Genomic DNA, 57671 nt, shown 5'->3' with positions numbered 1-57671 from the left:
GAATCGGGCACCTTCGACCGCGTCCATCTCCGGAGTCCCGCCGCCGACGTGGAATCCGAGATGGACACGGTCCTTCAGGCCAGCCTGAACGATCCGGAGAAGCTGAGCCACCTCGGCTGCTACTACGCCATCCAGTACCTTCTCATGAACATCCGGTCGGTGGACCATCTGAGCCGCACCGCCGCCGCCACCGAGGACCGGATCATCGCCTACCGCGACTTCCTTCATCGCGCCCGGGACGATTTCAACACCCTGATCCGCGCCTACATGAATCGCCTCCTCGGCATCTTCCTCGCCGACACGCCCTGCCCGGAGTACGTGGTCTGCACCGTGGGGACGCGCTTCCACCAGGACGACGTGGACCTGGGGATCATCGACGACGGCTCCGCATCCCGGGTCAATCTGAACAAGGCGATCGCGAAGATGGCTCGGGAAATGATGCGCTGGGCGAGCGTGCCCGACTTCTACCTCTCCGAGCACGTCGGCGGCGAGGGATACATCGTCTCCATCGACGAGTACCGAAAGCGCCTGGACAAGAGGATCCTCGACTTCGTCAGCGTCACCGAGATCCTCTCCGCCGAGCGGCTGGTGGGAAGCGAGGCGCTCCTCAATCGCTTCAAGCGCGAAGTGCACAACCGCTACTACTACCGCAAACGCAAGGTGATCCGCGAACACGAGGGCTACGTGCGCGGGCTTCTCGGCGAGATCGAATCGCTCCTTCTCTGGCCCCACGCCCCGCAGCACATCAACCCGAAGGAAGACCTCCTCCGGCTGATGAGCGGCACCCTCTTCAGTTTCCGGACCATGCATCGCATCAAGGACTCCGACACCTGGAGCGTGCTGCAGGCGATGGAGAAGATCCTCAAGGGGCGCGGCGGTCCGGTGCAGGCGCTCGAGAGAAACTACGTGTTCGTCGAGACCTTCCGGCATCTCTACCAACAGTTCTCCGCCCAGGAAGAGGAGATCGATCTCGCCGATCCGAACGAGCAGGAGTGCCTGCAGAAGGTGGCCCACGCCATGGGCTACGAGGACGCCGGCGTGATCCCCGCCTGGCAGCAGCTGCTGGTCCACTACGGCGAGCACGTCGCCAACGGCCGCAAACGGATCCGTGCGCTGGTGCCGGAGATCCGGGAACACATCAAAAAGATCACCGTCTTCGCCGAGTGGGTTCGTTCGGCGGACGAGCCCGTGGACTCTCCCGATCGGCCGAACCTGGCGGTGGATTTCCTGAAACGGGTCCGCTACTTCCACGGGATCAAATACTGGGACGACCTCTTGGAGGCGCTCGAAGACGAAGAGACGGGGCTTCTCAAGGCGTTCATCCGCGATCTCTACCTCCTCGACGAGATGCGGCGACAGCAGATCGTCAACTACTACGCCTACTGGGGCCACGAAACCTTCTACACGCTTCTCCGCCTCCTGTCGATCCTCGGCGGCCCGGGAAGCCGGCACGAGGGGCAGGAAATTTTCGACCGGCTGAACCGCGCTTTTCTCGATTCGATCCAGGGGACGCCGGACGAGATCCGCCGTTTCTCCACCGTGTTCATTCACTTCCCGGAGTTGGTCCACGGCTACCTGTCGCTCGTGGACGAAGAATCGCAGCGCGTCTTTCATGAAAAGGTTTCCGGCGACGTGTGGGACTCGGAGGTGAAGGCTTGGCAGGCCCGCCTGCTTCGTTTCTGCGAAATCCTCCTGAACTCCAGCCGCTTCTTCAAGCGCGCCATCACCCGCGTCGGCGAGCAAAATCCCGAGTACCTCCTCTATTTCGGCGAGCCGGAAAAACTGAAGCGGATCACCCAGGGGATTTTGGCGGACCTGATGCGACTCGACTCACCGGAGAAACAGAAGGAGGAGCTGGGCGCCTATTACGACGTGCAGTACCTGCGGATCGGTCTCGCCACGCTGCAGGGGCGTCCGCTGGAACAGCTCGACCGGGAGTTCACCGAATTCGCCGATCACTGGCTGCAGCTTCTCTTCGACGTCTGCAAGGCCGAGGTGGACGCGCGGCTGGGGACCCGCATCCTCACCCACGACCTCCTCGCCCTCTTCGTCGCCGGCGGCCACGGCCGGGAGCGCGCGCATCAGGACGACTACGATCTCGTCGTGCTGCTGAACTCCGACGACGCCGAGATCTACCACTACTCGAACCAGATCCTGACCCGCCTCAACCGCGAGATCAGCCGCCGGGGGATCATGCCTCAGCACCGCTTCGCCGACCGGTTCGGCGGCTACGTCTGCCGCTTCTCCCAGCTCGAGGAGTTCCTCCGGGAAGCGCCCGACGAGGACCTCTACGTGGAGATGTCCCAGCTCGTCGGCGCGCGGCTCATCGTGGGGAGCGGCCGCCTGGAAAAGGAATTCCAGGACCGGATCATCCACGGCTGCATCCATTCGCAAAAGGACACCTACACCCGGATGGTGATCCGCGAAATCTACTCCCGCCATCTCTACGTCAAGGGGAAAGGGGATTATCTCAGCTTCAACATCAAGGAAGGTCGCGGCGGTCTCCGGGATCTGGAAGTGGGGATGCTCCTCTGGAAGGTGATCTTCGAAATCCCCGAGCCGCTGGGCGGCCGCTTCTGGGACGTGCTGGCGGAGCACAACGCCTCGCGACACCAGGAATTTTTGGAACTCAAAGAATCCTACAATTTCCTGAACCGCCTCCGGGACGTCTACCGCCTCACGATCGCCCCCATGAACCGCCTCGATCCGATGCAGTTCGATCTTCCCGCCCGGATCCTCGGCTATCGCGATTCGAAGGGAGTGACGGCCCGGCAAAAGCTGGTCGACGACTTCCACCGCCATCAGGAGCGGGTCGCCGTCCGCCTCGACGCGCTGGTCGAGGAGTTCATGCCCGATCCGGAGTAAAAGGGGCGGAGCCGCGCGCCCCTCAGCGAAGCGCCGCGAGCGCCGCGAAGCAGAGAAGGGCGGCCAAAAGCGGCGTCACCGCCCACCCCGCGGCGATCTTCCCCAGCAGCCCGAACCGCACCCCCCTCCTCCCCTTGGCGAGGCCGATTCCGAGCACGGCGCCGATCACCACCTGCGAGCTGGAGATCGGAACCAGCGGGAAGGCGGGGAGACCCGCCCCGATGAGCCGGGCCCGGAGCGCCCCGGACGCGAAGAGGTAGAGCACCACCGATTCGGCGGCGACCGCCACCAGCGCGGCGATCGGCGTGAGCCGGAAAAGATCGTGGCCGACCGTGCGCATCACCCGGCGCGAGTCGGTGAAGATGCCCACGCCGATCGCGGCCGCGCCGACCAGAAAAAGGGGGCGGGCGGCGTCGACGGCGAGGGGGCCGATTTGAAAATCGTGAAAGGGAGAGACGGGGACGAAGACGCCGACGACGTTCGCGATGTTATTTGCTCCTAAACTGTACGCTCCGAAAGCGCCCACCACCAGGAGGGCGATCCGCGTGGCGGCGTCCCATTCCAGGATGTGGATTCTCGATCGCCGCGCCCAGGCGCGCACCGCGAGGAAGAGACCGGCGGCGAGAAGCCCCGCCAGAATCGGGCCGGCCGCCCATCCGGTGACGATGCGGAGGAGCGCGTCTTCGTCGATCGGCGAGCCGTGGTAAAGGTTCCAGCCGAGGATGCCGCCGACGATCGCCTGGGAGGTCGAGACGGGGAGGCCCGCGCGGGTCATCAGCGTCACCGTCACCGCCGCCGCGAGGGCGACCACGAAGGAACCGGAGAGGGACCGCACGGCGCCGAGGCTCTCCAGCGTACGGGTCGCGCCGTCCCCCTCCAGCACCGCGCCCAGCATCACGAACGCCGCCGTCACCGCCGCCGCCGTCCGAAAGCCGATCATCCGGCTCCCGACGGCGGTGCCGAACACGTTCGCGGCGTCGTTGGCGCCGAGGCTCCAGCCGAGAAAGAGGCCGCTGAGTAGAAAGAGAACGATCGTCGGAACGGACATCAAACGTCCCGCTTGATGGCGGCCACGGCGAGCCGGTCGCAGACGTCCTCCGCCGCGTCGGCGATCCGCTCCACGTGATGCACGAAGGCGCGGGCGTGCAGCTTGCGGCAGAGGTCGAGCCCGGTGTCGGCGAAGAGAGAGCGTCGAATCCGTTCGCCGGTCCGGTCCGTCTCCTTCTCGCGAACCGATACGTCGCAGACGGCGCCTCGCATCGCCCCCGGATCCTTCAGGTAGCCGCGAATCGCAAGCGCCATCGACTCGACGGCGCCGACGGCGGAAACGCCGAGATCCACGAAGAGATCCCGCACCGCGGCGGGGATCTCGGGGCGCTCCACGGCGAGGCCGGCCATCGTCTCGGCGAGTTGATTCAGCACGCGGTCGCTGCTCTCGAGCAGGCCGAGCACGTCCCCCCGGTGCTCCGGGATCAACAGCCTCTTGTACAACTGGTCCTCGATGCTCCGGCGGAGCCCGTCGGCTTCGCTCTCGAACCGGTCCAGCTTCTCCCGGAGTTCCTCGAACTCCTCGATCCGCCCGTCCACGTAGAGGCGAATCCCCTCGCGGAACACACCGGCGCCCCGAAGGACCGCGTCGAGATAGCGGTCGATCTCCGCCTCCAGCTCGCGCGCCTTGCGAAAAAGTACGGACATGTTCTTCCTCCTCACGCTTCCGGGACGGACCGCGGCGCCGCGGGCGCTCGTGACGGGGAGCGCGCCGGCCCAGCCGCTTCTTAAAGGATGGAGAGGGTGGTTGTCAACGCGGATCGCGCGCGGACCGCCGCCGGGATCGGGGAACACCAGCGCGCGCGCCCTCCCGCGCCGCTCATCGGAGAAGAAGCATCTTCACCGCGCACGAGGAACCTTCCGTCTCGAGGCGGGCGAAGTAGAATCCGCCGGCCACCGGCCGCCCCGCGTCGTTTCGGCCGTCCCACCGCGCCTCGTGCGATCCGGGTTCGAGAGAGGCGTCCACGAGAGAGCGGACACGCCGCCCGCCGAGGTCGTAGACGCGGATCCGCGCGCGTCCTCTTTTCAAGGTCTCGAAGAGGATGGTCGTCGTCGGGTTGAAGGGATTCGGCCGGTTGGCGGCGATCCGCGCCGCCGCGGGGGGAGCCGCCGCCGCCGATTCGTCCACCCCGACCGGGTCTCCGTTGGGCGCGCCCGGCGTGGGGGATTCCATCACGCTCCAGAAACCGGTTCCATCGGGCCAGCGTCCCACCGACGCGCCGGCGATCTGCGGGCCGTAGTCGTAGTAGTCCACCCCGGTCGCGCCGTCCGGCGCCGTGAGAAGGACCGCCTCGTCGCCGGATGCGGAAAAGGCGAAGCCGAGTTCGCTTTCGGTGAAAACGAGAAAAGCGCCCGCGGGGAGTGAGGTCCCGTCGGCGATGCGGTATCGTTCCGGCTCGTTCGTATCGTCGGAGAGGAACCAACCGCCCAGACCGACCGCGGCGCCTCCGCGGTTCCACAACTCCAACCAGTCCTCGCCGCCCGACGCGGTGGAGGCGGCGAAGAGTTCGTTGACGCAGACTTCGCCGTAGGGGGACGAGGATGCGTTGGACGCGCCCGGCGTGGGAGGATCGAGGTACTCGGGCGCGTTGTCCCCCGGCAGATAACCGAAGGAGATATCCGCGCTCTGCGGGCCGAAGGTGAATCCGTGGATTCGCCCGTTCCCGTGATCGGTCGTCTCGAAAAGCCCCACCTCCTCACCGCCGGCGGAGAGCTTGAAGTCCGCGTGAAGAGGCCCCTCTTCCGGCTCTCCGTCGGCCCAGACGAGCAGATGGTCGCCCGCCGGGATCGTCGTGTCCGGGAGCGCCCATTTCATCGGCGAGTCGAAGTCGTCCGTGAGGAACATTCCGCCGAGCGCGGCCGGCGACGGTCCGCCGTTGCGGATCTCGATCCAGTCCTCGCGCTCGCCCATCTCGTCGGCGGCGCCGGAATCGTTCACGGCGAGCGCCTCGGAAATCGTGAGCATGGGAGGCTCGTATCCCACGGTGTAGGCATGGTAGGCGGCCGGGGCGTCCGGTGGATCGGTCGCGGTTTGGCTGATGCCGTCCTCGGCGAGGACATAGTAGCGGACCAACGCGCCGAAGGGACGCGGGGCGAGACGGACGCCGAAGAGGGAATCGCCCGGGGCGCCGTCGCCGTGCAGGCCGTCGTCGGCCATCGGCGCCGGCGTGAAGCCGCTCCCGTCGTCCATGTAAAGAAGCACGGCCGCGAGGGAGTCGTCATCGAAAGCGCGGGCGGTCACCGTCACCGTGTCGGCGGGTCCGGGGAGAAGGATGTCGCGGGAGAGGGCGCCCACCGCCGGCGGTTGGTCGTTCACGTAAACCGTGTTCGGCGCTCCCGGGCTCCCGCCGGCGGCGATGCTCGCCGCCCAGCTCACGGCGGAGGCGTTGTCGAGGGCGGGGTTCAGCAGCTCCAGCGAGGGACCGTCGCCGTCCGGCGCGGTCGGCCAGGGGGAGGCGTCGTCGAAGTCCACGCGGTCGGCGAGTTCGTCGTCGTCGTCGTAGAGACGGATCGCGTCGCCGCCGTTCCCCAGGTTCCATCCGTCCGGTCCCATGCCGAAGACGTTCGGGTTCACGTTCTCCACGTCCGGGTAGGCGGCGGCGAAGAGGGTGTCGTCGCCGGCGACGACCAGAAAAGCCCCCGGATCGAGAACGCCGGCGAGCGCGCAGGGAACGTGGCCGTCGTCTTCGTCGAGAAGGTACCAGCCATCGAGATCGACGGCGGCGGCGGAGACGTTCACCAGTTCCACCCACTCCACGTCGGGCGAGTCGGGCGTGTTGTACATGATCTCGTTGAGGACGATCTGTGCGCCCGCGCCGGCGGCAAAGAGCGCGAGGAGAGCCGCGGCCGCAAGCGCCGCGCCGAGACGAAAACGCGTGGTCGTGTCCCGGAAACGGACGGCGAAGCTCGAGAAAGAGCGCATTTTCCTTTTCCGTGATTCCGATCGTCCCGAGCCGGTGGGTGCTCTCCCCTTACTTTCCTCCCAAAAGAGCGATGGCGCAAGCCCGGCCCGCGAAATCGCCTCCCGCGCGCGGCCCGTGTCGCCTCTCAATCGCGGAGGAAACGGTCGATCAGAAGGCCGTGGCGGAGGCCCCGATCGCTGACGAGAAGAGAGGGAGCGCCGAAGCGGCGGAGCACGGCCCGGACGAGCGCGGCGCCCGCGAGGATCACATCCGCGCGGTCCGGATGGAGACCGGGGATCTCCCGCCGCCGCTCGCCGGGGAGGGAAGCGTAGAGGGTGATCTGGCGCTCCACCTCGGCGAGGGGGAGCGACGCGCCGCCGACGCGGGCCGGGTCGTACGGCTCCACGCCGAGGAAGACGGCGGCGAGTGTGGTGACGGTGCCGCCCACGCCGATCACCCGAGCCGCCTCTCCCTCCAGCTCATCGAGGGCGAAGGCGAGACGGTGGTCCAGCCGTGTCCGTTCCTCCGGCCCGGGTGGATCCGACCGGAGAAACGCTTCGGCGAGAACGCGCGATCCGAGGGGGAGGCTCGCGCGCGACGCGATCGCGCCCCCTCGGCCGAAAACGAACTCGGTGCTCCCCCCTCCCGTATCGAAGAGAAGGACCGGGCCCTCGATGGGATCGAAGGCGGAGAGTGCGGCGATCCAGGAGAGGCGAGCCTCCTCCTCTCCGGTGAGGATCTCCACGGCGACGCCGCACTCCCGCTCGGCGCGCGCCAAAAAGTCCGGGGCGTTCCGGGCGGCGCGGAGCGCCTCGGTGCCGGCGGCGACGATCCGCCGCGCCCCCGCCTCCCTCGCCTCGTCGGCGAAGAGGCGGAGAGATTCCAGATTCCTCTCCACCGCGCCGTCACGGAGAAGGGGGCGCTCCCCCATCCCCTCGCCGAGCCGGGTGACGCGGAAACGATCGATCACCGTCTCGATCTCCCCGTCGCCGGCGTCGGCGACGAGAAGCTTCATCGAGTTGGTGCCCAGGTCGATCGCCGCGATCCGCCCCATCGTTCCCTCCGCCCGCCGCCCCTCTCAGGGGTTGGCCGCGCCCGGCGTGGGGGTCGCGAAGAAGGTCCAGGCGGAACCGCCGTCGGGCGTTCTCCCGTAGGAGACGTCCAACGTCTGCGGACCGAAGGTGATTCCGTCGGCGCGGTCCCCCGCGTCGTCGAAGAGGAGGATCGACTCGCCGCCGCGGTTCAGCTTGAAATCGGCGTGGAGCGCGATCCCGGCGAAATCCTCGCCGTCCGCCCAGAGAAGGAGCCGGTCCTTGGCGGCGATGGAGGCGCCCGGCGGAAAGGTCCATCGCTCCGCCGGCTCCGCTTCCGGGTCATCCGTGATGGTCCAGCCGGAAAGGTCGATGGGTGAATTTTCCGCGTTGTACAGCTCGATCCAGTCCCCGGTCTCGCCCGAGTCCGGATCGGCGGCGCCCGTCTCGTTCCCGGCGAGGAACTCGTTGATCAGGACCGAAGGCGCCGAGCCGGGGACGGTGTACAGGCGCGGGGCGAGCGGCCCGGCGGGTGGATCGTAGGAAGCGGCGCCGAGCGGGTCGGCGGCGTAGAGATACCAGGCGACGGGCGTCCCTCCCGTTCGTGCCGGAAGCGCGGCGGTGAAGGTGTCGCCGGCGGCGCGTACCAGGGGAATCTCGGTCCACCCCGCTCCGACGTCGACTCGCACCGTGGCGGTGTCCACGCCGTCGGAGTCGACGATCACCGCCGTCACCGTCGGGGCTTCGCCGGCGGCGGGCGGGTCGGGGGCGAGGGAGGCGGAGAGGAACGCGGGGGGCGTGTTCCCGCCGACGCCGGAGTTCGATGCGTCCGGCGTGGGGAGGGTGAAGGTGGTCCACGCGGCGCCGCCGTCCGTGACGCGCCCCGTCGACACATCGACGGTCTGCGGCTCAATCGCCGTCGAATCGATCCGCGCCCCGGACCGGTCGCTGAGGAGGATCACCTCGTCGCCGTCCTTACTGAGCTTGAAATCGGCGTGGACCGCGAGGCCGACGAAGTCGTACCCGTCCGCCCAGAGAAGGAAGAAGCCGCCCGCTTCGACGATCGAGCCCTCCGGGAAGGTCCAGCGGAGCGGCTCGCTCGGGTTGTCGGAGAGGAACCACCCGGCGAGGTCCACGTCGGTCGCGCCGCCGTTATACAACTCGATCCAGTCGCCGTATTCGTTGGAGTCGGGGTCGGCGCCGGTGACGCTGTTGCTCGCCAGGAACTCGTTGATGAAAACGAGGGGGAAGGCGCTCCCGACCGTGTAGGCGTAGGACTCGGAGGGGGCGTTGGCGGGAGAACGGACCTCCACGCCGGCGGTGTCCTCGGCGGACACCCAATAGGTGATGGTGGATCCCTCGGGGAAGGGGGGGATCGACGCGGCGAATGTGTCCGGCGCCTCAGCCTCCATGGCGGCTTCCATCATTCCGCCGCCGGGGGACCAGACGAGCGTCACGGCGGCGGAATCGTCGTCGGTCACCACGGCGACGACGCGCACCGTGTCGTTCGGGCCGGGCGTGGACGGGTCGAGCCGGACCGATACGATCACCGGAGCGGCGTTCCCCGAACCGGTGTTGGACACACCCGGCGTGGGAGAAGCGAAGGCGGCCCAGTCCGCGCCGCCGTCGGCGACCCGCCCCCAGGAGATGTCTTCCTCCTGCTCGCCGAAATCGAGCCGGTCCGCGGTGAGACCGTCCGCGTCGCGGAGAACGACCGACTCGCCGGAGGCGCTCAGCTTGAAGTCGGTGTGATGGGCGGCGGCGGTGGTGTCCCGGTCGTCCGCCCAGACGAGTAGGAAACCGCCGGCGGGGATCGTCGATCCTTCCGGAAATGTCCAGGGCGAAACGCTCGACGGATCGTCGGTGAGGGAGAAACCCTCCAGGTCGAGCGCCGCGGCGCCGGCGTTGTACAGCTCGATCCAGTCGGAGTGCTCGCCGAAGTCGGGATCGACGGCGACGGCGCCGTTGTCCGCGAGGATCTCGTTGATGAAGAGTGGCGCTTCGGAGTCGCGGGGGAGCAGTTCCTCGTCGTCGGTCCCGCAACCGGCGAACAGAACGAGCGCGGCGAACGCCGCGATGAACGCGGCCGCGCGCGTGATTCGTCGATACTCTTTCATGCCCAAACCTCCCTATTCCACCTCGATCTGGACCAGAAAACGGACCTCGTCTTCGTCCCGGCTCCGGTCGTCACCGGCGTCCAGGCGGTGGTGGTTCGCGTATTCGAGCATCATCTTGAAACGGTGGCCGGCGGGAAGAAAGTCGAGACCCGCCGTGACCGTCTTCTCCGTATCGCCCGGCGTTTTGCTGTCCGGGTTGAACTCGTCGTACCGGACGCGCGAGTCGCGCGGGCTCCATGCCGCCGTCGGGTTCTCTCTTCTCCCATGGATGCCCCCTTTTCACCGGTGCGTAACGGGCGAAACGGGTCCGGCCGTGACGGGGGGAACGCAGCGCAACCCTATCCCTTCCGCGTCCGGTGCGCAAGCGCGCGGGTCAATCCCCGCCGGCCGCGGGGAGCGCGGCGAAGAGGAGAAGCCCGATCCAGAGCGCGGCGGCGTCGAGACCGAGGAAGGGAAGAAGCAGAAGGGTCGCCGCGACGGCGCCGGCGCTCCCGCCGATCAAGTCGGCGCCGTAGAGGGACGCGCCCGCGTCCCGATCCCGCTCGGCGGCCCAGCAGTATACGGAACCGGTGCCGAGCCCGGCGAGGGAGAGCAGGAAAACGGCCGCCGGGAGATATCCCGCCGAGCCGCCGCGCAGGAAGAGCGCCGTCGCACCGGCGAAGAGCGCGTAGGCGGCGACGAGCGCCGTCCCCCCGCGCGTCGATCGCGCCGCGCGCCGGCCGACGAGCGGGCTCGCCGCCAGACCGACCATGAACGCGGCGAGAAGCGCACCCACGTCCCGGTAAAGCGCTCCGGCGGCGGTCTGAAAACGGAGGAGGAGGGCGAACTCGAGCGCCGCGCCGGATGCTCCCGCGAACGCCGCCAGGAAAAGCCGTCCCGCCCGCCGCCGGCGACGCAGGCGAAGCGCCGTGAAGAGAAGCGCCGCCACCGCCGGAACCGCCCACACTTGCCTGCCGAGGGTGAAGCGGAAATCGGCGAGGGGCCGATGGAAGCGGGCGAGCCATGCGAGAAGTGTGAAGGGATAGCAGACCGGTCGCCGGTCGGTGTTGGCCGGAACGTCCGCTTCCCGGAGTCTCCTCTCCGTCTCATCGAAACGATCGTTCGTGTAGAGATAACGAATGTGCGGCGCCGAAAGGAGCCTCGTCTCGATTCCGCGTTCCTGAAAGCGGCGGACCAGGGGTTCCGGGTCGCGGGTGAGACTCTCCTCCGACGCGAGGAAAAGGTTGCGCCCGCCGGGGAGGACCACCACGTCGCCGAACACCTCTTTCAGGGCGTGCAGGATCGAGCCGTTCCGCCGCGCCATCGACGCCGTCCAGTACTGCTCCGCGCCGGTAACGGCGAAGGCGAGCACGCCGTCCGGGGAAAGCCTCTCCCGGCAGAGACGGAAAAACTCGGCCGTGTAGAAGCGGTTCGCCGCGCCGGAGTTCGGCTCCCCCATGTCGACCAGGATCGCGTCATACGTCTCTTCGGCCTCGCGCAGAAAACGGCGCCCATCCCCGGCGATCAACCTCACCGCCGGGTCGTCCAGGGCGCGCCCCTCCGTCTCCGGAAGCCGGCCGCGGATCATGTCGATCGCCGCTCCGTCGATCTCCACGTCATCCACGCGCTCGGGGCGGTATCGCAGAATCTCGCGGACCATCCCCGCCGGGCCGCCGCCGATCACCAGCACGCGGCGCGGACTCTCCCGCTGTAAAAGCGCCGGGTGAACCGCCTCCTCCGCGTCCGTGCTTTGTGTTTCAAACACGATCGCGCCGTTCCGGAAGAGGACTGCCTGCCCTCCCCGCTCGGTCAGCGTGATCCGCCCGTAGGGGGTGTCCCGGCTCTCCACGAGGCCGGGCGCGTGCCAGGCGAGGGTCGCCCTCTCCAACGACGCCGCGGCGAAGAACACCAAGCCGATCGAAAGCGCCGCACCGGCGCCGAAAAGGAGGCGCGCCGCGGGCCGGCGGGCGAGCGCCGCCCCCGCGATCCAGGCGATCGCTCCGGCGAGGAGGGACGCGGAGAAGGGGGGCGCGCTGCCGGCGAAGAGGAAGACGGACGCGAGCCCGCCGAGCGCCGCGCCGATCGACTCGATCCCGTAGGCGGATGCGAAGCGGCCGGAGCGGGATCGGCGGCGCGCGGCGAGGACGAAGAGCGCGCCGAGGAGTAGCCCCACAGGGGCCGATGCGAGCGCGGCCGCGGCGACCTGGCGCTCGAAGGGGAGAAATGCGCCGGGCACGCCGTGGAAGAGAATGCGGACCGAGCGAAGAAAGAGCACCGACGCGGGAAAGGCGACGCCGAGACCGGCGAGGGCGGCGGGAATCGCCCGCGCGCCGGGCGCGGCGCCGCGACCGCGCGCGAGAAGCGCGCCCGCGCCGGTCCACACCATCCAAAAAGCGATCGTGAGAAGGAGGATCAGCTCGCTCCCGTAGAAGGCGTCCGCCGCTTCCCGGAGCAGGATCACCTGCCCGAAGAGGGAGAGAAAACCGATCGTCAGAAGGAGAGGGATCATGGGTTTTCCGGTTCCGGGCGCGGGGTCTCCGTCAGCGCGAAGCCTCCGCGTCCCCCTCCTCGGCGAACACCTCCGCCTGGAAGGTGTAGAGCGCGGCGCCCCTCTTCCAGCAACCGCCGGGGAGGCCCGCCTTGGCGCAGAGATGATCGAGCGTCTCCTCCCGATCCCAACCCTGTTCGGGGGCGACCTGGGGGAGGTAGACCGCGGAGCGCCCGTCCTTTTTCAGGAGCACGCCGTCGCGCCCGATCACGATCTTCTCCGGCCCGTCGATCTCGCGAAACGGGGTGAGCACCGAGATCTCTACGGTGATGTCGCGCCACTCCTCCCATTGAACGGGCTGGAAGCGACGATCGTTGAAGGCGGCCTGCAGGGCCATCGCCCCCACGGTTCGGGCGAGGGGGAGATCCTCCTTCATGTGGCCGATGCAGCCGCGCAGCTCGCCGCGCTTCTTCAGCGTGACGAAGGCGCCGCGCCGCGCCAGAAGCGCCGGATCGTCGGGACGGGCGAGGGGCGCCGTGCCGGTGAGCATGTATTGCTCCACGCTCCGCCGAGCCAGGTCGATCAACCAGGCGCGCTGTTCCCCGGTGAGCGGCCCATCGACCTCGCGCGCCGGAGCCGGCGATTCGAGCGCCGCAAGGTCCGTCCCTCCGCCTCCGGAGGAGAAGGCGACCGCTCCGTAACCGACTACCCGGTCGGGGTTTCCGATGGCGGCCATCCCCGAGTTGGCGTAGCTCACCACCGTGGCGTGATCGGCGCCCATCTCGAGGGCGGCATGCATCGCGACGAGGATCGGTCCCTCGCCGCAGGCGCAGGTGGAGAGATCCGCCGCGCCCCGGTCCATCTCGCGGGCGATCGTTCGCTTCACCTCCGAAGGATCGAGGGAAGCGACGGCGCGGAGCACGGCATGGTCCGACCGGACCGCGTCGTCGTAGGCGGGATAGTGCGAAAGGTCGGTGCTCGCCACGATCAGCGTGCGGCCGGGCGAGGCGATCCGGCCGATCGCGCGGCCGAGGGCGCGGCACATCTCCGCGTCCTTATCGCCGATCACCATCGGCACGATGCGCGCCTCGGGAAAAAGGATCTGGGCGAAGGGAACCTGCACCTCCACGGAATGTTCCTTCCGGTGCGTATCGGCGCGGAAGACGAAACGGTCGTCTTCCTCGCGGAGCCGCGCCGCGAACTCCGCGTCCACCGGCGCGTCGCCGAGCGGCGTCCCGTAGGCGCCGCTCCCCCAAACCGACGCGCCCCGAAAAGGGGCGGTGGTGTGGTTGGTGCCGAGGATCACCACCGTCTCGATGGGGAGTTCCGCCGCCTGCCGCCAGGCGTCCGCGGCGATCTGCCCGGAGTAGATGTACCCGGCGTGCGGCGCCAGGATCGCGAGCGCCGTCCCCTTCTCCTTCACCGGCGCCTCATTCAGGAAGGCGCGCACGGCGAGTCTCAGCCGATCCGGATCTTCGGGATAGAAGCTTCCCGCCACCGCCGGTTCCCGCACGCCCGGTCCCTCGTTTCCGGCGTCGCCCGCGCAGCCCGCCGTTCCGGGGAGGAGGAGCGCGCAGGCGATCGCCGGGACGAGGAGACGCGCGGCGCGGCGTTCGGCCGCTCTTCGAATTCTCTTCATTTCCATACTCCGGCGATCGGCGCGCCGCAAGCGGCGCACCTTCCCTCCTCGTCCACGCGGACCCCGATGGTGTGGAAGCCGATCCTCTCGATCGCCTTCCCGCCGCAGGAGGGGCAGTAGGTGTTGTTTCCGGGGTGGTCCGGCACGTTCCCCACGTAGGGATAGCGAAGGCCCTCTTCGCGCGCGATCTCCCAGGCGCGCTCCAGCGTGGAGACGGGCGTCGGCGGAAGATTCAGCATTCGATAATCCGGATGAAAGCGGGTGAAGTGGACCGGCGTGTCCGGCCCCGTCTCTCCGGCGACCCAGCGGCAGAGTTCGCGCAGGCGCTCCGGCGAATCGTTCAGCGTGGGAACCACCAAATTGACGATCTCCAGATGGACACCGCGGCGCGCCGCCCCCCGGATCGACCGGAGCACCGGCCCCAGCTCGCCGCCGCAGACCTTCCTGTAAAACTCCTCGTCGTAACCTTTGAGGTCGATCTTGATCGCGTCCAAGAAACCGCACATCTCCTCGAGCGGCTCCGGGTTCATGTAACCGGAGCTGACCAGCACGTGCCGGAGCCCCTCTTTCCGTCCCTCCCGGGAAATGTCGGCGAGGTATTCGAAAAAAACCGTCGGCTCGTTGTAGGTGAAGGCGATGGTGGGCGCTCCCCGCCGGAGGGCGGCGCGAACGATCGCGCCGGGGGTCACCTCCTCCCCTTCGATCTCCTCGGGAGCGGCGGAGGAAAGCTCCCAGTTCTGGCAAAACTCGCAGCGGAGAGGACATCCGGCGGTGCCTATGGAAAAGGCGGTCGTGCCGGGGAGGAAATGATAGAAGGGTTTTTTCTCGATCGGGTCGACGTGGATCGCCGCGGGGCGGCCGTAGACGAGGGTCTTGAGGACGCCGCCCACGTTCTCACGTGCACGGCAAAGCCCGCGCGCGCCGTCCGGGATGTCGCACTCGTTCGCGCAGAGGAAGCACTTCACCGCGCGGGAGGTGTGCCGGTAGGAGACATCGAGGTCCGAGGCGTCGCCGTGACAGGAAGCGCAGACCCCCGCCGGAGCGAGGGTGGAGACGTAGTAGCGCGCCTCCGGAGCGTTGCGCGCCAGAGGGCTCGCGCCCGCCGCCTCCGCGACGCCCGCGCCCGTCAACAAGCGCCCGAGCCGCCCGGACAGGAATGGACTCGACGCGGCGGCGCACGCACCCCCGATTCCGGCGAGACGGAGGAACTCCCGCCGGTTCAATACCGTGCCCTTTGCTTCGATCATCGCCTCCCCACGCGCGCGGAAGACGCCGGCGGCGCCCACCGCTTCTTTCATTGTGTCACACGGGAGCGATCCCGGCAACGTAGGGGCGCGGAAACCGGCCTCGGCACCCGATGCTTTTTCGCTTCGCGAAAAGTTGTCGTCTTCCCAAATATCCTACGAACACGCGCATGGTCCGCTCTATACTGGGAGAGAATTCGCCCGAGAGGAGAGACCATGAACCGATTCACCGACAACGATTACTGCTTTGCTTGCGGATCCCGCAATCCGATCGGGCTGCATCTGAACGTGCGGACGGATGAAGAGGGGAGCGCCGTTTTCACCTGGACGCCGAAACGGGAATACCAGGGCTGGAGCGGCGTATTGCACGGCGGCGTCATCTCCACGTTGCTCGACGAAGCGATGGCTTACGCAACCGGCAGCCTCGCCGAGGGGGCCGCCACCGCCGAGATCCACGTTTCCTTCAAAAAGCCGGTGAGCACCGAGAGAGCGCTGACCGTCACCGCCCGTGTGGAAGAACGGAAACGGCGGCTGATGCGCACCAGCGCCATCCTCGTACAGGACGGTGAAGAGAGGGCGGCCGCGCGGGCGGTTTTCGTGCTGACGGCCGCCCGCCGCTCTTCGGAATGACTTGGACGCGACGCGCCCCCCGACATAAGATTAGAGGAGCTAAGCCCGGCTTCCACGGCCTCCCCGCGCCCTATATCGCCGGGAGGACGTCCGGCCCGGCGGGAGGACCGACATGGACATGATCATTCGTCGGGTCGCGTATTTCTATACGACAGTCAAAGACAAACCGTGCGGCGCGTGCCACCTTCTCTGCCGCCTCAAGGAGAAGGGGGTCAATTTGTGCGCCTTCCACGCCATTCCCTTCGGCGCGGACAGCACGCAGCTCGTTCTCTTCCCCGAGGATCCCCAAGCACTCACACGGGCGGCCGGGTCGGTGGACCTGGTGTTGACGGGCCCGCAAAACGCTTTCATTGTCCAGGGAAAGGACGAGATGGGAGCGCTCGGCGAACTCCATCGCAAGCTGTGCGACGGCGGCGTGAACGTTTACTCCTCTTACGCCGTGGGGGACGGCGCGGGGCGTTTCGGCTATATCCTCCACGTGCGGCCGGAGGAGTATGAAACCGCGGCCCGCGTGCTCGGCCTCTAGAAAATTCCGTTCCGTCCGAATTGGGGCGACTGCTTTCCCGCCCACCGAGCGCCCGCCGCGCCGAAGAACGGCCGGTACGCTTAGCCGCGCGTCGGAAAGGGATCGCCGGCGTCATCCATGGCGCGGCGCGCCGCTTCCCAGATTTCCGCGATCGCCTTCCGCACACCCTCGGCGGGACACTCGGTGATCGGACGGCGCATCACGAGCGTGCGCGGCACCTCCCGGTCGTAGGGAATCCTTCCCCAGATCTCCAAGCCGTCGCGCGCGGCGAAGCGCTCGATCTCGGCGGTCTTCCCCGGATTCAGATCCCACTTGTTGACGACGATCGCGCAGGGAACATCGAAGTGTTCCGCGGCGCCGCGCACGCGCGCCAGGTCGTGGATCGCCGAGACGGTCGGCTCGGCGACGAGAAGAGCGAGATCGACGCCGGTGCTCGCCGCGATCACCGGACAGCCGATGCCGGGCGGCCCGTCGATCAGAATGAAGTCCGCGCCTCCGTCCAAGGCGCTCCGCCGCGCCTCGCGCCGCACCTCGCTCACCAGTTTTCCCGAATTCTCCGCGCCGGGAAAGAGGTGGGCGTGGTGAAGAAGGCCGTAGGGGGTGCGCGAACGGAGTCGAAAGCCGGCCGGTTCGCGCTCCATGCGGATCGCGTCCTCGGGACAGACCCAGAGGCAGGCGCGGCACCCCTCGCATCCGAGTGGATCGACCCGGTAGACGGAATCCTCGACCGGGATCGCGTCGAAGCGGCACGCCTCGGCGCAGAGGCCGCAGGCGACGCACCGCTCCGGATCGATCGCCGCGGTTTCGGGCGAAACGAAGTCGACACGCTCCTCCTCGATCGGGTCGAGAAGGATGGCGAGATTGGCGGCGTCCACGTCCGCGTCGGCGAGGACGATCTTCCTCTCACGCGAGGCGAGCACCGCGAGCGCGGCGGCGACCGATGTCTTCCCCGTGCCCCCCTTGCCGCTCAGCACGACCAGTTGCTTCATCATCCTCCCTCCCTCCCGGCGAGCACGAGCAGGAGATCCCGAAAGGCGCGCCCGACCTCCGGCACCGCGTGGTCCGGCGCGATTCCTTCCGAATACGCCTCGGCGATCTTCCTGTCGAAGGGTATGCGGAGCACCACGGGGATCCCCTCTTTCTCGCAAAAACGCTCCACGGCGTCATCTCCCTCGTCGGCGCGGTTCAGAACGACATCGACGGGGAGCCCGAGGGCGTCCCGGGCGAGGCCGATCGCCTGCTCCAGGTCGTGCAGGCCGAAGGGGGTCGGTTCGGTGACGAGAAGAACGCGGTCGGCGCCCCGGAGAGTTTCCACCACCGGACAGGACGCGCCCGGAGGCGCGTCGAGCACCGCCAGGCGTCCCGGCCCGCCCGCGCCCCCGAGCTTCCATCGTTTCAGTTCGCGGATCACGGGCGGCGCCATGGCTCGCCCCACGTCGAGCACGCCCCGGGCGAAGAGAATCGCGCCGGCCCGGCCCGCATGGAGGCTTCCGGTTGTATGGAGCCGTTCGGTGATCGCCTTCTCGGGACACTGCCGCATGCAGCTCCCGCAGCCGTGGCAGAGATCGTCGAAAAGGAGCACCTTCCCGTTCACCACGGCGAGGGCGGAATAGGCGCACACCTCGGCGCAGCGCCCGCAGCCCGTGCACTTCTCCGGGTCCACCTCGGGCAGGAGGACGCCGACCCGCCTTTCCTCCTCCCACTCCGGATGGAGGAAGAGCGCCGCGTTCGGCGCCTCCACATCGCAGTCCAGGAAAAGCACGGTGCGGCCCTCCGCCGCCGCGGCCCGCGCCAAACCGATCGCGACGGTCGTTTTCCCGGTTCCCCCTTTTCCACTTGCCACGGCAAGGATCATCACACAGTCCCTCCGATGAATCAGCGCCCGCCGCCGCCACCACCACCACGGCCACCACCGCCGCCACCACCACCGCCGCCGCCACGACCGCCGCCGCCGCCACGGCCGCCCCCCATACCGCCACCACCGCCTCGACCACCGCCCATGCCACCGCCACCACCCATGCCGCCACCACGACCACTCCCCATTCCGCTCCCGCCGCCGCCGCCCATGCCGCCGCCACGACCGCCGCCCATCGCGCCCGGTTTCCCCCCGAACCCCGCCTCCCCCACGTCATCGAGACGTTCGAGCGTCCCGCCGCGGAAAGCGTCCAGATTCTCCCGGACCGTGCCGGCACGCGCGCGGAAAAGGTCCAACCCGGTCTCCTGAAGAACACGTGAGGCGTTCGGGCCGAGTCGTCCGGTCACGACCGCGCCCACCCCCGAGTCCGCGACGATCTGGGCGGAACGGATTCCGGCCCCTCCCGGCGCGTCCACCGAAGGATTCACCAATGCCTCCACCTCGCCGCTTTCGACGTCCACATAAAGAAAATAGGGGGCCCGCCCGAAAACGGGGCTGACCTCGGCGTCCAATCCGTCGCCCATCGCCGTGATTGCGATTTTCATCGACTTTCCTCCTCGTCCGGCCGGGCTTTGTCGTCCCCGCCGGGATGTTTCTCGTCCATAGATTGCTCGCTTTCTCCGTCCGCCCTCATGCCCCGCCCGTGTCCGTCTCTGGGACCGCAACGGCAACCCCGCCCCGTCCGTCTCACCCCTCCATGCACCGGGCATGGATGGGGTCCCGCGGGGGAGCGGTCCACGACTCCGCCGCGTATCTCGAGGGCTTTTCCTTCAAGAAGCGCTTCCGCCACGGCGCGCCGCGCGGCCGCGAGAATCCGCGAAAATGTGGTGCGCGAAACGTCCATTCTCTCCGCCGCGGCTTCTTGGTAAAGACCCTCGCCGTCGGCCAGGCGGATCGCCTCCAGCCCGTCGAGGGTGAGGTAGACGGTTTCGAGCCCGGTGCGGGGAACGCCGACCGGCTTGAAAGCGCGCCGGTCGATTCCGTGAGAGATGATTTTTCTTCGCATCGGTCGTGGCATTCCGGTCACCTCGTATTGAACATATGTCCATTTCGTCTTCCTGTCAACCCCGGAAACGCATCCCCCGCGACCCGGCGCGCGCGGCGGAGGACAAACAGGCAAATCGTGTAAAAATGCTGGATTCCGGGGTCGGTTTTTGTTCTTATGGTGCCGTCCCCCAGGGGTTTTCCGCCCGGCGCCCTGAATCCCGGGAACCGGGCCTACGAAAAGGAGGTCCGGATGAAACGTTTCACCCTCCTCCCGGTTCTTCTCCTCGCCGCCCACGTCGCCTTCGCTGCGGGGGGCGGTCCTTCCGGCGAAGAAGCCTACAACACCAAGAGTTACGACGATTACGAGAAGCCGGCCGCTTGCCGCAGCTGTCACACCGATCTCTTCCGGCAGTGGGAGCAGTCGATGATGGCCCAGGCATTCACCCATCACTGGGACGAGATCGAGTATTTCGGCCTGGCGGTGGAGCACGCCAAGAGGGACCCGATCGCGGCGAAGGCGGAACCGGGGTGCAACGGCTGTCACACGCCGATCGCCTATCTGGCGGGGGACACCCCTCCGCCGCGCCCGGAGAAGAACAGCCGCGCCAACGAATCGGTGAGCTGCGACGTCTGCCACACGGTGAGCGGCTACGCCGGCGACACCCCTTTTAACTTCAATTGGATTTCGACGCCGGGGCGCACCAAGTACGGCCCCAAACCGGGGCGCGTCTCCCCCCATCACGACACGGAGTACAACCCCTTCCTCCGGCAGGCGGAGTTCTGCGGGACCTGTCACAACGAGATGAGCCCCTACGGCGCGTGGGTGAAGGCGACCCAGATCGAGTGGGCCGCCGGTCCTTACGGCGCCGACGGGGTTCCCTGCCAGCGCTGTCACGAGCCGCGCGCCTGGGGGAAGAGCGCCTCCATGGTCGAGGCGGACTCGGTGGCGCAACACCTCTTCCACGGCGCTCACGACCCCGGAAAGGTGGCCGGCGCCGTGGAACTCCGGATGCACCCCGAAGAACGCGAGGTCCCCTACGACGGGATCGCTGTCGTGAAGGTGCAGCTCTTCAACGGGAAGGCGGGCCACAAGATCCCGACCGGCTCGGTGGAGGACCGCATCGTATGGCTCCACGTGACCGCCGAAGACGAGGAAGGACGGACGTGGCACCTTCCCGTGGATCCGAAAGGTTTCAGCGGAGAGGAGTACACGATCGCCGCCGACGTGCTCGCCTATCAGGACATGGCTGTTCCGCTGGACGATCCGGACTTCCCCGGCGTGCAGCGCGACGGCGTTCCGTTCGGCGACCGGATCTTCCGGATGCCCTACTTCGATCCCCAAGGCCGGATGACCATCATGCAGTGGAACACGAAGAGCTTCGGCGTCGACTACCGGATCGGCCCGCGGGAAACCAAGATCGAGACCTTCACCTGGGAAATTCCCGAGGACCTCTCCCCCGGCCGGGTGACATTCCACGCGGAGTTGAACTTTCAAAAACTGGTGAAGCCGGTGGCGGACCTGTTGAATGTTCCGGCCGACGAGAGCGCGGTCGTTCCGATCAATCACGCCGAGACGTGGATCGAAGTGTACGACTGAACCGCGCGGCGCGGTGAGGCGCGCGCGGCGCGGAGAGGGAGGTACGGAAAGAATGAATCGATCGAAGATTGTGTGGTGCGCGGCACTGGCGGCGACGGTTCTCGCCGCCGTCCTCCCCGAAGAAGCAGGCGCGATCCCCGCGTTCGCGCGGCGGCACAAGCTCTCCTGCTCCACCTGCCACGTTCCCTTCCCCAAGCTGAAGCCGTACGGCGACGAATTCGCCGGCAACGGATTCATGATCCCCGAGGAGGAGAAGGAGCGCGACTATATCACCGCGGGCGACGACCTTCTCTGGCTGAACAAAGACTTCCCCGTCGCGATCCGCTTCGACGCCTACGGCGTGTACGAGGACGCGTTAGAAGATGGCGACGTGGAGTACGACCTGCAGTCCCCCTGGGGAATCAAGCTGATGTCCGGCGGGGCGCTCTACCGGAACATCGGATACTACTTCTACTTCTACATGTCCGAGCGGGGGGAGGTGGCGGGCATCGAGGACGCCTACGTCCACTTCAACGACGTCTTCGGCGTCCCCCTCGACGTGCTGGTCGGCCAGTTCCAGACCTCGGATCCTCTGATGAAGCGCGAGCTGCGGCTCACCTTCGAAGATTACCAGATCTACAAGACCCGGATCGGCGACTCGATGAACAATCTCGCCTACGACCGGGGGGTGATGCTTCTCTACGGCATCGAGCGGACCGGCACCGACCTGGTCGGCATGGTGGTGAACGGTAACGGCAAGCCGGAGGCGGACGAGAACCTGAAGTTCGACAACGACAAATTCAAGAACTACGGCTTCCGTCTCGCCCAGGGGATCGGCGAGTACGCCTCCGTGGGCGGCTTTATTTACTACGGCAAGGAACGGACCGTGGGCGGCGAGGAGAACGAGATCACCTATTGGGGCCCGGACGCGAACGGGGGATACGGGCCGGTGGGAGCGACCGTCCAGTACCTCCTCCGGAAAGACACCAATCCCACTTTCATCGATTCCCCGGAAGACGTGGAGACCGAGGGAATCGTGGTGGAGGTGGTCGTCTCGCCCCAAGAGGACCGCTCCCGTTTCTTCTTCACCGGGCTCTACAACCGGATCGATTCGGATCTGGACGATTACGATTACGAGACCGCCACGGCGGGCGTCACCTATCTCTTTGCGCGCAATCTGCGCTTCCTCGCGGAGTACACCCGGGACCTGGAGCGGGAGACGGACCGGGGGGTGATCGGCATGGTCACCGGCTTCTAGGCCGGCCCGCCCGCTTGGGCGACGGCGAAAAAGAGGAATCCCCGGGGGCGGCGCCTCCGGGGATTCTCTTTAGGGGCGAACGGCGGGCGCGGTCAGATCGTGCTCCGGAGCGCCAGCTCCCGCGGGTAGGGCCGCAGATAGACCTGCGCCTCCACCCACTCGTGGCCGAGCCGCCTCAGGTGGTGCCGGAGGAGCGAGAGAGGCGTGATCAGGGGGACCCATCCCCGCCCGTACTCGCCGATCAGGTCGTGCAGTTCGGCTTTCGATTCCCGGTCGAGCCCCTTCTTGAGGAAACCGGCGAAGTGCTCGAGCACGTTCACGTGTTTCCCCGGCGATGCGATCTTCCGCAGCCCGGTCATCATCTCCGCCTCGTATCGGTCCAGCAGATCCTCCATCGGGTCCGCGCCCGCCCGGGCGGTGAGACGCCCCATCTCGGTCATCGCCTTCGGGCTGTGGGCGAGAACGAGCATCTTGTGGGCGGTGTGAAAGTCCACCAGATCCCGCGGCCGGACCGTCCCTTCCCGGAGCCGGAGCCATCGGTCGTATGTGAAAAGACGGACGATGAAGTTCTCCCGGATTCGCGGGTCGTTGAGGCGCCCCTCATCCTCGATCGGCAGCAGGGGGAAGCGGTCCATGAGCCGCCCGCCCCAAAAACCGCGGGCGTCCTTGGTCGGCACGCCGTTCGTATCGTAAATACGCACCCGCTCGAATCCGCAGGTGGGGGAGGTGCTCTTCAGCACGAAACCGCGGAGCCGGAGCGGCGCGAGCCCCTCCGCCCTCTCTTCCGTGAAACGGTTCATTTTTTCGGTACGGTCTTTTCCGGTCCGGCTCCCCACGAGACGGGGGCCCGAGTCGCTCCGGACCAGGCGGATCGATTCGCGCGGGACGCCGAGGCCGATCTCCACCTCCGGGCAGACCGGCACGAAACGGAACCACTCGGCGAGCACGTCGGTGAGGAAACGGCTCCTCTTGTGGCCGCCGTCGAAACGGACCGGATCGCCGAGAAGGCAGCGACTCACCCCGATGGGGATCTTTTTGCGATGATCGTTCACCAATCCCTCCTCCCCTCGCCCCGGATGATCTCGCGGAGCATCTTCTCCCGATAATCGAATACGCGCGGATAAATCAAGCGCGCCCCGTCCCTCATCGCCGGTTCCGCTTCTTCACGCCCTTCATCGCGGCGAGGGCGAGAAGCGCTTCCTCGCGGGCGCGGGCATGGTCGACCATCGGCGGCGGATAATCGCGACCCGCTTGGAGGCCGGTCGCGGCCGGCGCTTCCGCGGGCGCTTCGCCGGCGCGGTGGATCGACTTCGCGGGAAGTCCGGCCAGCTCCGGGACATGGCGTTTCACGTACGCCCCTTCGGGATCGTACCGCTCCCCCTGGGCGACCGGGTTAAAAACACGGAAATACGGGGCCGCGTCCGCCCCGCAACCGGCGACCCACTGCCAGCCGAGCGTGTTGTTCGCCAGATCCGCGTCGACCAACGTATCCCAGAACCAGCGCGCCCCCTCGAGCCAGTGGAGACGCAGATCCTTTACAAGAAAACTGCCCGCGATCATGCGGACACGGTTGTGCATCCATCCGGTCGCCCGCAGTTGGCGCATTCCGGCGTCGACGATCGGGTATCCGGTCCTTCCTTCCCGCCACGCTTCGAGGTCCTTCCGGCTCCGCCGCCATGGGAATCGCCGGAACTCCTCCCGGAGGGGGTGCTCGACCGTGCTCGGATAGTGGTGGAGCAGGTGGGCGGCGAACTCGCGCCATGCGAGCTGGCGGAGCCAGGCGAGGGCGGAGGCGCGCGTCTTCTCGCTCCGGAGGCGCGACGCCCGGCGGCGCGCTTCGCTCCACGCCCGCGACGGCGCGATCTCTCCCCAACAGAGGTGCGGCGAGAGCCGTGAGGTTCCCTCCCGGTCGGGGCGGTTCCTCTCGGCGTCGTAGCCGCCGATCCCTTCGCGGAGAAAACGATCGAGCCGGGCGACGGCGCCCTCTTCTCCCGGCGTCCACGCTTCCCGGAGCCCCGCCGCCCAATCGACGCGCGGGAGGAGGCCGAGGTCCGCAAGAGGAAGAGAGCGTGGTTTTTTCTCGGAAGCGATCATGCGATTCGGAGCATCCGGACCGGCGCCGCGCTCCGGCAGGGAGAGAAGGCGGTTCCAGAATGGGGTGAAGACCCGGTAGGGCCCGCCCGAGCCGGATCGAACATCCTCCGGCTCGAAGAGGAGCGCGCCGGGAAAGCCCTCGGCAAGGATCCCCGCGGCGGTGAGAGAGCGGGCGATGCTCCGGTCGCGCTTCGCCGGCCCCGGATCGTAGAGACGGTTCCAATAGACCGCGCCGGCGCCGGTTTCGCCGGCGAGATCGAGGAGCGCCTCGCGGGAAGGACCGCGCCGGAGGACGAGGGGCGCGCCGAGGGAACGGAGGGAGCGGCCGAGCGATTCGAGGGAGTGGTGGAGCCACCAGCGGGAGGCCTCGCCCGGCGCCCACTTCCCCTCTTCCTCGGGCGCCCAGATGAAGACGGGCAGGACCGTACCGCCCCGCGCCGCGGCGGCTGCGAGCGCCCGGTTGTCGCGAACCCGCAGATCCCTCCGGAACCATACGATGGAAGGAGAATTCTCCAAGCCGGCCCCTTCTTTGTCGGGTCGATCCGCTCTCTTCCCGTTCATTTTAGGCTCTGCCGTCTCCCTGCGCAAGAAATGGCGAGTCTGCACCGGAAAACAGGGATACCATATGCGGGAGGCGTCATTACGTATCCACTTGTCGGTGCCGAACACCTATTCACCCACTTCGTTCGCGAAAAGAGAATCCGGTACCGGAGGGGAATCTCCCCTCCGAAAAAAACCCGAAAACGTTCCCCCCGAATTCCCTTCCCATGCGTAGAAAACCGCATTATCTTCAATCCACGAACACTCAGCGGGAGGGAGCGGATATGAGCAAGCGGATCTTTGTCTTCGGACTGGTCGGGGCGCTTCTGCTGGCCGTGGCGTGCACGCAGACTCAGAAGGGGGCGATCATCGGCGGGACCACCGGCGGGCTGCTCGGCACCGCGATCGGCCACCGGACCGGGAACACCGCCGCGGGCGCGATCATCGGCGCGGCGGTCGGCGGCGCCGCGGGCGCCTTCATCGGCGATTACATGGACGACCAGGCGGAGGAGATGGAGCGGGACCTCGAAGGCGCTCGGGTCGAACGCGTCGGCGAGGGGATCAAAATCACCTTCGATTCGGGCATCCTTTTTGACGTGAACAAATCGGACCTGCGTCCGGTGGCCCAAGAAAACATCACCAGCCTGGGCGCCATTCTCGCCAAGTACCCGGACACCGACATCCTGATCGAGGGGCACACCGATTCGGACGGCTCGGAGGAGCACAACCAGACCCTGTCCGAGAGGCGCGCCAATTCGGTCAAGGCGTACCTTCTGCAGAACGGCGTGAAGAGCGCCCGGATGACCACCATCGGTTACGGCGAGACCCAACCGGTCGCCTCCAACGAGACGTCCGAAGGGAAACAGCAGAACCGCCGCGTCGAGGTGGCGATCATGGCGAACGAGAAACTGAAAGAGACGGCCCGCAAGAAGGCCGACGAATAGAGGAAACCGCCGGCGCTCGAGCGATTCGACGGAATGGAAAAGGGGGCCCTCGATCGGGGCTCCCTTTCTTTTTGTGAGCGCGCGCCCTCCGGCGCCCCGATCAACGGCCCCCCGGCGAAGCGCTCCTCTCCCAAGCCTCTCCCAGGATCCTTTCTCTCACGGTCGCCGCCCCTCCCAGATCGGCCAGCGTGACCGCGCCCTCGACGGGAGGAAGGGCGGGGAACCGGGCGTTCACGGCGTCGTCCGCGGCGCGGAAGCCCCCGGCGGCCAGGATCGACTGCGCCTCTTCGCCCCACAGGAAACCGAGAAAGCCATCCACTAGCGAGCGCTGCGGAGCGGCGACGTTCTTGTCGATGGCGATCACCACCGCCTCGGCGACGACGGTCGGGACGGGGCGGACCACCGCGTCCGAACCGAGGCGGTTCGAGAGGGCGATCGCCTCGGATTCATAGGTGATCAGCGCGTCCCCCTCGCCGCGTAGAAAGATCGCCCGCGCCTCGCGCGCGCTCGGGGCGACGGCGGCGGTGTTCCTTCGGACGCCGCGAAAGAGGTCGACCGCCTCCTCCCCAGCCCCATTCGCGGCCGTCCAAACGGAGAGGAGCCCCCACTCCCCGGCGCCGGAGGTGAGCGGATCGGGCTGCACGAGGGCGAGCCCCGGACGGGCGAGATCCGCGAATCCGGCGATACCCGACGGGTTGCCGGGGCGCACCAGAATCACCATCGGCGAGCGGCCGAGCACGCCTCCCCGGGGCTGCCGGCGCCAGGTCGGCCCGGCGACCACACCCCTTTCCGCCAGGCGGAACGCGTCCATCTCGGAGGAGAGGATCGCCACCTCGGCGGGAAAACGCTCCACGATCCTGTCCGAGATCGTTCCCGAACCGGCGAAGGTGGTGATGAACTCCACACGTTCTCCGGTTCTCTCCAGCCAGAACGCGCGGAACGCGGGAAGGACCCCTTCCTCCATCACGTCCTGCATGCCGCTAAAACAGTAGAGGGTAAGCGTGCGGGGGAGTCCGTTCCGGCCGGAACGCGCGCCGAACCAGACCACGCCGGCGAGGACGATCAGAAGCGCCGCCGCGAGCGCCGCGCGCCACCGGCTCCGCGAAAACCAACCGATTCCCCTGCTGCGGGGAGCGCCGTTCATGAGTCCCTCCTCTCCGGGCTCGGGCCGGGATCGGCCCGATCGATCCACAGGCCTATTTTCCCCTTTCCGGGCGGACGGTCCAACCGGAATCGGCGGCGGTCCCGGTGATTGCCACCGGCGGAGCGCCGCGTTATGCTCGTGTCTCGCGCACCCGTACACACGCACCCGAGAAAGGAACCGGTCATGGCCTCATCCCAGACACATCGACCGTCGCCGGAGGAGCTGGAACGACAGTGGTTCCGTGATCACTACCGGGGCGACATGCCCCAGCTCACATGGCGGGCGGTCATTATGGGCGGTTGCCTCGGCGCCGTCCTCTCCCTCACCAACCTGTACATCGGCCTGAAAACCGGTTGGGGATTCGGCGTGGCGATCACCGCCTGCGTGCTCAGCTTCGCGATCTGGAAGACCTTCCGCAAGCTGGGGATCGTGAAATCGGACATGTCGGTGCTCGAGAACAACGCCATGCAGTCCACCGCGTCGTCGGCGGGTTACTCCACCGGCGGCACGCTCGTCTCGGCGATCGCCGCCTACCTTCTGGTGACGGGGGAGCACATTCCCTACGGCTGGTTGACGGCGTGGATCTTCTTCCTCGCCGTGCTCGGCGTCACCCTCGCCATCCCGATGAAGCGGCAGATGATCAACGTCGAGCGCCTCCGCTTCCCCTCGGGGATCGCGGCCGCCATGACCCTTCGCAGCCTCCACAGCGACATCGACCACAAGCCGGCGCTGGAGGGTCCCCTGTTGGAGTCCGCGGAGGAGACCCCCGCCGAAAAGGAGGGGGCCCCCAAGAAATCGGCGGAAGAAGCGGCGCTCGAGGAACTCGCGGACGTGGAGGGGACGGTGACGAGCGCCGAGGAGGGGGAAAAGAGCGCGCGCTCCCTTTTCATCGCCGGCGGGATCGGCGCGACGGTCGCCTTCCTCCGCGAGGGCTTCGAGATGTTCCGGGAGATCGGCGTGATGACCCGGGAGTTCGTTCTGATCCGCTACGCCTACCCGATCTTCGGCGAGCGCGCCTTCCAGTACACCGTCGGCATGGAGGGAAGCCTCCTGCTGGTGGCGGGCGGCGCACTGATGGGAATCCGCGTGGCGACGAGCGTCATGATCGGCTCCGTTCTCTGCTGGGCCGTTCTCGTTCCCTGGATGCACAACCTGGGGGTCATCGAGGCGCTGAACTATCGCACCATGGTCTCCTGGTCCCTCTGGGGGGGCGCTTCCTGCATGGTGACCAGCGGGCTTCTGGCCTTCGCCTTCCAGTGGCGCGCCGTCGGCCGCGCCCTCAGCGGCATCACCGCCATCTTCAAGCCCCGGTCGAGCCGCAAAGCGCTCACCGAGGAAGAGGAGGCGATGGAGAAGATCGAGGTTCCCTCCTCCTGGTTCGCCGGCGGAGGGCTCGTCGGCGGGATCGGCGTCGTCATCGTCGCCTACCTCGTTTTCGGCATGCCGGTCTGGATGGGGATCCTGGCGATCGTTCTCTCCTTCTTCCTCGCCCTCGTCGCCTGCCGGGTCGCCGGCGAGACGGACACGACTCCCGTGGGCGCCATGGGGAAAGTGACGCAGCTGATGTACGGCGCCATCACCCCCAAATCGCTCCGCATCAACGCGCCGCAGCAGACGATGAACATCAACCTGATGGCGGCCTGCATCACCGCCGGCGTGGCGGACAGCGCCTCGGACCTGCTGATCGACCTGAAGAGCGGCTACGTGCTCGGCGCCAACCCGAGGAAACAGTTCCTCGCGCAGTTCGCCGGGATCTTCATCGGCACGGCGGTAACGGTCCCCGTGTTCTACCTGCTCGTGCCGCAGGCCTCCGCTCTCGGCACGGACCAGTGGCCCGCGCCGGCCGCCATGGTCTGGTCCTCGGTGGCGCGCCTTCTCTCCCAGGGACTCGGGGCGCTCCACCCGACCGCCCAGGCGGCGCTCGTCATCGGCGGCCTCCTCGGGATCCTGCTCGTGGTGCTCACCCGGCTCGTCCCCTCGAAACACCATATGTGGATCCCCTCGCCGATGGGGCTCGGCCTCGCCTTCACCTTCCATTTTTACTACGGGTTCTCGATGTTCCTCGGCGGCGTGGTCGCTTACATCGTGAAGAAAAAATGGCCGAAGCGGGACGCGCTCTACACCTTCCCGGTCGCCTCGGGGGTGATCGCCGGCGAGAGCCTGATGGGGATCTTCCTGATCCTTCTGCCGATCCTGATCGCACTCATCCGCGGCGGTTGATCGGCGCCCGCGATCCGCGCGAACGACGCGCCCCGGGGGGAACCCGCCTCCGGGGCGCTTTCTTTCTCTCCCCACCCTCCCCGCTTGAGGGGCGCGCTCCTCTGCGATAGGATCGTCCGATGATGAAACGATTGCGCGCGCTCTGGAACAAAAGACCGCTCCTCGTGATCCTCGCCGCCGCCGCCCTCTTCCGGCTCGCGGCGGCGATTTTCTCCGCCGGCTACGCCATGTCGGACGACCATTTCCAGGTGATCGAGATCGCCCAGCGTTGGGTGGACCGCACGCCCGGCGGAAACTGGTTCGATCTGGGCGAACCGATGAATCGCAACCTCGTCTATCCGGGCCTTCACTATCTTCTCTTTCGCGGCCTCGAGGCGGCCCGGATCGACGATCCCCAAGCGAAGATGTTGGTGGTCCGGCTGCTGCACGCCGCCTGGTCCATGCTCGCTATGCTTTATGGATATAGGATCGCGTTACGGATCGCCGGGCCCGCCGTCGCCCGCCGCGCCGGAATCCTCCTCGCTCTCTTCTGGCTGATGCCCTTCATGTCCGTGCGCAACCTGATCGAATTCGCGTGCGTTCCGGCGCTCCTCGTCGGATTCGACCGCCTACTCACCGGCCGGGAAGAGCGCCCCCTGCGAAACGGAATCGCGGCGGGCCTGTGGTTCGGCCTCGCCTTCACGATCCGTTATCAGACGGCGCTCATCGCCGGGCCGGTGGGGCTCGTTCTCGCTCTGCGCCGCGAGGGGCGCCTCTTTCTCGGCTACGCCGCCGGCGCGATCGGCGCGGTCGGAATCACGACCGGTCTGATCGATCACATCGCCTGGGGATACCCCTTCGCTTCGCTTCACATGTACATCGCGTACAACCTCGCGCACCGGCACGACTACATCGTCGGTCCCTGGTACCGGTACATCCTCCTCGTGCTCGCCGCGCTGATTCCGCCGGTGAGCGCGCTCCTCGTCGCCGGTTTTCTCCGGATGTGGCGGCGTTCTTCGCTCCTCTTCTGGCCGGTCTTCCTCTTCCTTTTCTTCCACTCCTTATTCCCGAGCAAGCAGGAGCGCTTCATCCTCCCGGCGCTCCCCTTCCTCCTCCTGCTCGGCGCCGCCGGTTGGGACGCCATCGAAGAGCGGTTCGGCCTTCGCGGGCGGCTCCACCCGCTCCGCACAAGCCTCACCGCGTGGTTTTGGACGCTCAACCTGGCCCTTCTCCTGACGCTCACCTTCACTTTCTCCAAGAAGAGCGCCGTGGAGCCGATGGTGACGATCGCGAGAAAAGGGGACCTGGCCGGCCTGATTTGGGAGTCCGATCGGGACGCGCCGCCGCTCGCGGCGCGCTTCTATCTCGACGACTTTCGCCACCCGCTATACAACTATCCGGTCGGAAAAAGCGAGGAGAAGCTCCGGGAGGAGATCGACGCGAACCGGGACCGTTTCCCCTTCCCCAATTACATCGTCTTCCACGGCGGGGATCGAATCGACGAGCGGGTGGAGCGTTTCGGTCGCGCCTTCGGAAAGCGGCTGGCGCTGGAGAAAAAGGTCACGCCGAGCCTGGCGGATCGAATCATTCACCGAATGAATCCGCGGCGGAATCCGAACCGGATCGCCCGGGTCTACCGAATCGAGGAGAGGGAGAACCGCCCGTGGGAGGCCGGAGGCGGCGCGGAGGGATTCGGTAAAACCGCCCGCGGCGCCTCTTAACGGCGGGGGCGCACGGCCCCTTCCACGGCGCCGGAGCTCCGGTCCCTTTCCGCCCGGTCGCGGTTCGGCAGCGGCTCCCCCACCGCGGGCAGGGTGAAGACGACGCGCCCGGCGCTCCCCTCCGCCTTCTCGAACCAGAGGTCGCCGCCGTAGTGGGTGATCACGTCACGACAGACGGAGAGCCCCCATCCCTCCTCCCCCCTCTCCTCCATGGACACGACGTCCGGCCGGTATTCCCCTTCCGCCGAAGCGCCCCACCCTTCATTCCCGATCACCACCCGGACCCACGGACGCGACTCTCCGCCGCGCTCCCACAGCATGCGCCCCACGACGATCCTCACCTCTCCGCCTCCCGAAAAGACGCGCCGGACCCTCGTGAGCAGATACCGGAGCACGGCCTCCAATCGCTTGGCGTCTGCGCGCGCCCGGGGCACGTTCGACTCGATCTCCACCCGAAGGGCCGCCCCGTCCCCCCCCTCCTTGTCCAGATCCTTCTCCACGATCCCGCGAACGAACCGGCCCATGTCGATCGTCTCGTCCCGCCACTCCAAGTCTTCGCCCCCCAGCCGGGTGATCTCGAAAATCTCGTCGATAATCCGGTTCAGCCGCTCCCCTTCCGTTCGGATCATTTCCAGGCAATGCCGGCTCTTCGGCGGCGGCTCGTCTCCGTTAAGGAGATACTCCGATGAGGAGAGGATCGACGTGAGCGGCGTTCGAAGCTCGTGGGAGACGGAGGTGAGAAAGTCGTTCCTCAGCCGGCGAAGCTCTTCCAGCCTCGCGCGGACGAGGAGAAGGTCTTCCTTCTTTTTTCTGTAAAGAAGCCTCCATGCGTGATTGTGCCGCCGCAGCCTCCGCTCGGTCCGCCGGGTTTCCTCCAGCTCGTTTCGCAGCCGCTCGGCCTCTCCCGTGGGCGGCCTCTCGTCCCTCTCCGTGTCGCGCCCCCGCTTCTCCTCGAGCCGGGCTCCGCTCTCGCTCCTCGAAAGGTTCGCGTCAGGTCCCACCGGTCCGTTCTCCTTTAGGAGCGCCGTGGCGCTCCGGTGTCCCCCGCGTCCCCCATTCCCGCTCCCTCGGTGTCCGTATGGTTTCGTCCGCCCCGTCGCCCTTCCCCCCCGGAGGGGGCGGGCGCGGGGCGCTACGCAGGCGTGTCGCACCGCCGGGTCCGCGCCCTCGCTCTCCCGCCCCCGATTTTCAGGCGTCAACCGCGAATCGCGCCCGGCGCGACGAGTGCTCGGTCCTCGTCTTCGAAAAACCGCCGCAGAATCTCTCTCTTTCGGAAAGGAACGTGGACGGTGATCGCCCCCAACCGATAGAAGAGGGCGCGCTCTAAACACGCCTCCCCGAGCGATCGAACGGATTCCCGATAGCATCCGCTGATCAGCCGGGGAACGACCCCTTGCCCGCCGTGGTTCTCCGCTTCGAGCAGATCCAGAAGTGCCGCGCGCACCCAGCTGTCGAGGCGCTCGATCCTGTCCAAGAAGACCGTCTCTTCCGGATCCGCGCGGGAAGAGAAGAGAATGGCCGGTCCTTCTCTGTTGAGATCCCGCCATCCGATTTCCCGAAGCGACGAGGAGAGCCGGGCGCGGAAAAAACCGCGCGCCGCCGCCACGTCTCCGGTGATGAGTACGTTCGCGCGGCAATCGAGGGAGCGACGGAGGTTCCGGACCGACGCTTCGAGTGCATCGTCCCTGAATCCTCCGAGGGGTAAGGAGCGGACGTGTCCGCTCCCCCCCCAAGACCACCTACCGGTTGCAAAGCACCTTGTCGTCTTCGACGGCATGTCCTTCTCCTTGCTTAGGGGTGCGGATCGTCCGGATCGTCCGGAAGCGGCCAGGGGTTGGGAGGGCTATGCAGGGTGTCCGCCGAGTCGGCATAGGCGTGAATCACCCCGATAGCAGGCCCCCCCCCAACTTGCCCTGGCGTCTCCAAACGGATCTGCGGAAGAAAGAGGAAGAGAAAGGCGAAAAGCGCGATCAACATCGTCGTTGCGGAAAATCGGGCGCGGCTCTTCATGATCGACAACCTCCTGTTTTGTCCGCGGTTCTTCACAGACACGACGAGCACGAAGGAACGTCATGGCAAGGATCGTGCGGCGCGGGCGTCGCGATGACCGAGCAACCTCTTGTCTTCACGAGGAATAAAAAAAAGCGGGGGGTGCGATTCGGGCGCCGGGGAATCGGGCGTACGGGCGTACGAATTTATCGGGGCATCGCGGGCCGATCCGCGACCCTATCTCCATAGGAATCAGAGTGTAAGTACGATCGCGGGGAGCGTGGCGGGCGGATGGTCAATCTGTCAGTGATTCGTATGATCGTACGGGTCGTCCGGCGGAGACGATTTCGGCCGGAAACGATCGAGGCCGTATTGCTTCCTCTTTTTCCGAACCGTGGATTCGTGGACGCCCAGCTTTTTCGCCGCGGCCGTGTTGTTCCAATCGCTCCCGCGGAGCGCGTCGAGAACCCGGCCGCGCTCGATGTCCCGCATCTCCGCCCCGAGATCGGCTTCCGGCTTCTTCGATCTCGAGCCACCCGCCCCCATCGACGGGAAGAGAGCGCTCAAGTGCTCCGGCAGATCCCGCACCTCGATCCGTTCCCCGTCGCACAGGGAGACGGCGCGCACGATGGCGGAGTCCAGCTCCCGCACGTTCCCCGGCCAATGGTGGAACAGAAACAGGGAAAGGACCTCGTCGGAGATAGAGCGGACCGGGCGGCGGTTCTCCCGGGCGTGCTTCTTCAGGAAAGCGCGCGCGAGGGGGATGATGTCCTCCCGCCGTTCCCGGAGAGGGGGAATCGTCACCGTTTCCGCGTTGATCCGGTAAAGAAGATCGCTGCGAAAGAGGCCGCGGGCGATGAGCGACTGGAGGTCCTGGTTGGTGGCGGAGATGAGGCGGACGTCCGACCGGAGCGTTTCGCTTCCTCCCAGTCTCTCGAAGGTGCCGTCTTGAAGGGCTCGAAGCAGTTTCTTTTGGGTCTCCACTTTCATGCCGCCGATCTCGTCCAGGAAGAGGGTTCCCCCGTCGGCCCGCTCGAACGCCCCGATCCGGCGCTGATCCGCGCCGGAGAAGGCGCCCCGCTCGCTACCGAAGACCTCCGACTCGAAGAGCGTCTCCGGGATCGCCGTCGTGTTGAGGGAGCGGAAGGCTTTGTCCCGGCGGTCGCTCTCTTCGTGGATGAAACCGGCAATCAGGCTCTTCCCCACGCCCGTCTCCCCGAGGAGAAGAATCGGCATGCGCCCCCGCGCCGCCCGGCGAAGCCGGTCGAGGATCCCTTTCATGACCGGGCTCTCGGTGACGATGTCGTGGACGTGCTCCCGCCTGTCGATCTCCTCGCGCAGCATCTCGTTTTCGCTCTCCAACAGGCGCCGGTAGCGGGCGTTCTCGAACGCGATGCCGGTGAGATGGGAGAGAGCTTCGAGGATCCTCACGTCGCGCGGCGAGAAGACGCCCTCCGTTTCGCGATGATCGAGGTAGATCGCTCCGATCAACCGGTCGCGGGAGCGGATGGGCGCGCAAATCACGGAGAGAATGCTGAAGGAGGCCACGCTCTCCGCGCCGCTGAACCGCTCGTCTCGAAGGGCGTTGTCCGTGACGAAGGGCTCCTCGGATCGCTCCGCCATGCCGAAGACGGTGCGACTGAATCGGCTCACGTCCGCCAGGTTCTCTCCTTCCAGGGAACGCGCCTTGCGCGGCAAGAGACGACCGTCCGGCTCGCGCAGCAGAATCAGCCCCCTCTCCGCCCCAAGGTAATCCACCGCCTGATCCAACACATAAGCGAGGACCTGCTCCTCGTCGCGCCGGGAATTGATCACCTCCGAGATGCGGCAGATCGTCTGAAAACTTTCGCCGAGCGCTTCCTCCCGGCCGGGAAGGCTCGCCAGCAGACGGGAGAGGAATGGAGGAGGAGTGACGAAACGGATCCGGTCGTAAAGGGATTTCGCCTCCTCGAGACGACGCTTCGCCCGCCGCTTCGCCCCCTGCGCGGCGAAAACGGCGCCCAGTCGTGCGAGTGACTCGGCCAGATCGATCCGGAGATCCAACCGCCGGGCGTCGCGCACGACCCCTCGGTAGAGCGCTTCCGCCTCGGCGATCCGTCCCCTGCTCTCCTCGTAACGCCCCTTCAACAAACGGAGCCGGACGGCGAACAGGGGATACTCCTCCCGTTTCATTGCGCGCTCGGCGTAGCGGAGCGACTCCAGAGGCGAGCGGCCCGTTCCCCGATCCAGACGGCACGCCGCGATCATCAGAAGCGTTTCAACGAGGTTGAGTTTCGCCTTCTGCGACTTGAAAAGGCGGAGCGCTTCCTCGAAAAGCACTTCCGCCTCATCGTAACTTCCCCTCAGGCGGGCGAGCCTCCCCCGGGTTCGCGTGTTCAGGGCGAGCTGACGCCCCCCCAATCCCCCCGGCGCGAGCGATTCGATCTCCGCGAGGACCGCCTCCGCGCGATCCGGTTCTTCCCGGGCGATGTGACAGAGCGCGAGCAGATTCAATCCGTCGACGAGCCGCATCGGCTTGACGATCCGGCGACCGATCCGGAGACCGTCCTCGGAGAGGCGGAGCGCCTCGACGAGCCTTCCCCTCTCCCGGGCCGCGTGCCCCATGCTGAGGAGCGTGGTCGCCTCGTGAGCGCTCTCGCCGTACTCCCGGAAGGTGACGAACGCTTCGTGAAAAAGACGACCTGCTTCCTCCCAACGGCCCAGACGCGCGAACACGCGGGCCAGATCCTCCGAGATGCGCGCCTCCTCGATCAGGTTTCCCGTCTCCCGGGCGATCCGGAGGGTCCGCTCCATCGACTCCCGCGCATCGCGAAGCCGCCCCGTCCAATAATAAATGAGCGCCAGATTGGACAAGGGGGGGACCGCCTCGCCGGGCGCGGTTCCCTCTAAGACGCGGACCGCCCGCCGGTAAAACGTGATGGCGCGCGCCCAGTCGTGGCCGTTATAGGCGATCGCTCCGAGACGGTTGAAGATTTGACCTTTCAGCACCCTCTCGCGCGTTCCCTTGAGCGCCTCCAGCCCCGATCGGAGCGCCCGGCCGGCTTCCTCCTTCCGGTTCTGGTCGAGCAGCGCCCACCCCAGATCGCGAAGGATCGCCGCCCGGTCCCGCGGTGACAGTCCCTCCGGGGGACTCAGAAGGGCCCGGAGTTTCTTCTCCGCGCGCCCGGGATTCCCTTGATTGCAGAAGATCCAGGCGTCCAGAAGCCCGGCCCGGATAATCGTGGACCGATCGATCCCACGGTCGCGGCCCCACGCGAGGAGAAGCCGCGCCGCCGCCCGGGCGCCCCGCGTCTCGCCGGCCCGGAACCGCGTTTCGGCGAGCCGGAGAAGGAGTTTCGCCCTCTCGCCGGGAGCGATGCTCCCGGGATCGACGGCGGAGGCGCGCCGGTAAAGCCGCGCCGCGTCCCGGAAGAGAAAGAGACGTTCCATCCCCTCCGCCGCCTTCATGAGCTTCCGTCTCGCCGCCGCGAACGATCCGGCGCCCGCCAGGTGGTGCGCGACGATCAGCGAGGCTCCCTCCACCCCCCTCTTCTCCTCCTCCGCGCGGAGCCGCGCCGCGGCGCGATGCAGCTTCGTCCGCGTGTCGGCCGAAATCATCCCGGCCAACGCCGGGCGGAACGCCTCGTCTTTCAAGGAGTAGCGATCGCCGGCGGGATCGGGATCGATCCGGATCCACCCGCGCCCGACCAGGGCGTTCACCAGCACCGGCCAGTCCTCCTCGGGAACGCCGAGAAGCCTCCTATAGAAAGGCGCGTCGCCCGCGATGGGCGAGAGGGCGACGGCGGCGGCCAGCAGCGCCGCCCGCGGGGGAAGCCCGGCGGGATCGAGCCCGACGGCGCTCTCCTCCCCGGCGCCCGCGTCGTCACCCGGCGCCGGAGTCTCGGACAGCGTGAAGGATCCGTACTTCCGCCGCACGCGCCCGCGCGCGATCCACCGCCTGGCCAGCCCCTCCAGCCGCGCCGGCACGCCGCCGGAACGACGAACCGCCTCCCGCGTCAACCCGGGGTCGACCTTTCCGTTTCCGAGGACGCCTCGAATCCACTCTTCCACGTCGGAATCACTGAGCACCTCGAGCATTAAGGTCCGGAGCAATCCTCGCTCCTCGAAACGGTCGAGAAGGGAGGAGAGCTGAGGGGATTCGACCGATCCGATCGAGGCGAGAAAACGGACCGGCGGCGGACCGTCACGATCAAGGAGGAAACGGAAGAAACGGAGAGAGGAGTCGTCGAAATGATCCAGGTTGTCGACGATCACGAGAATCGGCTTTCCTCCCCGATCCGCGAAACCGGCGATCCTCTCTTCCCAGATCCGGTAGATCGCGCGGAAGAGGGAGAGTTCGCCGCTCGACCCGGCCGTCCCCGAGCGCCTCGGCGACGACGCGATGCGCCCCAGATCCCACCGCAGGGGATCGGCGGAGATCGCCGCGAGGAGGAGGCGAGCCCCCTCGTAAGGCCGGTCGCACACCGCCTCCGGGACGGAGAGGAAGGCGACTTTCTCGCCGTCCAAACGGAGCTGAAGGGAGAATTCGCGGAGAAGGCGGGTCTTCCCCCACCCCTTCTCCCCCCGGAGGGCGAGACAGGGGCGGTCGTCCAGGCTCGACCAATCGCGCATCTCCTCGAGCAGGGAGTCCCGGCCGACCAGGGGGGGACGGGCGACCACGGTGACGCGCCCGCTTCCGGGCTTTTCATCGAAGAAGTCGGCCAGGAAATCCCGCGCCGTCTGAGGCCGGTCCGCGGGGCTCTTCGCGAGCAAACGCTCCAATGCTTCGTTCCATCGAGCGGGAAGGTTCCACTCCCGCGGCGCGCCGACCCGCGGCCGAGCCGACAGATGCCCCCAAGCCACCTCCTCCGCCGAACCGGTGAAGAGAGGGCTTCCGGTGAGGATCTCGTGGAGGGTCGCGCCGAGCGAGTAGAGATCGGAACGGTGATCCGGTTCGTTTCCGCGGATCGCCTCGGGGGCGAGGTATCCCAATGTTCCGGCGATCGTCCCGAGCCGGTCCCCGCGAAAAAAGAGGGGAGGGAGAAAATCGGTAAGAAGAAGATCGCGAATCTCCCCCTCCTCCGCCCGGAACAGGATGTTCGACGGTTTGAGGTCGCCGTGAACGTGGCCGTGTTCGTGGAGAAAGGCGACCGGCTCCGAGAGGGCGCGCACGACGAGAGGAAAACGGGTCTTCCGATCCACCGCCGTCCACGCCGCCGGATCGACGGTTTTCACGTAAGGATAGACGGCGAAGACGCCGCCGTCGGGCGTGCGTCCGACATTGATGATCGGGCAGATGCCGGGATGAACGAGGTCTCCCTGCAGGCGGATCACGTCATGGAAACGGACCCGGGCCATCTCCTCCGCGCGCGGGCCGACCACCTTCAATACGACCCTGTCGCCGCCGTCCGCGGGATGGGCGATCGCCACCACCCGTTCGCCGTCCGATTTGAGCACGCTCTCCACGCGATAACCGGCAGGCATGCGGGGCGGGGTTCGGCGCGACATGAATCCTCCGTGCGATCGTCCGGGGAAAGACGCGTTCCCAGTCTACATTCTTAGGATCTCAATCTCAAGTCTCATCTCCCCCACCGCCTTCCCGTGCGCGGGCGCCGGGGATCCTTTAGAATGGAAACGGAGGAGAGAACGTGAAGAAGGGCGTGCTGATCTTGAAGGTCGGGGAAGCGCTTCCCGGCATACGCGAAAGACGCGGCGATTTCGAGGACTGGATCGGACGGGGCTTGGGCGGAGGGCTTCCGGTACGGGTCGCCGACGGGCGGCGAGAGGCGCTTCCGGACCCGGCGGAGTACGCCGGCGTGGTCGTCACCGGTTCTCGGGAGAACGTGACCGACGGGACGGCGTGGATGATCCGCGCGGCGCAATGGCTCTCCGGCGCGGTCCGGCAAGAAGTGCCCCTTCTCGGGATCTGTTTCGGCCATCAGATCCTCGCCTACGCCCTCGGCGGCGAGGTGGGGCCGAACCCGGCGGGAAGGAACTTCGGCACCGTCTCCTTCCGGTCGGCCGCCGGAGCGGCGGGGGATCCTCTTTTCCGTGGGTTCCCCGATTCGTTTCCCGCGCAGGCGAGCCACGCCCAGCGCGTGCTCCGTCTTCCCCCCGGAGCGGTTCTGCTCGCCTCCGCCGACGCGGACCCGCACGCCGCGTTCCGGGCCGGGAGCCGCGTTTGGGGAGTCCAGTTCCACCCCGAATTCGACGCCGGAATCACCGCGGATTATGTCGACGCCTATCGCAAAGAACTCGCCGCCGGGGGGCTCGACCCGGACCGTCTGATCTCCGGCGTAAGAGAGACGCCGGAAGCGGCGGCGATCCTCCGCCGTTTCGCGGAAGTCGCGGCGGCGGGTTGATCGGCCGGACGGCTCGGGCGTTCTTACCGGCGCGCCTTCTCCCAGTGCGCTCCCTTGGTGAACCAGTCCTTCAGCAGCAGCGCCACGAGAGGACCGCCGAGGGCGAATGCGCCCAGAATCAGCCAGAGCATACTCGGCGAGTCGACGAAGGCGACCGTGCCGGCGCGCAGCCGCTCGCCCATGTCGAGGGGAACCCAGCGGGTGAGCATGTGGCCGGAAAGCAGGCTCACCACCGTTTTCGCGAAGAAGTAGGGGACCATGGACAATCCGAGGTAGGTCCCCTCCTGCCCCTCCGGCGCGATGGCCGCCGTGTACTCGTTCAGCCTCGGCGACCAGATCACCTCCCCCACGGTCAGGACCACCAGGGCGATGATGGAGTAGACGTAGGTCATGTGTCCGTAGGAGGGGACCGCCAACACGAAGAGAGAGAGGCCGGAGATCATGCCGCCGAAGGTGAGCATCTTGTACACGCTGAACCGATTCAGAATCGGGATGAGCAGAATGAGCCCGAAGATCACCAGAAACGGATTGATCGCCTGAAGCACGCCGATCTTCGCCTCCGGGCCGATCACCCGGAGCCAGTACTTGGGCCAAAGGAGATGCAGATAGAGGAAGCACGCCCTCACGCCGATGAGGAGCGAGATGAGAACGAGGAAGCGCCAGAAGATCGACTCTTTCAGCACCGAGCCGGCGATCTGCCAAGGGGTTTTGCGCTCCTTCGGCTTCGCCGCCTCCTCGGGCGTCGGCTCCTCCCCCTCGTCGTAGATCTGCTCCTCGCGCCGGATGAATCCCATGATCAGGAAGAAGGAGATCACGTGGGCGATCACGGCGAAGGTGAAGATGTGGCCGTTCGGCAGCCCCAAGGTAAGACGGATGAAGTCGATCAGCAGGCCCGCGGCGAAGGCGCCGATATTCATGAAGAGATACCAGAGGTTGAAGCCGGCGCCGCGCGACTTTTTGGTGGTGAACCGTTTGTTCGCCGCCTGGTAGACGGTCTGGATCATCGCCACGAAGGGGGCCATCAAGAAGAAGGCGATGGTGACGATGACGCCCCGGTACTCGGGGAAGAGCATCGGCGAGAGGGCGAGCACCATGATCGCGCCGCGTGTAAGGAACTGGCCGATCATGGCGGTGTAGAACGCCCGCCGGATCCCGAGCCAATCGGTGACCATGCCGGAGAAGAAGAGACAGATGGTGGTCGTGCTCGCGTAGAGGGTGACCACGTACCCCGCCTTCTCGTCACTGAACCCGAAATCGTCGGAGAGGAGAATGACGGCGATGGTCAGGATGGAAAAGAAGGTGGTGCTGTCGAGAAAATTGATGATCTGGATGCCCCAGTACTCGGACCGGGTGTGACGAAGGACCTTGAAATCCCGGAAGTATCGGACGAGGTTGCCCCAGAGGCCGCCGTCCGACACGCTCCCCGCGCTGTTGCTCATGTTCTCACGCCCTCGTTTCTCTTTTGGAAGTGGGCTTTCTCGCGCGGCCGTTCGGTCCGGCCACCCCGTTGCTTCAATCCGCCGATTGTACCCCGCGTTCTTCCGGGGCGCAAGCCGGTCAACTGTTTGCTTGAATTATCGTTACAATCAACCGCGGCGCCGCGGTTTCCCGCCGGGGACCCGAAGGAGTCGCCGGAAAAATCTTGATCGTCCGCACCGGCCGGGGCGTCATGTATTCGGATCGACTCGTAACGGTTCCCCTTTCTTCATCGAAATCAGGAGGTTCCCTTGTTCGATCGAGCGCGCCTTACCGTAGCCGCCTCTCTCCTCTTCGTCCTCGCCGCCTCGGACCCCGCCGGCGCCGGGGAGATCGATTACCCCGAGGGCCGTCGGGAACCCGGGCGCTCCCCCGGACTGTTCGCCGCCGGGCTCGTTTCCACGGGCCTCGACGAGGCGGGCGCCGTCCGCTTCTCGCCCGACGGGAACGAAGCGCTCTGGCACGTCGAGGAGGGCGACCATCACGTCATCCTCCGGATTCACCGTGAAGGAGGACGATGGATCGGTCCCGAGACGGCTCCCTTCTCCGGCCGTTGGCCGGACGAACTGCCGGTCTGGTCCCCCGGGGGTCGGCGCGTATTCTTCCGCTCTCGAAGGCCGGACGGCGGGGAAGACGACCCGCTGCCTTACTACAGGTGCTACGTGGTGGAGAGGCGGAATGGCGGCTTCGGTCCTCCCGAGCGATTTCCCGATTTCGACCCGGCCATCCCCTACTCCTTCGACGCCGAGGGGAACGGTTACGCCTGGATCCCCTCCGCCGACGGCGAGGGAGGGAGTGATCTCTTTCTCCTTCCGCGCCACGGCACCGGTTGGGGGGAGCCGGTTTCCCTCGGCGCGGCGGTGAACAGCGAGGCAGAGGAGACGCGGCCGTCGATCTCGCCCGACGGGAATACGCTCCTCTTCACCGTCTTCGGCGGCCCCCGGCGGAGCGGCGGCTTCGTCTCCTTCCGCGAAAACGGCGGACCGTGGACCGATCCGCGTCCCCTACAGGAGCTGTACGCCGCCGACGGTAACGATCTTTTCCCCACCTTCTCTCCGGATGGCGAATGGATCTTTTTCACCGGCAGGCGGTTCCAGGAATTCGATCCCGACGGACCGCCGCGGAACATCGCCTCCATCCGGGACAGGATGAAGGCGCCCCAAAACATGGGAAACGACATCTACCGGATGAGCGCCGCCGTTCTCGATCCCGCCCGGCCGGGGTCGACAATGATCCTCGACGGGGACTATCTCGGCGAGGAACCGCCCGGCCCGGAGCCGCGTCTCTTCGGCCGTGGGACCATCTCCACCGGGCTCCACGAACACAGCGCCGCCGTCTTCTCCCCAGACGGGAACGAGGTGTTCTGGACCGCGGCCGGCGCCGTGGAGCACACGCTCCTTCACATGCGAAGAGCAAACGGACGATGGACCGGTCCGGAGGTCGCCCCCTTCTCGGGCCGCCACAGGGACGACAACCCCTGTTTCACGCGCGGGGGGAGCCGGCTCCGGTTCAGCTCCCGCCGTCCAGACCCGGGCGCGGCGGCGCCCCACGACTCGTGGCGCTGCTGGTACGTGGACCGGAGCGGCGACGACTGGGGAGAGCCGGTTCTCGACACGGCGCTTACCCGGACCGGCGCCCTCATGCCCGTCTTCGCCGAAAACGGAAACGCCTATTTCGCCGTGGCGGCGCGAGACGGAGGGGGACCGCGGAACCTGGACATCTTCGTCGCCGAACCGCTCCCCGACGGCGGTTGGTCGGAGCCGCGCGATCTCGGGCCGGCCGTGAATTCGCCCTATTTCGACGCATGGCATTTCATCGATCCGGAAGAACGATACATCATCCTCAGCTCCTTCGGCCGGCCGGAAGGGGACGGTCTCTTCGTAAGCTTCCGCGACGCACTCGGCGGTTGGGAGCCGGCGCGCCGGCTCGGCCACCGCATCAACGGCGGCGGACAGACGCGGATGCCCTTCCTCTCCCCCTGCGGGCGCTACCTCTTCTACAACCACGCCGGCGACGACCGGCCGGACCATTCCCGCGAACCGCTCTCCTTCGCGGATCTGATCGCCCGCGCCGCCGAACCGCGCAACGGGCAGGGAGACGTCTTCTGGGTGGACGCTTCCGTTCTCGACTCGGCGCGCGCCGTCGAGACGCCGGACATCCGCTCCGCCCTCGTCGACAGGGGGAGCCGCGAAGGGGGAGGCGCGGCGATCGCCCTCTACCGGGAGCTGCGGCGGCGATGGCCGGACTACTACGATTTCGGGCCCGACCTGTTGAACGCGGCGGGCTACCGCCTGATGCAGGAGAGGTTGGACGCGGCGCTCGCACTCTTCCGGCTGAACGCGGAATTGTACCCGGACGTGGCGAACACGCACGACAGCCTGGGTGAGGCGCTCGTCGAAACGGGGCGGCGCGAAGAGGCGATCGACGAGTACCGCGAGGCGCTCCGCATCGATCCCACCTTTTCATCGTCGATCCGGGCGCTGCGCCGGCTGGAGAACCGATAGCGCCGAGAAAGGCGGGCGTTTTCGATTCGAACGGGCGCCGGGGGACGCGCAAAAAATGCCGCCCCGGCGGGCGGCTTTTTCGCTTGATCGGTTCCGCGGCGCGGGCGTCACCTCCGGGCGATGCGGAGTTCCGCCTCCTCCTTCCCCGCATGCATGAAGTCGGCGAGAGGGGAATCGGGGCAGCGCTCGAGCAGATAATCGTAGACGCGGATCGCGTCCTGGGGCGATCCCTTGCCGTGGACGTACGCCTCGGCGGTTTGGAGCATCCCCTTCACCGCACCCGCGTCGGAGGGGCGCCGGTCCAGAATCGCGCGGTAGGCGCGGCCGGCGGTTTCCAGATCGAGCATGGTCCGGAGGGTGTTCCCGATCCGCAGCAGATCATCATCGTTCAGCTGCAATCGCCCCGCCCGCTCCCCGAATTCGCGGTACGCTTCGGCGGCCGGTCTATGGCTCCCCCGCGCCAGACTCCAGGGGATCGCCCGGTCGGCGAGACGCACCGCCTCATCCTCGCGTCCCGCGCCGATCAGGAACCGGCAGAGACCGCAAAGAACGAGCGGATTCGGTTCGTATTCCGCGTCCAGCCGGCGCAGTTCCTCGATGGCGCCGTCCGGGTCGTCGGCGAAACGCGCCTCCGCTTTACTCACCCTGCCCACCGCATCGGTGACGACGGGGCGGCCGTTCGGGGCGACAACGGCGGGCATGGAGGCGCGCAGTCTGCGCGAATCCCGCTCGGCGCTTCGGGTGACGGCCCGGTGAACCGGCGTCCGTCCCCCCTTCGCCTGGGCGGGACGGTCCGCCTTCGCCATCACGTCCAGAATCGGTGAAGGGTCGAGATCCGCCGTCTCCTCCTCGCCGGGACCACCCGAGGCGGCGAAGAATCCGCACAACCTCCCGAGAAGAGTCACGGCGAAGCCGAGAAGATAGACACCCACGGCGCCTCCGACGAGAATGCCGCCCTGACCGCTGCGCGCGCCGACAAGAACCAACAGAGGCAGGGAGAGGACGACCGCCATCGTCAGCCCGCCGAGGTAGAGGGCGTAAACCAGGAATATGTCGCCCACCCGGCCGCCGAATGTGTTTCGCCAGTATTCGGCGCTGAAAAGATCGACGATGTTCGAAGCGCCCACCGACGCGATCAAAAACACGGGGGGCGAAAGGGCGACGAGCATGACGTAGAGGGCGCCCAGCAAGGCTTTTTCTCCACCCCCCATCCCCATCATCATCATTCCGGCCGACTCCATCGTGTTTCCGGGACGGAAGCCGAGCAGATAGAGGGGGATCAACCAACAGGAACTGAGAAGAACGAAGCGGATGGCGACCGTCAGTACGTCGAAATCGGAGCCGCCGGTTTTCGAGAAGACCGTGCCGCGCCACTGCCCCGCGTATCCGTTCAACGCGATCCGCGCCAGGGCGAGCGTGGCGGCCACCTGCACCAGAGCGGCCGGCGACACCTTCGACCCGGCCCGTTCGGATACAATGGCGAGCAGGCCGATCGGCAACGCCACCGCGAGGCCGGTCACAAAAGTACCCGGCGTCATCGTCTCGCGGAGCACCCGACCGGCGATGCCGCCGTATCGCGATGTTCCCGTAGCGAACATTCCGTCCCTCCCTTGCTGGAACCGAAAATCGTCTCTATATCATTTTTCGGCACAAAGACTTCTCTTATGAAGGGTCCACGCCTCCCGAAACGCCGCCCCTCCGGCCACGCGGAGGGAAGATTTTCCTCTTTCTCGCTCTTTCCGGCCGATTCGAGACGAACGGCACGGAACCGCGCGGATTTTTCGCCCCACTCCCCCGCCCCCGCCGCTCCGCTCCCCGGTTTCCCCGGGAAAGACAGATCGTTTCCCGACGGGCAAGAAATTCTCGGGAATGCCGATAACTCGTTCGAGGACGGTCCTTGCGCCCCGCTCCGCCACAAGCCCGAGCGGGACAAGGACCCGGGAAGGGACGGGTACGTTCTCGCGGGGAATGGCCTTCGGGGCCATCGCCCTCCCATACGATCTACAAGAAGCCACGGGACCGCCGGGGACCGGGAGAGATTACATGCCGGACGACGACCGGACATCCATCTGGAACGGCCTGCATCTCCGTATCTTCCTGCCGGTATTCGCCTCGCTCGCGCTCTTCACGGTCGCGGCCTTCCTCTTCATCCTGCCGCAGTTCGAGGAAAGCCTCCGATCGAAGAAAATGGAGATGGTGCGCGAACAGACCGCGATCGCCTGGAGCGTGATCGACTACTACGTCCGCCTGGAACAGGAAGGGACGCTGACGCGGGAAGCGGCGCAGAAAGCGGCGATGGATCATGTCCGGCATCTCCGCTACGGCCCGGAGAAGAAGGACTATTTCTGGATCAACGACATGCATCCCACCATGCTCATGCATCCCTACCGCACCGACATGGACGGGACTGACATGAGTGATTACGCCGACCCGAACGGAAAACTCCTCGTCGTCGAAATGGTCCGCATCGTGCGCGAACGGGGAGAGGGTTTCGTCGATTACATGTGGCAGTGGAAGGACGATCCCGACCGAGTGGCGCCGAAAATATCCTACGTGAAGGGTTGCGAAGCCTGGGGATGGATCGTCGGCACCGGTCTTTACGTCGAGGACGAACGGCGGGAAATCACGGCGATGACCCGTCGGCTCGCCTGGGTGCTCCTGGCCATCCTCGGCGTGGTCGTGATCCTCCTGCTCACGGTGATCCGCAACGCCATCGCCACGGAAACGCGCCGCCGGGAGGCGGAGAAATCGGTGCGCCGGACCCTCGAGACGATGCGGGCCACCTTGGAGGGGCTCCCGTTCGCGGTCGTCCTCGTGGACCGGCGAGGGACTATCCGCAGCGTCAACGAAGCCGCCCTGGCCCTCCTGGAGAGGACCGAGGGGGAACTGATCGGCCGAAGCTGCCGGGACACCTTTTGTTCCAGTCCGATGAAGGAGTGCCCCGTCCTGCGTGGAGAGGAATCGATCCACAACCGCGAGGGGGTCGTGCTGGACGCGTCGGGAGGTTCCATTCCGGTTCTCAAGTCCGTTCTTCCGCTTCTGCTCGACGATGAGGAGCTCCTCCTGGAGACCTTCGTGGACATCACGGAGAGGAAGAGTAGCGAGGAAGAACTGAAGCGGCACATGAAGGAGATTTCCGAGGCGAAGCACCGCCTGGAGATTCTCGTGGGTCAGACGGTGGAGCGGGAAACGCGGATGGTGCAGCTCAAGGCGGAAGTGAACGGATTGCTCGACGAACTCGACCGGCCGGCCAAGTACAAAGCGCCGGAGAGGGTCGCCGAATTGATCGGCGGGGTCTTGCCGGCCATGAATAAAGGAGACTGAGGGGGGCGGTCATGTCCTTGAATCTTTTCTGGTTGCAGTGCGGCGCCTGCGGCGGCGACACCATGTCCCTTCTTTGCGCCGATTCCCCGGGATTTGTTCAGGTATTGGACAAACTGGATCTGCGCGTTCTCTGGCACCCTTCCATGACGGCGTGCGATGCGAAGGAGCGTGAGAGAACGGTCGGCGCGATCACGGCGGGGGACCTTCCCCTTCATATTCTATGCGTGGAGGGCTCGGTCATCCGCGGACCCACCGGTACGGGGATGTACGCCACCCATAGCGGCCGCCCGAAGAAGGACCTTCTCGCCGCGCTCGCCGCGCGGGCGGAACACGTGATCGCCGTCGGGACGTGCGCCAGCTTCGGCGGCATTCCGGCGAGCTGCGAGGTGGAGGCTTGCGGCGTTCAGTTCACCCGCGATCAAAAGGGGGGATTCCTGGGCGACTCCTGGACCTCCGGGAGCGGCATGCCGGTGATCAACCTCCCCGGCTGTCCATGCCATCCGTCCGTGGTGGTCGGGACCCTCACGGCGCTGGTGGGCGGTGTCCCCTTGCACCTGGACCGCCTCGGCACCCCTACGGAGTGGTACGGCATGCTGGTCCACCAGGGCTGCACGCGAAACGAGTATCACGAGTACCGCGTGGAGGAGAAGGAGTTCGGCGAAAGGGGCTGCCTCTTCTTCCACATGGGATGCCACGGGCCGCTCGCCCACGGGCCATGCAACAAACTGCTCTGGAATCGCCGCAGCTCCAAGACCCGCGCCGGCGTTCCCTGCTTCGGTTGCACCAAGCCGGGATTTCCGCAGGCCACGCCCTTCTTCGAGACGCCGAACATCGAAAACCTGCCGATCGAGCTGCCCGAGGGCGTCGACCGAGCCCACTACATGGCTTACAAGGGAATGGCGGCGGCGGCCGCGCCGGAGCGGCTCCTGGGCCGGGAAAACGAGGTATAAAGGATCATGCCCGCGACGGAGACAAAAGCGAAGACGAAAACGATCCTCACCCCTCTGAACCGGGTCGAGGGAGACCTGGAGATCCGCGTGGAGTTGGAGGACGACCGGGTGGTCGACGCCTGGAGCGCGGGTGTGATGTACCGCGGTTTCGAGAACCTGCTCCGCGGCCGGGGCGCCCTGGACGGCTTGGTGCTGACGCCGCGAGTGTGCGGCATCTGCGGCACCGCCCACCTGCAGGCGGCGGCGAGGGCGCTGGAAGCGATCATGGGCGTCCGGCCGCCCGCCAACGCGATCCGCGTGCGGAACACGGCCCTCGCGGTGGAACACCTGCAGAGCGACATGCGGCACGCCTTCCTTATGTTCGTCGCCGACTTCGTCAATCCCGCCTATCGGGACCGGCCTCTCTACGAGGAAGCGGCGCGCCGGTACGCTCCCTTCCGCGGAGAAACGGTGATCGAGACGATCCGGGAGACGCGGAGCGTGGTGGAGGTGGTGGCGATTCTCGGCGGCCAGTGGCCCCACTCCTCCTACATGGTCCCGGGCGGCATCACGACGCTGCCGAACATGAGCGACATCTGCCAGTGCCGCTACCTCCTCGACCGCTACCGCGCCTGGTACGAGAAGCGCATCCTCGGCTGTTCGATCGATCGTTGGCGCGAGGTACGTTCCGCCGGTGATCTCGACGCCTGGCTCGACGAGAGCCCGGCCCACCGGGACGGCGAGGTCGGTTTCTTCGTCCGTTTCGCCCGCGACATCGGGCTCGATCGAATCGGCCGCGGGCACGACGCCTATATCGGTTTCGACGGCCTGCCGATCCCCGAGGGGTCCGCGGTGCGGGGGCGCCGCGAGAACGTGCCGTTCCTCCTCCCGGGCGGCTTCGCCACGGGAACGGAAGTGACGCCGCTCGACCAAGCCCGCATCTCCGAACACGTCGCCCACTCCTGGTTCGAAGACTACGAGGGGGGGCGACACCCGTTCGAGGGCGAGACGAAACCTTACGCAACGGGCGCGGAGGGGCGGAAGTACTCCTGGGTCAAGGCGCCCCGCTACGGGAACCGGCCCGCCGAGACCGGCCCGTTGGCCGAGGCCGTTCTCGCCGGCGTTCCGCTCGTGCGGGACCTGCTCCGGCCGTCCGGCCCGAACGCCTTCGTCCGCCAGCTCGCCCGGATGACCCGGCCCGCCGAGCTGCTCCCCGCCGTCGGGCGGTGGATCGACGAAATCGATCCGGGAGAGCGTTACTACACGGCATCTCCGCACCCCGAGGAGGGGGAGGGATTGGGAGCGGTCGAGGCTTCCCGTGGGGCGCTCGGCCATTGGTTGCGCATCGAGAGGGGGCGGATCGCCCGATACCAGATGATCACCCCCACCGCCTGGAACGGCTCGCCGCGCGACTCGGCGGACCTTCGCGGCCCCTGGGAAGAGGCGCTCGTCGGCACGCCGGTGCGGGACACGGAGAACCCGGTCGAACTCGGCCATGTGATTCGCTCCTTCGACGCCTGCCAGGTCTGTTCGGTGCACGCCTTCCGCGGCGGGCGATCCTTCCCGCGGAGAAAGGTCTAACGGGATGGTGAACCGAGTGGTCTGCGTCGGGAACCGATACCATCCGGAAGATTCCGCCGGGCCTCGCGTGTACGACCTCATCGCGCGGAACGGGCTTCCCGCCGGGGTGGAGGCGGTGGACGGCGGACTGGCCGGTCTGGACCTCTTCCCGAGGGTCGAGGGCGCGGACCGCGTCGTATTCGTCGACGCGGCGATCGGATTCGACCCGGGGGAAGGGCTGGTGGTGACCACCGGGGCGGAGGCGGCGCGAACCGGCGCGGAGACCTTCGGCCACTCCGCGGGGATCGGCTACCTGATCCGCTGCCTCCCCTACCTTCTCGACCACCCGGCGCCCGAGATACTCGTGGTCGGCGTGCCCGTGCCGTTCCGCGACGACGCGATACGGGAAGCGGCGCGGATCGCCCCGCTGCTCGCCGCCCACGGAATCGACGCCATGCGCGCATCGAACGAGGAAGCATGACGGATCGAGAGCACAACGTGCCAGCGGACGACTCGCTCGATCGCCTATTGCGGGATCGGGAGATGCTGCGCGACGAACTCCGTGTCGCGCGGCGCGCTTCGGACATCACCGCCGAGCTGGTGGCGGAGCAGTTCGCCAAGGCGGACGAGATTCTCCACCGGTTGGAGGGGAAGGCGTCGGAAGAGAAGGAACTCCGCCGGCAGCTGACCGACAAGCTCGCCGAAGCGGAGGAGCGCGAACGGGAGCTGCAGCGGGAACGCCGGACCCTCCAGGAGATGCAGATCGCCTCGGTGAACATGATGGAGGACATCGCCGCCGCCCGGGAGGCGGCGGAGGCCGCGACCCGCGCCAAAAGCGAGTTCCTCGCCAACATGAGCCACGAGATCCGCACGCCCATGAACGGCGTGATCGGCATGGCCGGTCTTCTTCTGGAGACCGAGCTGACGACGGAGCAGCGGGAGTACGCCGAAACGGTCCGCAACAGCGCCGAAGCCCTCCTCACGATCATCAACGACATCCTGGACTTTTCGAAGGTCGAGGCGGGGCGGCTCGTTTTGGAGACGCTCGACTTCAACCTGATCGAAACGGTGGAGGAGGCGACCGACCTTCTGGCGATGCGCGCCGAGGAGAAGGGTCTCGAGCTCGTGGCGCGGATCGATCCCGAAACGCCGAAGCACCTTCGCGGCGATCCGGGTAGGCTGCGTCAGATCCTGATCAACCTCATCGGCAACGCGATTAAGTTCACCGATCGGGGCGAAGTCGTTCTCCGAGTCCGACCGGAAGAGGGCGATCGGAGACGGGCGACGCTCCTCTTTCAAATTCGCGACACGGGGATCGGGATACCCGAGGAGAAGATCGGGAAGCTCTTCCGCTCCTTCAGCCAAACCGACGCCTCGACCACGCGGCGGTACGGCGGTACCGGTCTCGGTCTCGCCATATCCAAGCGCCTCGCCGAACTGATGGGCGGGAAGGTCGGCGTGGAGAGCGCGCCCGGCAAGGGTTCCACCTTCTGGTTCACCATTCACCTGGAGAGGGGGCGGGAGGGCGCCGCTTCCCCGGCGCGGGCGCCGGTGTCCGGACGGCGGATCCTTCTCATCGAAGACAACGAGGAGTGCCGCGCCGACGTCGCCGCGCAGATACGCGCCGCGGGTCACCGCGTCGACGAGGCGGCCGGCGGCGAGGAGGGGGCGGCGCTCTTCGCAGAAGCGTCGCGTCATGGCGATCCTTACGAACTCGTTCTCCTCGACGCGACCCTCCCCGACCTCTCGGAAGCGCAGGCGGTGGCGGCACTGCGCCGTGCGGACCCGGATCGCGTCGCGCCGATCCTGCTCCTCTCGACAATCGGGAGACGGCGGCGCGGTGAGTCGATCGAAACGATCGGCGCCGACGGATGCCTGACCAAGCCGCTCAAGCGATCGACTCTCCACGAGGCGTTGGACGCCGCATTCCGGTCCCGAGAAGATGGCGGGTCGGGGGAAGACACGGGAGGCGGCGCGCCCGAGAGGATCCGCCCCGCCCCCGGCACGCGCGTTCTGGTCGCCGAGGACAATCCGGTCAATCAGAAGGTGGCGCTTCTTCTCTTGAAAAAAATGGGATGCCGGGCCGATGCGGTCGCGAACGGCGCGGAAGCGGTGCGCGCGTTGGAGACGATTCCCTACGACTTGGTTCTGATGGATTGCCAGATGCCGGAGATGGACGGCTTCGAGGCGACTCGGGTGATCCGCGAGGCGGGGCGGACGGGAGGCGGGCGGCCGATCCCGATCGTCGCCATGACCGCCAACGCCATGCAGGGAGACCGGGACCTGTGTCTCGATGCGGGGATGGACGACTACGTCGCCAAGCCGGTCACGCCGAAGGCGCTCGAGGAAGTGCTGTGCAAATGGCTCCCCGAGACGACGCCGGTCCGCGCCTGACCCGGGGAGCCCTTTCCGAAACCCTTCCCGTCTCCGAACCGATTAGATGCCGGGCAGATGGAAGCAGACCACCTTCGGCTCGGTCATTTCCTGCAGAGAAAACTTCAGACCCTCACGACCCAAGCCGGAGTATTTGACGCCGCCGAAGGGCATCGAGTCGAGCCGGTAGTCGGTCGAGTCATTGATCATCACGCCGCCGCAGTCCAGTTCGTAAGCCGCCTTGAAGGCGGTCTCCACGTCCCGGGTGAAGATCGCCGCCAGCAGCCCGTACGGCAGGGAGTTCGCCTCGGCGATCGCCTTGTCCAGATCGTTCACGCGGTAGAGATTCACCGCCGGCCCGAAAACCTCGTCTTTGTGAATGCGCACGTTCTTGGGAGGTTCCTCGATCACCGTCGGCTCGAAAAGAGCGCCGTCGCGCCCGCCGCCGCAGAGGATCCCGGCGCCCGCCTCGGCCGCCTCGCGCACCCACTCCTCGACGCGCTCCGCCTCGCGGCGCGTGATCATCGGGCCCATGTCGGTCTCTTCCTTCATCTTGTCGCCGATGACGTACTTCTTGGCCAGCGCGACGAAGCGCTCCTTGAACTCGTCGTATATCGCGTCGTGCACCAGGAGCCGCTGTACCCCGATGCAGTTCTGGCCCGCCGCCCAGAAGGCGCCGGAGACGGAGGATTCCACCGCCGGTTCCAGGTCGGCGTCCTTCCATACGATCACCGGCGAATCGCTCCCCAGCTCCATGCCGATCTTCTTGATCCCCGCGACGGCGGCGACCGATTTCCCCGCCTCCACGCCCCCGGTGAAGCTGACCATCCGCACCCGGTCGTCCCGCACGAGGGGCTCTCCGATTCGAGACCCGACGCCCGTGATCAGCTGGATCGCCTCCGGCGGCAATCCCGCCTCGACGAGCGCCTCCACCAGCTTGATCGCCGAAAGGGGGGTCACCGTCGCGGGCTTCAGAATCACCGCGTTCCCCGCCGCCACGGCGGGACCGAGCTTATGGGCGACCAGGTTGAGCGGATCGTTAAATGGGGTGATCGCGAGCACCACGCCGATGGGAAAGCGATAGTAATAACCGCGCCTCTTCTCGCCGCCCGGGAAGGAGTCCCAGGGGATCGTCTCGCCCAGGATCCTCTTCGCCTCCTCGGCGGAGCAGGTGAGCGTGTTGACGCAGCGCCCCGCTTCCTTGCGCGCCTCGCGGATCGTCTTGGAGCCTTCCCGGGCGATGACGGTCGCGAATTCCTCGACCCGCTCCTCGATGATCCTCGCCGCGCGGAAGAGGATCTGCGCCCGGTCGTACACGCTCATCCGTTTGGTGATCTCGAAACCGCGCACCGCGCCGGCGAGCGCCTTCTCCACGTCACTCGGGGACGCGCTGGGCACGGTGTCGATCACCGATTCATCGAAAGGATCGGTGACCTCGATCTTCTCGTCCCGATCGACCCACCGGCCTTCGAGAAGCATCTTCATCGCGCACCTCCCGCATGGATGATGTCGATCAGCGCGCTGTAGCCGGTCTCGACCCGTCCCGCGCCCGGGCCGACGATGGTCACGTCGCCGAGGGCGTCGGTGGTGATGGTGAGGGCGTTGACGGCGCCCATGACTCCGGCGAGCGGGTGGGAGAGATCGATCTCTTGCGGGCCGACGCCGCCGACCACTTTCCCCTTCTCGATCGCCACGCGGCCGATCAGCTTGTAGCGTTTTCCGCGGGCCTTGGCGTCCGCCACCCTCTCGGCGCTGATCCCGGTAATCCCTTCGCAGGGAAAATCGGCGGGCTTCTTGTGCGCGTCGAAAACGGCGTTCGCCAGGATCGTCACCTTGCCCAGGGCGTCCCAGCCGAGCACGTCCGCGTCGGGCACCGCCTCGGCGTAGCCCAACTCCTGCGCCTTTTTCAGCGCGCCTTCATAGTCCATTCCCTCTTCCATTTTGGAGAGGATGTAGTTGGTCGTCCCGTTCAGGATCCCCTTGATCTCGGTGATCGCGCAGCCGGCCAACGTCTCCCGGATCAGGTTCAAGACCGGCGTGCCGCTCATCACCGTTCCCTCGTAAAGGAAACGGATCCCTTTCTTCGCGGCCAGGGCGTTCAGGGCGGGGAGGTTCAGGGCCACCGGTCCCTTGTTGGTGGTGACCACGTGCATCCCGCGCTCGAGCGCGGCCCGGACGTGGCTCGTGGCCGGCTCGCCGGTTTTAATGTCCGTGTAGGTCATCTCCACCACGCAGTCCGCTTCGGCCGAGCCGATCAGGGTGAGGGCGTCGCCGTCGAAGCCGCCCGGCAACCCGGCGAGGCTCCCCTTCTCCTCCGCCTCGCGGACCGCCGCCGCAAGGTCGATTCCCTTCGGATCGTAGAGGCTCCCGGTCTTCATGTCCGAGATCCCGACCACCACGGGTTCGATCCCGTATCGCTCCTTCAGTGTCTCCCGCTTTCCGATCAACAGCTCGGCGAGCCCGCGGCCGACCGTGCCGAAACCGATCAAGAGCAGACGCATCGTATCCTCCTTCGTCGCTTGCGTTCGCTCGTTCCGGGCGGACCGTCGGCACCGCCCGGCGAAGCGCCGCTCCTATTTCACGCGATACCGGTCCGGCGACTCGAACAGATCGATGACGGCGCATCGGGTCCGGAAGGACGCCGCGTGCTCCGTGCCGGCCGGGATGAAATACCAATCGCCTTTCTTATAGACCCCGGGCTTACCGCCGATGGCGAGTTCCATCTCCCCCTCGAGCACGAGACCCCATTGCGCGCAATGGGAGTGCGGGGGGACCTGGGCGGTCGGTTCGATGTCGAAGAAAACGACCTGATTGCTCGATCCCTGCAGGAGCCAGCCCCGCACGCCTTCGAAGGGGACGGCGATCTCCGGTAGGCCGCGCACCATCTCCGGGTAGGGGGTTCCGTCCCACTCTTGCATCCACTTTTTCACGGCTCTCTCCTAGGACCGCACGCTGATATCGGCGTAACGGACCGGGTGGCCTCGGCGCAGGATCTCCTTCGCGTCCAGATCGCAGCGCACGCATTTGTGGTAGATCACGTCTCCGATCAGCTCCGCTTTCTCGTCCCGCTCCTCGTCGGGGAGAAAGTAGGCCGCCATCGTGTCGTAGGGGCGCGAGGCGCCGTCGCTCTCGTACTTGATGGTCATGTCGTAACCGGCGTCGAGCACCTTGTGCGCGTTCTCGGTCCAGTCGAAATTCTCCATGCCCAGGTCCGGGTTGATGCGCAGGTGTGCGGTCAGGGAAATGTTGGGCATCCCGGCCGCCCCTTTCAGATCATCGGCGCACTGCATGAAGGTCTCGGGGCTCGCCCCGTTTCCGATGTTGATCTCGTAGATCGGCGTGGTGCCGTCGTCTCGCAGGTAAGACTTGACGATGTTCATCAGCATCCGGAACTGGATCGCGTTCTGCGTCGAGAGAAGCATGGAGATCTTGAAGCTGATTTCAGGAATCCGGCGCGCGTAGTAACAGGCGGCGACGATGGTGGACCAACTCGGGTTGAGGAAGAAGTCGGCGCCCGTTTCGAGGGCGGCCCGAGTGATCCCGTCGAGATAGACGAGGTGGTTGTTATCCGCCACCTCCACGCCGCCCAGGTTGCCGAAGGCGGTCCCCATGTTTTTCAGGATGATCTGGCTCATCCCCCCGCCGAGATCACGGCGGTGAAACTTCTCGCCGGTCACCTTCTCGATGCGGGCGAAACGCTCCTCCGGGAGCGGAATGCCGATCAGGTTGGTGGAGCAGAACTTGCTCGCGCCGAGGATGTTTTCCGCCATGGCGAGGGTGGCGAGGAGGTCGCCGCTGTAGACGTAGCGCTCGGTAAGAGCGACGACGGAGATCATTTCGGTCGGGAAGAGGACGTCGCCGTTTTCGGCGATCCGCCGCATGCAATCGAATGTGACCCGAGCCCCCTGGAAGCCGGAGACCTGGGTGGTGCAGACACCCTGTTTCTCCGGCCGGATCCCCTCCTTCTTCAGGAAGTCCTCGAGCTTCGGGAAGTCGCTCGCGTAGGATTCCGCCTTTTCGAGCATCTCACCGAAGCCCTTGTCGGCGGCGATCCGCTTGCGGGTGTTGTAGAGCCGCGTTTCGGCGATCTTCTTTCCGATCGCCTCCGCGCCGCCGTAGGAGTCGATAAGCGCGTCGATGGCGCGCATGTCCCGATCGCTCAATAGATGGAAATGCATCGGCCCGTCCTCCGTCGAAAGGGTCATTTACGCGAGATCCCTGTTTTCCGGATGTGCTTCGGTGAAGTAAAACTCGCCCGATGTCGTAACCCGGTTCAAGCATAAGGGAAGGAAAGGCGGCCGTTCCAGGGGAATCGCCGGGAGATGGGGGACAATAACGCGCAATGAGCGCCTAGGGAACCCTGGTACCGGATGGAACCTTGGTACCGGATACCTTTTCTCTTGCAAGAGGGTACCGGATACCTTCTTCGCCGGGAAACGGCACATCATGATGTCCGGCCCCCCCCTCACACCATCGCTTGGTTGAGAGGTATCCGGTACCCGGGCAAATCGAGGTCGGGTATGCGGTACCGGTGGTGTGTAACGGGAATTACCGATCGCCGGCATCCACCAGGGCGATCCCGCACCCGGGGCAGAAGCGTGGGCGATAGCTGGAACCCAGCGACGCCCCACACTTCGGACAGCGCCAAGCCGCGAAGAACAGGACCAGCTTCGCCAATAGCAGGACGGCGGCGAGCGGACCCCAGAAAGAGAAGGACAGCCCCGGGACGGCCATCGGCATGACTCTCGACAGAAGCGCCAGAAAGGTCGCGAGCACGGCGATGGCGAGACCGACGATCTGGATCCGGCGCTTTCGGTTCAGCCGCGCGATGATCTCCGCCGCTTCTTCCCTCGAAATCTCTACCTTAGGCCCGGTCATCACTTACCCCCTTGCGACGTCGACGAAGACCTCCACCGCGCGGTGGGCGGCCGATCCGCCGGCCGGCGGACGCTATCCCTTGTCGAACACTGGATGGGTCGGTATTCCGCGGCGCGGGAAGACGGGTCGGACAGGCACGCAATATTCTCCGAATCCGACGGTGGGAGTCGCTTGGATCATAGACAGAGAAGATCTTGATGTCAAATGGATCGCCGGTATCGAGGCGAAGAGGAATCGGGCAACAAGGCCCCGTCTCTCTCTCGAAACGGGGAGAGAGCGCTCCGCGAGCTTCGAAACGAGAATCGCGCCCGCCGCCTCATTCGACTTCGCGTCAACCTCCGGAGCCGGTGATCCGGGCGAGAAGATTCCGCGCCCGCTCGTGTTCCGGATCGAGTCGCAGCGCGGTCTCGAGGCGCTCGCGCGCCGCGGCTTCGTCGCCCCGGACCAGTTCGACCTGGCCCATCCAGTAGTGCGTCTCCGCCGAATGGGGCCATGCTTCGTTGTTGATGACGAGAAGCTTCCACATGTCCTCGGCGCGTTCCGGACCCCACTCCACCGCATAGCGCAGGAGGCGATTCTCCCCGAAGATGACGACCTCGGGATCGAGACGGCGCGCCTCATGGAATCGAGCCACCGCCGCGTCCACACCTTGCTCCGCGATGATCTCGTCGAACTGCGCGGCCGGCGGCGGCGCCGGAAGCGCCGGCCGAACGTTCCATCCCGTCGCGGCGCCGCGGGGCACTTCGTCTTTCAACCGATCCGCCGCCGCGCCGTCTTTTTCGAGGTAGGCGCCGAAGAAGGCGAGGACCGAGCGCTGGATCGCCGCGTGCTCCTTCATCAAGACCGCCGCCAGAGAATCCGCGGCCGCCCATCGTCGCTTGAGGATCGCGTCGGTCGCGAAGTCCGCGTGCCGGAAACCGGGCACGCGGCGGCCCCACGTATCCGCGTAGAGGCTCCGGGCGGCGAAGGAGAGATCGCGATCATCATCGAGCAACGTGAAATGCAGAAAAGCCGCCCGCAGATCGCGCGGCGCCCACCACGGCGTGGCCTCCGGGATACTCCGGTATCGGGGAAAGGCGTAACCTCCGTCGAGGGTGACGACGGCGTCGATCCCCGCGTGCTGGAGGGCCAGGAGCAGCACGCTGGTCCCGCCCCAGCTGAAACCCATGAGGCCGACGTGATTCGCATCGACGAATCGCTCCCCGGATACCGATCGCAGCACGTGCCGCACATCGCCGAGTTGCGCGAGCGCCCCTCGGAGGTCGCGCCCCACTTCCGGTTCTTCGGCGCCAATACAGGCGGACGAAGCGACGACGAAGCCGTGACCGGCCAAATACTCGAAGAAGAGGGCGTTCTCGTAGGAATCCGCATTGATGCTGGGGGCGTAGACGATGAGCGGGAAGGGACCTCGTTCGGGCGCCGCGTCCCGGCGGGCGCGGGTCGGCGCCGC

Annotated in this window: 42 protein-coding genes (2 of these 42 running past the window's edge); 15 read left to right on the top strand and 27 right to left on the bottom strand. The window is 66.8% G+C overall.

Features of this window, described 5'->3' with window-relative positions; all coding sequences use genetic code 11:
- Positions 1–2865: the 3' portion of a hypothetical protein gene (locus JW958_04820; GenBank protein ID MBN1825569.1), read on the top strand. Its footprint begins 114 nt before the window's first position; only the last 2865 of its 2979 coding nucleotides appear in the window; the start codon falls outside the window, past its left edge; its stop codon occupies positions 2863–2865.
- Positions 2866–2887: 22 nt separating this feature from the next.
- Here JW958_04820 and JW958_04815 read toward each other — a convergent pair whose 3' ends face one another.
- From JW958_04815 to amrS, 8 genes are all read right to left on the bottom strand, one after another.
- A complete protein-coding gene (locus tag JW958_04815; protein MBN1825568.1) occupies positions 2888–3913 on the bottom strand; it encodes an inorganic phosphate transporter in 1026 nt (341 codons plus the stop codon).
- Positions 3913–4560, bottom strand: coding sequence for a DUF47 family protein (locus JW958_04810; protein ID MBN1825567.1), 648 nt, complete (start codon positions 4558–4560; stop codon positions 3913–3915). The genes JW958_04815 and JW958_04810 overlap by 1 nt, the downstream gene beginning before the upstream one ends.
- Positions 4561–4732: 172 nt before the next feature.
- Positions 4733–6835 (bottom strand): lamin tail domain-containing protein, encoded by a 2103-nt coding sequence (locus JW958_04805; protein MBN1825566.1) that lies wholly within the window; start codon positions 6833–6835, stop codon positions 4733–4735.
- A gap of 125 nt (positions 6836–6960) precedes the next feature.
- The gene (locus JW958_04800) at positions 6961–7869 is read right to left on the bottom strand and encodes a Ppx/GppA family phosphatase (protein MBN1825565.1); all 909 of its coding nucleotides are present in this window, start codon (positions 7867–7869) and stop codon (positions 6961–6963) included.
- A gap of 24 nt (positions 7870–7893) precedes the next feature.
- On the bottom strand, positions 7894–9963 hold the full coding sequence (locus JW958_04795) for a lamin tail domain-containing protein (GenBank protein ID MBN1825564.1): 2070 nt from the start codon (positions 9961–9963) through the stop codon (positions 7894–7896).
- A gap of 373 nt (positions 9964–10336) precedes the next feature.
- Entirely contained in the window at positions 10337–12451 is a 2115-nt protein-coding gene (locus JW958_04790; GenBank protein ID MBN1825563.1) for a hypothetical protein, read from the bottom strand.
- A 31-nt stretch (positions 12452–12482) separates the two neighbouring features.
- A complete protein-coding gene (amrB, locus tag JW958_04785) occupies positions 12483–14069 on the bottom strand; it encodes an AmmeMemoRadiSam system protein B (GenBank protein ID MBN1825562.1) in 1587 nt (528 codons plus the stop codon).
- Positions 14066–15316 (bottom strand): AmmeMemoRadiSam system radical SAM enzyme, encoded by a 1251-nt coding sequence (gene amrS, locus JW958_04780; GenBank protein MBN1825561.1) that lies wholly within the window; start codon positions 15314–15316, stop codon positions 14066–14068. Before amrS ends, amrB begins: the two co-directional genes overlap by 4 nt.
- 213 nt (positions 15317–15529) lie before the next feature.
- On the opposite strand from amrS, the gene JW958_04775 reads away from it, so the two are divergent.
- Positions 15530–15943, top strand: coding sequence for a PaaI family thioesterase (locus JW958_04775; protein MBN1825560.1), 414 nt, complete (start codon positions 15530–15532; stop codon positions 15941–15943).
- A 112-nt stretch (positions 15944–16055) separates the two neighbouring features.
- Positions 16056–16469, top strand: a complete 414-nt coding sequence (locus JW958_04770) for a hypothetical protein (protein MBN1825559.1) — start codon at positions 16056–16058, stop codon at positions 16467–16469.
- Positions 16470–16549: 80 nt separating this feature from the next.
- Here the strand turns inward: JW958_04770 and JW958_04765 are convergent, their stop codons facing one another.
- The 4 genes from JW958_04765 to JW958_04750 are packed head-to-tail and all read right to left on the bottom strand — an operon-like array spanning position 16550 to position 19390.
- The gene (locus JW958_04765; GenBank protein ID MBN1825558.1) at positions 16550–17461 is read right to left on the bottom strand and encodes an ATP-binding protein; all 912 of its coding nucleotides are present in this window, start codon (positions 17459–17461) and stop codon (positions 16550–16552) included.
- On the bottom strand, positions 17458–18324 hold the full coding sequence (locus tag JW958_04760; GenBank protein ID MBN1825557.1) for an ATP-binding protein: 867 nt from the start codon (positions 18322–18324) through the stop codon (positions 17458–17460). Before JW958_04760 ends, JW958_04765 begins: the two co-directional genes overlap by 4 nt.
- Positions 18325–18344: 20 nt before the next feature.
- On the bottom strand, positions 18345–18929 hold the full coding sequence (locus JW958_04755) for a NifB/NifX family molybdenum-iron cluster-binding protein (GenBank protein MBN1825556.1): 585 nt from the start codon (positions 18927–18929) through the stop codon (positions 18345–18347).
- On the bottom strand, positions 18926–19390 hold the full coding sequence (locus tag JW958_04750) for a DUF134 domain-containing protein (protein ID MBN1825555.1): 465 nt from the start codon (positions 19388–19390) through the stop codon (positions 18926–18928). The genes JW958_04755 and JW958_04750 overlap by 4 nt, the downstream gene beginning before the upstream one ends.
- 231 nt (positions 19391–19621) lie before the next feature.
- Here JW958_04750 and JW958_04745 point away from each other — a divergent pair, with 231 nt between their 5' ends.
- Both JW958_04745 and JW958_04740 read left to right on the top strand, forming a co-directional pair.
- Complete coding sequence (locus tag JW958_04745) at positions 19622–20968, top strand: hypothetical protein (protein MBN1825554.1); 1347 nt, start codon at positions 19622–19624, stop codon at positions 20966–20968.
- Between the two features lie 52 nt (positions 20969–21020).
- A complete protein-coding gene (locus tag JW958_04740; GenBank protein ID MBN1825553.1) occupies positions 21021–22205 on the top strand; it encodes a hypothetical protein in 1185 nt (394 codons plus the stop codon).
- A gap of 92 nt (positions 22206–22297) precedes the next feature.
- Here JW958_04740 and JW958_04735 read toward each other — a convergent pair whose 3' ends face one another.
- Both JW958_04735 and JW958_04730 read right to left on the bottom strand, forming a co-directional pair.
- On the bottom strand, positions 22298–23257 hold the full coding sequence (locus JW958_04735) for a DUF523 and DUF1722 domain-containing protein (protein MBN1825552.1): 960 nt from the start codon (positions 23255–23257) through the stop codon (positions 22298–22300).
- Between the two features lie 91 nt (positions 23258–23348).
- Positions 23349–24860, bottom strand: a complete 1512-nt coding sequence (locus JW958_04730; protein ID MBN1825551.1) for a deoxyribodipyrimidine photo-lyase — start codon at positions 24858–24860, stop codon at positions 23349–23351.
- A gap of 263 nt (positions 24861–25123) precedes the next feature.
- Between JW958_04730 and JW958_04725 the strand changes: the two genes are divergently transcribed.
- Positions 25124–25783, top strand: coding sequence for an OmpA family protein (locus tag JW958_04725; protein MBN1825550.1), 660 nt, complete (start codon positions 25124–25126; stop codon positions 25781–25783).
- A gap of 100 nt (positions 25784–25883) precedes the next feature.
- On the opposite strand, the gene JW958_04720 is transcribed toward JW958_04725, so the two are convergent.
- A complete protein-coding gene (locus tag JW958_04720; GenBank protein MBN1825549.1) occupies positions 25884–26927 on the bottom strand; it encodes a substrate-binding domain-containing protein in 1044 nt (347 codons plus the stop codon).
- Between the two features lie 183 nt (positions 26928–27110).
- On the opposite strand from JW958_04720, the gene JW958_04715 reads away from it, so the two are divergent.
- Together JW958_04715 and JW958_04710 are read left to right on the top strand one after the other, a co-directional pair.
- The gene (locus JW958_04715; GenBank protein ID MBN1825548.1) at positions 27111–29147 is read left to right on the top strand and encodes an OPT/YSL family transporter; all 2037 of its coding nucleotides are present in this window, start codon (positions 27111–27113) and stop codon (positions 29145–29147) included.
- 119 nt (positions 29148–29266) lie between these two features.
- The gene (locus tag JW958_04710; protein ID MBN1825547.1) at positions 29267–30847 is read left to right on the top strand and encodes a glycosyltransferase family 39 protein; all 1581 of its coding nucleotides are present in this window, start codon (positions 29267–29269) and stop codon (positions 30845–30847) included.
- On the opposite strand, the gene JW958_04705 is transcribed toward JW958_04710, so the two are convergent.
- From JW958_04705 to JW958_04690, 4 genes are all read right to left on the bottom strand, one after another.
- The gene (locus JW958_04705) at positions 30844–31848 is read right to left on the bottom strand and encodes a hypothetical protein (protein MBN1825546.1); all 1005 of its coding nucleotides are present in this window, start codon (positions 31846–31848) and stop codon (positions 30844–30846) included. The genes JW958_04710 and JW958_04705 overlap by 4 nt on opposite strands.
- Positions 31849–32042: 194 nt before the next feature.
- The gene (locus JW958_04700; protein ID MBN1825545.1) at positions 32043–32624 is read right to left on the bottom strand and encodes a hypothetical protein; all 582 of its coding nucleotides are present in this window, start codon (positions 32622–32624) and stop codon (positions 32043–32045) included.
- A gap of 14 nt (positions 32625–32638) precedes the next feature.
- Positions 32639–32857 carry a hypothetical protein gene (locus JW958_04695; protein MBN1825544.1) on the bottom strand — a complete coding sequence of 73 codons (219 nt, stop codon included), beginning with the start codon at positions 32855–32857 and terminating at the stop codon, positions 32639–32641.
- A gap of 282 nt (positions 32858–33139) precedes the next feature.
- Positions 33140–38323, bottom strand: a complete 5184-nt coding sequence (locus JW958_04690) for a sigma 54-interacting transcriptional regulator (protein ID MBN1825543.1) — start codon at positions 38321–38323, stop codon at positions 33140–33142.
- Positions 38324–38463: 140 nt separating this feature from the next.
- Between JW958_04690 and JW958_04685 the strand changes: the two genes are divergently transcribed.
- Complete coding sequence (locus JW958_04685; protein ID MBN1825542.1) at positions 38464–39177, top strand: glutamine amidotransferase; 714 nt, start codon at positions 38464–38466, stop codon at positions 39175–39177.
- A gap of 23 nt (positions 39178–39200) precedes the next feature.
- Here JW958_04685 and JW958_04680 read toward each other — a convergent pair whose 3' ends face one another.
- The gene (locus tag JW958_04680; GenBank protein MBN1825541.1) at positions 39201–40616 is read right to left on the bottom strand and encodes an MFS transporter; all 1416 of its coding nucleotides are present in this window, start codon (positions 40614–40616) and stop codon (positions 39201–39203) included.
- Between the two features lie 288 nt (positions 40617–40904).
- Between JW958_04680 and JW958_04675 the strand changes: the two genes are divergently transcribed.
- A complete protein-coding gene (locus JW958_04675; protein MBN1825540.1) occupies positions 40905–43157 on the top strand; it encodes a PD40 domain-containing protein in 2253 nt (750 codons plus the stop codon).
- Between the two features lie 107 nt (positions 43158–43264).
- Here JW958_04675 and JW958_04670 read toward each other — a convergent pair whose 3' ends face one another.
- Positions 43265–44755, bottom strand: a complete 1491-nt coding sequence (locus tag JW958_04670) for a hypothetical protein (protein MBN1825539.1) — start codon at positions 44753–44755, stop codon at positions 43265–43267.
- Between the two features lie 445 nt (positions 44756–45200).
- Between JW958_04670 and JW958_04665 the strand changes: the two genes are divergently transcribed.
- From JW958_04665 to JW958_04645, 5 genes are read left to right on the top strand one after another with little or no spacing between them, the layout of a single operon-like run.
- A complete protein-coding gene (locus JW958_04665) occupies positions 45201–46481 on the top strand; it encodes a cache domain-containing protein (protein ID MBN1825538.1) in 1281 nt (426 codons plus the stop codon).
- Between the two features lie 11 nt (positions 46482–46492).
- Complete coding sequence (locus JW958_04660) at positions 46493–47431, top strand: NADH:ubiquinone oxidoreductase (protein ID MBN1825537.1); 939 nt, start codon at positions 46493–46495, stop codon at positions 47429–47431.
- 6 nt (positions 47432–47437) lie between these two features.
- Positions 47438–48991: a nickel-dependent hydrogenase large subunit gene (locus JW958_04655; GenBank protein ID MBN1825536.1), complete on the top strand. Its 1554-nt coding sequence runs from the start codon at positions 47438–47440 to the stop codon at positions 48989–48991.
- Positions 48992–48995: 4 nt separating this feature from the next.
- A complete protein-coding gene (locus JW958_04650; GenBank protein MBN1825535.1) occupies positions 48996–49451 on the top strand; it encodes a hydrogenase maturation protease in 456 nt (151 codons plus the stop codon).
- Entirely contained in the window at positions 49448–51364 is a 1917-nt protein-coding gene (locus JW958_04645) for a response regulator (protein MBN1825534.1), read from the top strand. Before JW958_04650 ends, JW958_04645 begins: the two co-directional genes overlap by 4 nt.
- 42 nt (positions 51365–51406) lie before the next feature.
- Here JW958_04645 and JW958_04640 read toward each other — a convergent pair whose 3' ends face one another.
- From JW958_04640 to JW958_04615, 6 genes are all read right to left on the bottom strand, one after another.
- A complete protein-coding gene (locus JW958_04640; protein MBN1825533.1) occupies positions 51407–52828 on the bottom strand; it encodes an aldehyde dehydrogenase family protein in 1422 nt (473 codons plus the stop codon).
- Complete coding sequence (locus JW958_04635) at positions 52825–53844, bottom strand: homoserine dehydrogenase (GenBank protein MBN1825532.1); 1020 nt, start codon at positions 53842–53844, stop codon at positions 52825–52827. Before JW958_04635 ends, JW958_04640 begins: the two co-directional genes overlap by 4 nt.
- 72 nt (positions 53845–53916) lie before the next feature.
- Entirely contained in the window at positions 53917–54273 is a 357-nt protein-coding gene (locus JW958_04630) for a cupin domain-containing protein (protein ID MBN1825531.1), read from the bottom strand.
- A gap of 9 nt (positions 54274–54282) precedes the next feature.
- The gene (locus tag JW958_04625) at positions 54283–55521 is read right to left on the bottom strand and encodes a hypothetical protein (GenBank protein ID MBN1825530.1); all 1239 of its coding nucleotides are present in this window, start codon (positions 55519–55521) and stop codon (positions 54283–54285) included.
- Between the two features lie 370 nt (positions 55522–55891).
- Positions 55892–56221, bottom strand: coding sequence for a hypothetical protein (locus JW958_04620; GenBank protein ID MBN1825529.1), 330 nt, complete (start codon positions 56219–56221; stop codon positions 55892–55894).
- 331 nt (positions 56222–56552) lie between these two features.
- Positions 56553–57671: the 3' portion of a hypothetical protein gene (locus JW958_04615; protein ID MBN1825528.1), read on the bottom strand. It continues 426 nt past the right edge of the window; only the last 1119 of its 1545 coding nucleotides appear in the window; its start codon lies off the right edge, out of view; its stop codon occupies positions 56553–56555.

The sequence above is a fragment of the Candidatus Eisenbacteria bacterium genome, from assembly GCA_016930695.1.
GTDB lineage: Bacteria > Orphanbacterota > Orphanbacteria > Orphanbacterales > Orphanbacteraceae > JAFGGD01.
This window is presented reverse-complemented; position numbering and strand designations above follow the sequence as displayed.

Excerpts from the sequence above, each read along its gene's own strand:
- JW958_04815 (MBN1825568.1), bottom strand. The coding sequence starts at position 3,913 with ATGTCCGTTCCGACGATCGTTCTCTTTCTACTCAGCGGCCTCTTTCTC.
- JW958_04810 (MBN1825567.1), bottom strand. The coding sequence starts at position 4,560 with ATGTCCGTACTTTTTCGCAAGGCGCGCGAGCTGGAGGCGGAGATCGAC.
- JW958_04805 (MBN1825566.1), bottom strand. The coding sequence starts at position 6,835 with ATGCGCTCTTTCTCGAGCTTCGCCGTCCGTTTCCGGGACACGACCACG.
- JW958_04800 (MBN1825565.1), bottom strand. The coding sequence starts at position 7,869 with ATGGGGCGGATCGCGGCGATCGACCTGGGCACCAACTCGATGAAGCTT.
- JW958_04795 (MBN1825564.1), bottom strand. The coding sequence starts at position 9,963 with ATGAAAGAGTATCGACGAATCACGCGCGCGGCCGCGTTCATCGCGGCG.
- JW958_04790 (MBN1825563.1), bottom strand. The coding sequence starts at position 12,451 with ATGATCCCTCTCCTTCTGACGATCGGTTTTCTCTCCCTCTTCGGGCAG.
- amrB (MBN1825562.1), bottom strand. The coding sequence starts at position 14,069 with ATGAAGAGAATTCGAAGAGCGGCCGAACGCCGCGCCGCGCGTCTCCTC.
- amrS (MBN1825561.1), bottom strand. The coding sequence starts at position 15,316 with ATGATCGAAGCAAAGGGCACGGTATTGAACCGGCGGGAGTTCCTCCGT.
- JW958_04775 (MBN1825560.1), top strand. The coding sequence starts at position 15,530 with ATGAACCGATTCACCGACAACGATTACTGCTTTGCTTGCGGATCCCGC.
- JW958_04770 (MBN1825559.1), top strand. The coding sequence starts at position 16,056 with ATGGACATGATCATTCGTCGGGTCGCGTATTTCTATACGACAGTCAAA.
- JW958_04765 (MBN1825558.1), bottom strand. The coding sequence starts at position 17,461 with ATGATGAAGCAACTGGTCGTGCTGAGCGGCAAGGGGGGCACGGGGAAG.
- JW958_04760 (MBN1825557.1), bottom strand. The coding sequence starts at position 18,324 with ATGATCCTTGCCGTGGCAAGTGGAAAAGGGGGAACCGGGAAAACGACC.
- JW958_04755 (MBN1825556.1), bottom strand. The coding sequence starts at position 18,929 with ATGAAAATCGCAATCACGGCGATGGGCGACGGATTGGACGCCGAGGTC.
- JW958_04750 (MBN1825555.1), bottom strand. The coding sequence starts at position 19,390 with ATGCGAAGAAAAATCATCTCTCACGGAATCGACCGGCGCGCTTTCAAG.
- JW958_04745 (MBN1825554.1), top strand. The coding sequence starts at position 19,622 with ATGAAACGTTTCACCCTCCTCCCGGTTCTTCTCCTCGCCGCCCACGTC.
- JW958_04740 (MBN1825553.1), top strand. The coding sequence starts at position 21,021 with ATGAATCGATCGAAGATTGTGTGGTGCGCGGCACTGGCGGCGACGGTT.
- JW958_04730 (MBN1825551.1), bottom strand. The coding sequence starts at position 24,860 with ATGAACGGGAAGAGAGCGGATCGACCCGACAAAGAAGGGGCCGGCTTG.
- JW958_04725 (MBN1825550.1), top strand. The coding sequence starts at position 25,124 with ATGAGCAAGCGGATCTTTGTCTTCGGACTGGTCGGGGCGCTTCTGCTG.
- JW958_04720 (MBN1825549.1), bottom strand. The coding sequence starts at position 26,927 with ATGAACGGCGCTCCCCGCAGCAGGGGAATCGGTTGGTTTTCGCGGAGC.
- JW958_04715 (MBN1825548.1), top strand. The coding sequence starts at position 27,111 with ATGGCCTCATCCCAGACACATCGACCGTCGCCGGAGGAGCTGGAACGA.
- JW958_04710 (MBN1825547.1), top strand. The coding sequence starts at position 29,267 with ATGATGAAACGATTGCGCGCGCTCTGGAACAAAAGACCGCTCCTCGTG.
- JW958_04700 (MBN1825545.1), bottom strand. The coding sequence starts at position 32,624 with ATGCCGTCGAAGACGACAAGGTGCTTTGCAACCGGTAGGTGGTCTTGG.
- JW958_04695 (MBN1825544.1), bottom strand. The coding sequence starts at position 32,857 with ATGAAGAGCCGCGCCCGATTTTCCGCAACGACGATGTTGATCGCGCTT.
- JW958_04690 (MBN1825543.1), bottom strand. The coding sequence starts at position 38,323 with ATGTCGCGCCGAACCCCGCCCCGCATGCCTGCCGGTTATCGCGTGGAG.
- JW958_04680 (MBN1825541.1), bottom strand. The coding sequence starts at position 40,616 with ATGAGCAACAGCGCGGGGAGCGTGTCGGACGGCGGCCTCTGGGGCAAC.
- JW958_04670 (MBN1825539.1), bottom strand. The coding sequence starts at position 44,755 with ATGTTCGCTACGGGAACATCGCGATACGGCGGCATCGCCGGTCGGGTG.
- JW958_04665 (MBN1825538.1), top strand. The coding sequence starts at position 45,201 with ATGCCGGACGACGACCGGACATCCATCTGGAACGGCCTGCATCTCCGT.
- JW958_04660 (MBN1825537.1), top strand. The coding sequence starts at position 46,493 with ATGTCCTTGAATCTTTTCTGGTTGCAGTGCGGCGCCTGCGGCGGCGAC.
- JW958_04655 (MBN1825536.1), top strand. The coding sequence starts at position 47,438 with ATGCCCGCGACGGAGACAAAAGCGAAGACGAAAACGATCCTCACCCCT.
- JW958_04650 (MBN1825535.1), top strand. The coding sequence starts at position 48,996 with ATGGTGAACCGAGTGGTCTGCGTCGGGAACCGATACCATCCGGAAGAT.
- JW958_04645 (MBN1825534.1), top strand. The coding sequence starts at position 49,448 with ATGACGGATCGAGAGCACAACGTGCCAGCGGACGACTCGCTCGATCGC.
- JW958_04640 (MBN1825533.1), bottom strand. The coding sequence starts at position 52,828 with ATGAAGATGCTTCTCGAAGGCCGGTGGGTCGATCGGGACGAGAAGATC.
- JW958_04635 (MBN1825532.1), bottom strand. The coding sequence starts at position 53,844 with ATGCGTCTGCTCTTGATCGGTTTCGGCACGGTCGGCCGCGGGCTCGCC.
- JW958_04625 (MBN1825530.1), bottom strand. The coding sequence starts at position 55,521 with ATGCATTTCCATCTATTGAGCGATCGGGACATGCGCGCCATCGACGCG.
- JW958_04620 (MBN1825529.1), bottom strand. The coding sequence starts at position 56,221 with ATGACCGGGCCTAAGGTAGAGATTTCGAGGGAAGAAGCGGCGGAGATC.